Raw genomic sequence first — 55,726 nt, forward strand, 5'->3', positions numbered from 1 at the left:
GCCTGCCGCGCCGGTGCCTGGCCCTGGCCGGCCGGCAGCACGCAGCCCATGAAGACCTCGTCGACCTTCTCAGGCGCGAGCTTGGCGCGTTCCAGCGCTGCGCCGATCACGTGGGATCCGAGCTTGTGCGCGGAGAGCGGCGACAATTCGCCCATGAAGCGGCCGAGCGGGGTGCGGGCGGCGGAGACGATGACGACGGGATCGGTGGCGGCGGCCATGGCGGGGCTCCTGGCGAGGACGATCATTTTGGATGATGATCATCATATGATGCGCTGCAGGAAAAGCAATAAGGCCTGTCATGACAAATTATCGTGTGTCGGATGAGGTTTCTGGAGGCTAATCGGGCGGTTGGGTGCACAGAAAGCCGTCCTCGGCCGCCAGCAGGTCGACCGAACGGCCCACCCGAATGACAGGCTCCGGCAGATGATCCAATGTTCCAGAGGAACTTCGCTCGCAATCCAATTTCCTTCGCATTCTCGCGACACCATCTGTCCGAGAACACGAATTCTATCCGGTATCAGCGAGATGCTTCTCGGCGACACTCCGTTGGAGTCATTTCGAACCGCTTGCGGAATCGCTGGTTGAAGTACGAAATTTCATTGAACCCGCAAGCCAGAGCGATCTCGCTGATCTTGAGGCGATCTCCTGACGGGCTGGTGAGCAAAAATCGAGCATGTTGAAGTCGTCGCTCCAGCAATCGTTCAGTGAAACTCTGTCCGGTTTGGTGAAGAAGGTCTTGAACGTATCGGGGTGAGAGCTGCAAGCGACGCGCGACTTGCTCGGCTGAGAAGGTTGCACTCGTGAAGCTCTTGTCAATTTCGGCAAGGATGTCCTGCGTTCGCGATGCGCGCAGACCGCGGGTCGCCGCAAGCTTCGCCACATCCCCGCGCGCTCCGAGGGCCAACGCGACAAGATCAAAAAGAGTCCTGTTGATATGCGCGTCGAGCTGCGGGTCATGTGGCAGACGCGATAGCGCCACCGCACTTTCGATGGAGCGCCTGAGATGAATGACCGCCGGACGGCTTGGATCCAAAGGTTTTGCCAGCAAATTGTCGGCTCCTCCAACAAGCGCAGCAAGGCGGTCCCTGCTGATAGTCAAGGTCGTGAAGACGAACGGCGATGCCGATTTCATGTCTGCTGGCATACCGTTAGCCCCGAGAAATACACCTCCGGGATGTAGATTGATCTCGCTGGCCGCTTGTTCCACCTGCAGCACGCCATCTCCGCGATGAAAAACGAGGCAAAAGTCATCGTCCAGGTCGCGGGCGATAGCGCTTCGTGAGCGCCTTATGCGACTGAAGCTGCCTCCAAACCGTGTGACATGAAGATCTTGAAAGCCAGCCCACTGAAGGGACGCCGAGAATGGCCGATCATCGAATCTCGAGATGTCAACGCAACATGTGAGCGCCTCGAAATTCTCGTACCAAGCGGCGAATCTTTGTTCGTCATTCAATTGGGGCTCGGAACTGATCTGCTTTTGATACATCGGTCCTCAATCAGCGTTGCCGGAAGCCAACCATAGACGTGCAGGTCTGGACCAGGAGAGGTCACTTCGTCGCATCGCCCAGCGTTTGTCGCGTTGCGCGATAGCAACACGACGCAACAGCTTGGCCGGTATGCGTCTGGACTCAAGTCCGGTGCGCTCAAGAACAAGACCCTCGCAAAGCCTGCTGCCATGTTGAAGTGCACGGCAGCAAACGACTGTGTCGAACTTGGAGAGTGTCGGCGTGGTCGCGCGGCCTTCGTGCGGCGCAACACAATGGCGATGCATCAGATAAATTTCTGATGCGAACGATGAGCAGGGCAATGAAGAAAATCCTATTCGGTACACTTTGCGGTCTGTTGGCGGCCTCTCCGGCGCTGGGCGCGGACATGCCCCTTCCGGTCAAAGCACCGCTCGTAGCGAGCGTTCCGGCTTTCAGTTGGACCGGCTTCTATGTTGGAGCCAACGTAGGATTCGGCGGCGACAGGTTTGAATATCCCTACTACGCGTTTCAAAGACAGCTTCAGGCCGAAGCTCCCGCGCTTGAGACGAGAACCGACGGTAGCCTTCGCCTGAACTCGAGCGGATTCTTCGGTGGTGGCCAGATCGGCTATAATTATCAGTTCAACAACGGCATCGTGACCGGACTGGAAGCTGATTTCCAGGGGGCCGGCATTGAGGGGAAGCTCGCTGGCACCGGGGCTCTGACCGGCAACGGCAATCCGCCGATCAATGCGAGCTTCAGCGTGGGATCCGAGATCGAATGGTTCGGCACCGTTCGCGGTCGCGTTGGTTATGCGTGGGACAGGATCCTTCTCTATGCCACCGGCGGTTTAGCTTACGGCAAAGTCACATCGCACGCGAACATCAATCTAGCTAACGGCAATGGGCTTGTCGGTCCGTTGACGGGAGCGTTCTCGGCGAGCAACACGCATTTGGGATGGACCGCAGGAGCCGGTCTTGAATATGCCCTGACGCAAGCATGGTCATTCAAGACCGAGTACCTTTACCTCGACCTCGGCAGCAAAACCGTTGTGTCCAGTGCAATCTCCGACGTCGCGAACGGCTTCTCGGCGGGAGCTGGCATCGACGTCAATGCTACGCTTCACACGGTCAAGGCTGGCATCAATTATAGGTTCTGACCGCATCGACATTCTGCCCACGGAAAAGGTCGCGTACCGTCGCGGCCTTTTTTTTTGGTGCCTCGATCTGCATGTTCACAAGCCGAGACATGATCGCGGGGCGCCAGTGGCGGGGCATGACACCGTTAGTGTGGCGACTAGCCACTATCGCGGCAACGCCTACCGCTTCCTGTTCACGAACGCCTGCATCAGCCGCGTCGGTTCGTCCGTCAGGAACGACTCGCCGAACACCTTGACGCTGAGGTTGACCGACTCCGTCAACGGCAGTTCCTCCCATTGCCGCAGCAGGGCCTTCTGCGACCGGAGTGCTTCGGGTCCGCATTCGAGCAGCGCCTTCACGGTATGCTCGACAGCCGCGTCCAATCCGCCTGCCGGCGCGACCTTGTCGACCAATCCCCAGGCCAGCGCCGTCGGCGCGTCGATGTTCTCCGCGGTCATCACCAGCCAGCGCGCGCGGGCCCAGCCGATCAGGCGCGGCAGCAGGGCGGCGTGGATCACCGAGGGGATGCCGACGCGAACCTCCGGCATGCCGAAATGCGCATCATGCGCGGCGATCCGGAAGTCGCAGGCCGCCGCCAGCTCAAGCCCGCCGCCGAGGCACCAGCCGGGCATGCGCGCGATCACGGGAGCCGGGAAGGCGCGCACCGCCTCGCAGAGATCGCGCAGACGGCTGATGAAGGCTTCGGCCGACTTCTGGTCGAGCTTCACCATCTCCTTGATGTCGGCGCCGCCGATCATGCTCTTCTCGCTCTGGCCGCGCAGCACCGCGACGCGGATGCTGCGGTCGGTGGCAAGCTGTTGCAGGCCTTCGCGGACCGCGTCGATCACGGGCGAGCCGAGGATGTTGAGCGAGCCGGCGTTGCAGATCGCGACATGAACGACGCCGCGCGCATCGCGCGTCACGCCGCAGTGGTTGTTGAGCATTTCCATCGTGGCATCCCGAAGGTTTCGTGGACATGCGCGGAGGCGCGCCGGTCGGGACCACTTCCGGGCCGAAAGGCCGGACTTGTCAAGCAGGCGGGAGACGGAGTTGCCAGTGCGAAGTCCGTGGCATAGTATTACATGTATCATACCAAGAGGCCGTCATGACCCAACTCGATCAACTCGACCTGTTTTCACCTGCGCGCCGGCGCGAGCGCGTGGTGGACTGGCAGGTGCCTGCGCCGGTTGCGAAAGTGGCCATGGGCTTGTCCGGCATGGACGCCATGCTCGGCATTCGCGACGGCCGGCTGCCGCCGCCACCCTTCGCAAAACTGATCGGCTTCGTCGTGGCCGTGGTCGAGCCGGGCCGGATCGTGATGGAGCTGGAGCCGCGCGAGGATCTCGAAAATACCATCGGCCTGCTGCATGGAGCGACGGCGGCGGCGCTGATCGACACCGCCATGGGCTGCGCGATCTCGACCCGGTTGGAGGCGGGGCAATCGTCCGTGACCCTCGACCTGAAAATGACCTTCCTGCGGCCGCTGTCGGTCCGTTCCGGGCTGATCGCGGCCGAAGGTAAGATCATCAAGCTGGGGCGCCAGACCAGCTACACCGAGGGTTTCGTGCGCGACGGCAGCGGCGCGCTGGCGGTCCATGCAACTGCAACCTTCTCCATGATCGGCAGTGTCTTAACATGAATTAATACTCCGTCCGGGCCGTTTCTGTGGTATGAGATGATCTCTGACATTCAATGAGACGCGCATGCGCTATTCCCGGGAACACAAGCAGGAAACCCACGACCGCATCGTGAAGAAGGCCTCCGTGCGGCTGCGTGAAAAGGGCGCCCATGGCATCGGCGTCGCCGACCTCATGAAGGAAGCGGGCCTGACCCATGGCGGCTTCTACGCGCATTTCGACTCCCGCGAGGCGCTGGTGATCGAGGCCTTTGCCTACGCGATGGACCGCTCGATGGAGCACTGGCGCAAGCAGTCGGATCAGGTCGCGCCCGAGAAGCAACTCACCCAGATCGTCGAGACCTATCTCTCGGCGTTGCATCGCGACAATCCCGGCCATGGCTGCTCGATCCCGGCGCTCGGCGCCGAAATCGCCCGCGAGAGCCCGAAGACGCGAAAGGCCTTTGCCGGCAAGCTCGACGAGATGGTCGAGATGATGACCGATTTCATCCCGAACATGCCGCGCAAGGCCGCGCGCAAGCAGGCGATCGCGACGCTGGCAACGATGGCCGGCACCATGCTGCTGGCGCGCATCGCCGGCTCCAGCGAGCTGTCGGACGAGGTGCTCAAGGCGGGCAGGGACAGCGCGCTCGACGGCGCACGGCGCGAGCCGGCCAAGCCTGCGCCAGCGAAGAAGCCGAAGCAGAGCTAGGGCCAGATGCTGTAGGGTGGGCAAAGGCGCGTCAGCGCCGTGCCCACCATCTGTCCACGACTGCGATCGATGTGGTGGGCACGCTTCGCTTTGCCCACCCTACGAGAACTGCGAATTCATCTTCCCGCAAACAGCGCCCGCTCGCGTTCCACGATCTCGCCGATATAATCCGCCACGGCCCTGATCCGCGCGAGATCCTTGCTGTCGGCGTGCATCAGCATCCAGAACGTCCGCGTGATCGAGACCTCCTCCGGCAGTACCGGGACGAGCTGCGGATAATCGCTCGCCATGAAGTGCGGCAGCACCGCGATGCCGAAACCCGCGAGCGTGGCGTTGAGCTGCGCGATCAGATTGGCGCTGCGCAAGCGCGCGGAAATCCGCGGCGACACCTGCGGCAGATAGTCAAGCTCCGGCGTGAACAGCAGCTCCTCGATGTAACCGACGAAGCGATGCTGCGGCAGGTCCTGCCGCGAGGCGATCGTCGGAAAGCGATCGAGATAGGCTGGTGCGGCATAAAGCCCGAGGCGGTAGTCGAGCAGCTTGCGGCCGACGATGCGGCCTTCCTTTGGCATGGTCAGGCTGATCGCGATATCCGCCTCGCGCTTGGAGAGGCTGAACAGCCGCGCGGTAGCCACAAGTTGCAGATCGAGATCGGGGTAGCGGTCGGCGAAGGGGGCCAGCCGCGGCGCCAGGAAGGCGGTGCCAAAACCGTCGGGCGCGCCGATCCGCACCGTGCCGGTGAGCCGCGCCACCGAGCCGCCGACCTGCTCCTGGTTGGCGACGATGGTCGATTCCATCGCCTCCGCGCTGTCGGCGACGCGCTGGCCGGCCTCGGTGAGGAGGTAGCCGGTCTTGCGCCGGTCAAACAGCTTTGCCGAGAGATGCCTCTCCAGCCGGTCGACGCGGCGGATCACGGTCGCATGGTCGACACCGAGCTGTTTTGCCGCAGCCGACACCGAGCCGCCCCGCACGATGGCCAGCACGAAGCGAAAGTCGTCCCAGTCGATGCTACCTTGATCCAGCATTTTCGCACATCTATGGTGCAATATCTCAGACTTGAATCCTATAAAATGCAGGTCAATAGGATTTGTCAAAGCGATCTAACCTGTTTCGTGGGAGGAATTCATGCGCGCAGTCGGACATTTCATCGGTGGCAAGGAAGTAAAGGGCACGTCGGGCCGTACCGCCGACGTCTTCGAGCCGATGACTGGTGACGTCCAGGCCAAGGTGGCGCTGGCCTCCAAGGCCGAGGTCCGTGCGGCTGTCGAGAACGCTCGTGCCGCGCAGCCCGCATGGGCCGCGACCAACCCGCAGCGCCGCGCCCGCGTCATGACGAAATTCGTCGAGTTGGTTCAGCGCGACTATGACAAGCTCGCCGAGTTGCTTGCGCGAGAGCACGGCAAGACCGTTCCCGACGCCAAGGGCGATATCCAGCGCGGCCTCGAGGTCGCGGAATTTGCCTGCGGCATCCCGCATTTGATGAAGGGCGAGTACACCGAGGGGGCCGGCCCCGGCATCGACATTTACTCCATGCGCCAGCCGCTCGGCGTCGTCGCCGGCATCACGCCGTTCAACTTCCCGGCCATGATCCCGATGTGGAAGTTCGCCCCCGCAATCGCCTGCGGCAACGCCTTCATCCTCAAGCCGTCCGAGCGCGATCCCGGCGTGCCGATGAAGCTTGCCGAATTGATGATGGAAGCAGGCCTCCCGGCCGGCATTCTCAACGTCGTCAACGGCGACAAGGAAGCGGTCGACGCCATCCTCGACGATCCCGACATCAAGGCCGTCGGCTTTGTCGGCTCCACGCCGATCGCGCAATATATCTACGAGCGCGCAGCCCAGACCGGCAAGCGCTGCCAGTGCTTCGGTGGCGCCAAGAACCACGCCATCATCATGCCCGACGCCGACATGGATCAGGCGGTCGATGCTCTGATCGGCGCGGGCTACGGCTCGGCCGGCGAGCGCTGCATGGCCGTCTCGGTCGCCGTTCCCGTCGGCAAGACCACCGCGGATCGTCTGATGGACAAGCTGATCCCGCGCGTCGAATCCCTGAAGATCGGCACCTCGATCGATCCGTCGGCCGACTATGGTCCGCTGGTCACGCGCGAGGCGGTCGAGAAGGTCAAGAACTACATCGACATCGGCATCAAGGAAGGCGCAACCCTCGCCGTCGACGGCCGCGGCTTCAAGATGCAGGGCTACGAGAAGGGCTTCTATCTCGGCGGTTCGCTGTTCGACAACGTCACCAAGGATATGCGGATCTACAAGGAAGAGATCTTCGGTCCGGTGCTCTCGGTCGTGCGCGCGCACGACTACAAGGAAGCGCTGGCGCTGCCGTCGGATCACGACTACGGCAATGGCGTTGCCATCTTCACCCGCGACGGCGACGCCGCGCGCGACTTCGCGGCCAAGGTCAATGTCGGCATGGTCGGCATCAACGTGCCGATCCCGGTGCCGATCGCCTATTACACCTTCGGCGGCTGGAAGAAGTCGGGCTTCGGCGATCTCAACCAGCACGGCCCGGACTCGATCCGCTTCTACACCAAGACCAAGACGGTGACCTCGCGCTGGCCGTCCGGAGTCAAGGAAGGTGCGGAGTTCTCGATCCCGACGATGAAGTAGGGCTGTCGCCCAACCCGTCATTGCGAGGAGCTCGTGACAAAATTGCGCAGCAATTTTGCACTGAAGCGACGAAGCAATCCAGTCTTTCGCTGTGCGAAGATATGGATTGCTTCGCGGAGCCCGTCATCGGGCCGCGCTTCGCGCGGACCCGGTGGCTCGCAATGACGGTGGGGCAAGAAGGGTAAGCGGCAACGATGCAGTTCGCTCTGAACGAGGATCAGATCGCGGTTCGCGACATGGCGTTGGCGTTTGCGGCGGAGAAGATCGCGCCGTACGCGCTGCGCTGGGACGAGGAGAAGCATTTCCCCGTCGACGTCATGCGCGAGGCCGCCACGCTCGGCATGGGCGGCATCTACATCCGCGAGGATGTCGGCGGCTCCGCGATGACGCGGTTCGACGCGGCGCTGATCTTCGAGGCGCTGGCGACGGGGTGCCCGACCACCTCGGCCTTCATCTCCATCCACAACATGGCGTCCTGGATGATCGATGCTTTCGGCAGCGACACCCAGCGCCACAAATGGCTGCCAAAACTCTGCAGCATGGAGCTGATCGCGAGCTATTGCCTGACCGAGCCTGGTGCAGGCTCGGACGCAGCCGCGCTGCGCACCCGCGCGGTGCGTGACGGCGATCATTACGTCCTGAATGGCCAGAAGCAGTTCATCTCGGGCGCCGGCGGCACTGATCTCCTGGTCGCAATGGTGCGGACCGGCGGCGACGGCCCCGGTGGCATTTCGACGCTCGTGATCGACGGCAAGACGCCAGGCGTGTCCTTCGGCGCCAATGAGCGCAAGATGGGCTGGAATGCGCAGCCGACCCGCGCCGTGATCTTCGAGAACGCCCGCGTGCCGGTGGCCAACCGGCTGAGCGAGGAGGGCGTCGGCTTCAAGATCGCGATGGCGGGCCTCGACGGCGGCCGCCTCAACATCACGGCTTGCTCGCTTGGCGGCGCACAAACCGCGCTCGACAAGGCGCGCGCCTACATGAAGGAGCGCAAGGCCTTCGGCAAACGCCTCGACGAATTCCAGGCGCTGCAGTTCCGCCTTGCCGACATGGCGATCGAGCTCGAGGCCGCGCGCACCTTCTTGTGGCGCGCCGCCGCCGCGCTCGACCGAAAGGACCCGGACGCCACCATGCTGTGCGCGATGGCAAAACGCTTCGGTACCGATGTCGGCTTCGAGGTCGCCAACCATGCGCTGCAGCTTCACGGCGGCTACGGCTACCTCAGCGAATACGGCATCGAGAAGATCGTGCGCGATTTGCGCGTGCACCAGATCCTCGAAGGCACCAATGAAATCATGAGGCTCATCGTGGCGCGCAAACTGATCGAGGGCGCGCGATGAATGCAGTGGAAGAGGGCGATCTCATCGTTCGCCGCGAGGGTGCGGCGGGCGTGATCCGCCTCAACCGTCCCAAGGCGATCAACGCCATGACGCTGGAGATGTCCATCGGCATTGATGCGGCGCTGGACCGGTTCGAAACCGATCCGGAAGTCGCGGTGATCGTGCTGGAAGGCGCCGGCGAACGGGGCCTCTGTGCCGGCGGCGACATCCGCGGCCTCTGGGAGAGCTCGCGCGACGGCGGCGATCTCGGCGCGCGGTTCTGGCGCCAGGAATACATCATGAATGCGCGGATCGCGAAGTATCCGAAGCCTTACGTCGCATTCATGGACGGCCTCGTGATGGGCGGCGGCGTCGGCTTGTCCGGCCATGCCAGCCATCGCGTCGTCACCGATCGCACCAAGCTCGCGATGCCCGAGGTCGGGCTCGGCTTCTTCCCCGATGTCGGCGGCACCTGGCTGTTGGCGCGCTCGCCCGGCGAGATCGGCACCTATTTTGGCCTGACCGGCCAGACCATGAACGGCCCCGATGCGATCCACGCGAAATTCGCTGACGCTGTGGTGCCGGCGGCCAAATGGCCGGAGCTGCGCACGGCGTTGACCAGGGTTCGCCCGGGCGCGACCGCGGCCGACGTCAGCAGGCTCATCAGCGGCTTTGCGACCGGCGATGCCGCCGGGCCAGTGGCGGCGAAGCAGGCGATGATCGATGCGCTGTTCGGCTTCGACCGCATGGAAGACATCTTCGCCGCGCTCAAGCGCGACGGCTCCGAGTTCGCGCTAGGCACGCTGAAAACCCTCAATGAGAAGTCGCCGCGCGGCATGGTGGTGACACTGAAGCTTTTGCGGCTCGCGCGCACCGCGTCGAGACTGGAGGAGTGTCTGGTGCGCGAGTATCGTGCCGCGCTGGAAGTCTTCCGCAGCGACGATTTCCGCGAGGGCGTGCGCGCCGCCGTGATCGACAAGGACCGCAATCCGACCTGGTCGCCGCCGCGCATCGAGGATGTCACGCCGCAGATGCTGGCTCCGTATCTCGCCGAGATCGGCGCCGACGAGCTGAAGTTCAACTAACAACGCTACAGCGGAGGAAATGAAGATGGCCACGATCGCATTCATCGGTCTCGGCAACATGGGCGGCCCGATGGCCGCCAACCTGGTCAAGGCCGGCCATAAGGTGGTGGCGTTCGATCTTGTCGAGGCCTCCCGCAATCAGGCCAAGGCCGATGGCGCCAGCATTGCCGACAGCGCATCGGGCTCAGTGAAGGGTGCCGATGTCGTCGTTACCATGCTGCCGGCCGGCAAGCACGTGCTCGGCGTCTGGAACGAGATCGTTCCCGCCATGGCCAAGGGCGCGCTGATCATCGATAGCTCCACCATCGACGTTGAGAGCGCGCGGCAGGCGCATGCGCTGGCAGCCAAGCACGGCGTGCTCTCGGTCGACGCGCCGGTCTCTGGCGGTACGGGTGGTGCGAAGGGCGGTACGCTCACCTTCATGTGCGGCGGCGAGGAGAACGCCTTTGCGGCGGCCAAGCCCGTGCTGGAGAAGATGGGCAAGAAGATCGTGCATTGCGGCGGCGCCGGCGCAGGCCAGGCGGCCAAGATCTGCAACAACATGATCCTCGGCATTTCCATGATCGCGGTCAGCGAAGCGTTTGCGCTCGGCGAGAAGCTCGGGCTCTCGCACCAGGCGCTGTTCGACGTCGCCTCGACCTCGTCGGGCCAGTGCTGGTCGCTGACGACCTATTGCCCGGTTCCGGGCCCGGTGCCGACCTCGCCGGCCAACAACGACTACAAGCCGGGCTTCGCCTCGGCGCTGATGGTGAAGGATCTGACGCTGGCGCAGGACGCCGCCAAGGCCGCGGGCGCGGCAACGCCGCTCGGCAAGCATGCGCAGGAGATCTATCAGTCTTTCGACGCAGCCGGCCAGGGCGAGGTGGATTTTTCCGGAATTATCAAGCACGTTCGCGGCCTCGCTGGAAAATAGCGGGGCTTTGCTCGCAGCCCGGATGGAGCCAACGGGTAGGCGCGAAGCGCCGCCCGATGGCAGGCTCCGCGAAATCCGGGACAGCCTCTCCAAGTTGCGTAGCCGGGTCCCGGTTTGCGCTTTGCCCTCCATCCGCGCTACGCTCGAAGCTCAATTCGACGGGCTCGGACCATGACGACATTTCAGGAAGCGCGCGCGTTCCTTCTGCAACACCGCACGGACTACGAGACGGCGGCCAAAGGTTTCCGCTGGCCCGATCCGGTTCCCTTCAACTGGGCGCTCGACTGGTTCGACGCCGAGCTGGCGGCGAACGCGGAGAGCAAGGATAGGCCCGCGCTCTGGATCGTCGACGCCGCGCAGGACCTGCAGACCAAGCTGTCCTTCGCGGCGCTGTCGCGGCGTTCCAACCAGGTCGCAAACTTCCTCCGCGCGCAGGGCCTGAGGCGCGGTGATCATCTCCTGCTGCTGCTCGGCAACGTGGTTCCGCTCTGGGAGACCATGTTAGCTGCGATGAAGCTCGGCGTCGTCGTGATTCCCGCGACCACGCTGCTGACGGCCGAGGAACTGCGCGACCGGCTCGATCGCGGCAAGGCGAAAGCGGTGGTGGCTGCGGAAGATCAGGTCGCGAAATTCGCAAGCCTTGGCGCCGAAGGCCTCGTCCGTATCGCGGTCGGCGCGGCCCCTGGTGGGTGGCTCCCCTACGATGACGCGGCAAAAGCTTCGGAGAGCTTTACGCCCGACGGCCCGACCCAGGCCGACGACCCGATGCTGCTCTACTTCACGTCGGGCACCACGGCGAAGCCGAAGCTCGTCCGGCACAGTCAACGCAGCTATCCGGTCGGGCACCTCTCGACCATGTACTGGATCGGGCTGAAGCCCGGAGACGTCCACCTCAACATCTCTTCGCCCGGCTGGGCCAAGCACGCCTGGAGCTGTTTCTTCGCGCCATGGAATGCGGGCGCCACCGTGTTCGTGGTCAACCAGCCGCGCTTCGACGCCAAGAGCCTGCTCGCCATCATCGGCCGCTGCGGCGTCACCACGCTGTGTGCGCCGCCGACGGTGTGGCGACTGTTCATCCAGGAGAATCTTGCGTCGTTCAAGGTCGCGCTACGCGAGGTCTGCGGCGCCGGCGAGCCGCTCAATCCGGAAGTGATCGACCAGGTGCAGGCCGCCTGGGGCCTCACCATCCGCGACGGCTACGGCCAGACCGAAACGACTGCGCTCGCTGGCAATTCGCCGGGGCAAAAGATCAAGGTTGGCTCGATGGGCCGGCCGCTGCCGGGCTATCGCGTACAGGTCAGCGATGCCGACGGCCATCCGGCGAAAGAAGGCGAGGTGGCCCTTGTGCTGGGCGCTGACCGTCCCGCCGGCCTGATGCAGGGCTATCAGGGCGACGACGGCAAGCTGTCCGGCGCCGAGGGCGAGCTTTATCGCAGCGGCGACGTCGTCTTCGCGGACGAGGACGGCTATCTCACCTTCGTCGGCCGCTCCGACGACGTCTTCAAATCCTCCGACTATCGCATCAGCCCGTTCGAGCTGGAGAGCGTGCTGCTCGAGCACGAACTCGTCGCCGAAGCTGCCGTGGTGCCGAGCCCGGATCCGATCCGGCTCGCCATCCCCAAGGCTTTTGTGCTGCTGACGTCGGGCGCGGAGCGGACGCCGGAGACGGCGCTCTCCATCTTCAAGCACCTGCACACGCGCCTTGCGCCGTTCAAGCGCATCCGCCGCCTCGAAATCGTCACCGAGCTGCCGAAGACGATCTCGGGCAAGATCCGCCGCGTTCAGCTCAGACGGTTAGAGCGCGACGACGACCGCAACGATGCCCTGCGCGGTCGCGAATTCCGGGAAGAGGATTTTCCGGAGCTGCCGAAAGCCAGGGGCGAGACCTGATCAAAGTACGCTCGTCATTCCGGGGCGCGCGGAGCGCGAGCCCGGAATCCATTGCGCGGCACACACCGCGGTGCGATGGATTCTCAGATGCGCAATTGCGCATCATAGTTCGATGCTGCGCATCGCCCCGGAATGACGGCACTAGGAGTTATCAATGAACGAAGTCTGGAAGAAGCCGCCGATTACGCTAGAGGCCTATCAGGCCATGGTCGGCAAGGAGATCGGCGTATCGTCGTGGCACCTGATCGATCAGCCCCGCATCGACACCTATGCCGACGTGATCGAGGATCATCAGTTCATCCACGTCGATCCCGAGCGTGCGAAGGAGACCGCCTTCGGCACCACCATCGCGCACGGCTTCCTGACGATGTCGCTGATGTCGATCATGTCCTACGAGGTGATGCCTGTCATCGCGGGCGCCACGATGGGCGTCAATTACGGCTTCGACAAGCTGCGCTTCATCTCGCCGGTGCGATCGGGAAAACGCGTCCGCGGCCGTTTCGTGCTGGCGGAAGCCAAGCTGCGCAAACCGAACGAATTGCAGTCCCGCACCAACGTGACGGTGGAGATCGAAGGCGAGGACAAGCCCGCGCTGGTCGCTCAGTGGCTCGGCCTGATCTATTTCGCTTAAATCTGACCGCCACGGTCGGACTTGACCCGGCCATCCATCGCTGCTCAAAAGCTGACCGAAGTCGGGGCTTCCCCTCTCCCCTTGTGGGAGAGGGTGCCTCGCGAAGCGAGGCGGGTGAGGGGTCTCTCTCCGCGAATTCATCTGCCGAGAGAGACCCCTCATCCGGCGCTTGCGCGCCACCTTCTCCCACAAGGGGAGAAGGAAGAAGAAGCAGGAACTACACAATGGCAATCAGGTTCGACGGACGCGTCGCCATCGTCACCGGCGCGGGCAATGGTCTGGGGCGCGCGCATGCGCTGGGATTGGCGAGCCGCGGCGCCAAGGTCGTCGTCAACGATTTCGGCGGCGCGCGTGACGGTACCGGCGGCTCGCTCTCGCCGGCGGAAGCCGTGGTCGAGGAGATCCGCAAGGCTGGCGGCACCGCGATGGCGGATGGCGCCGATGTCTCGAATTTCGAGCAGGTCACCGCCATGGTCGAGCGCGCCACCAAGGAATGGGGCAGTGTCGACCTGATGTGCGCCAATGCCGGCATCCTGCGCGACAAGTCGTTCGGCAAGATGGAACCCGCCGATTTCCAGAAGGTGCTCGACGTGCACCTCGTCGGCACCTTCTATTGCTGCAAGGCGGCCTGGGCCGGCATGCGCGACCGCAACTACGGCCGCATCGTGCTGACGACGTCGTCCTCCGGCCTCTACGGCAATTTCGGCCAGGCCAATTACGGCGCGGCGAAGTCCGGCATGGTCGGCCTGATGAACGTGCTGGCCGAGGAAGGCCGCAAGAACAACATCCGCGTCAACATCATCTCGCCGACGGCGGCGACCCGCATGACAGAAGAGCTGCTGCCGCCGCAGGCGCTGCAGCTGATGAAGCCGAATGCGATCACGCCCGCGGTGGAATACATGCTCAGCGAGGACGCGCCGACCCGCACCATCATGGGCGCCGGAGCCGGCTCCTTCGCGGTGATCAAGATTCTGGAGAGCGAGGGCATCAACCTGCCGGAGTCCGAGTGGACCCCGGACGCGGTCGCCGCGCATTTCGCCGAGATCAGCGACATGTCGAAAGCCAAGGCGCTGCAGGGCGCGTTCGAGCAGACCCAGAAATACGTCGCGCAGGCCGCGGCAAGGGCGGGTATCAAGCTCTGACCGTGCCGTCATTCCGGGGCGATGCGCAGCATCGAGCCCGGAATCCATCGTGCCACAGAATCCGCCGCCCAATGGATTCCGGGCTCGCGCCCAAGCGGGCGCGCCCCGGAATGACATTCTCCGTCATGGCCGGGCAGAAGAGCGAAGCGCGTCTTCGCGCTAGATGTCCCGGCCATCCACGTTCTTGGCAGCGCGCGCGTAGCTCTCGTGGATGCCCGGGACAAGCCCGGGCATGACGACCTGTTCTTCGGCGTTCAGCTTGGCCTAAACTCCCGCCATGACCACAACCGAAACTCATGTCGCCGTCATCGGAGCCGGTCCTGCCGGGCTGATGGCGGCGGAGGTGCTGGCGCAGGGCGGCGCCCGCGTCACCGTGTACGACGCGATGCCGTCAGCCGGCCGCAAGCTCCTGATGGCAGGCCGGGGCGGGCTCAATCTCACCCACAGCGAGCCGCTGCCGCAGTTCATAGCGCGCTATCGTGGGGCGGCGCCAAAGCTGCAAGCGGCGATCGCGGCGTTTTCGCCGGACGCCCTGCGCGCCTGGAGCGAAGCGCTGGGCGAGCCGACCTTTGTCGGCTCCAGCGGGCGCGTGTTTCCGAAGGCATTCAAGGCGTCCCCATTGCTGCGCGCGTGGCTACGGCGGCTCGATGCCGCCGGCGTGCGGTTCGCGTTTCGTCATCGCTGGAGCGGCTGGGTTGATGAGGGGCGGCTACAGTTTCAAACACGCGACGGCGCCCCTGCGATCGCGGCCGACGCCACCGTGCTGGCACTCGGCGGCGCGAGCTGGCCGCGCCTTGGCTCCGACGGCGGCTGGACGACAATTCTGGCCGACAAGGGCGTTTCGATCGCGCCGCTGCGGCCCGCCAATTGCGGCTTCAGCGTCGCCTGGTCCGATATCTTCCGCACGCGATTCGAAGGCCAGCCGCTCAAGGGGATTGCGCTGACCTTTGGCCCGCACAGCCTGCGCGGCGAGGCCATCGTCACGCAGGCGGGCATCGAGGGCGGAGCGATCTATGCGCTCTCAGCCGAACTCCGCGAGGCGATAGCCGAGAGCGGCGAGGCGGTCCTGCACATCGCATTGCGGCCCGATCTCGAACATGCCGAGCTGGTCAGGCGGCTGTCGGTATCGCGCGGCAAGCAGTCGTTCTCCAACTTCCTGCGCAAGGCCGCGCAGCTTTCGCCAGTGGCCGTCGGCTTGTTGCAGGAGGCCAGGATCGGTGCGGGGCAATCGTTGTCGGCGATGCCGCCCGCGCAGTTGGCGGAGCTCATCAACGCCGTCCCGATCAAGCTCACCGGCACGGCGCCCATCGCGCGCGCGATATCGAGCGCCGGCGGCGTTTCGTTCGACGAGCTCGACGCTGACTTCATGATCCGCAAACTGCCCGGCGTGTTCGCCGCCGGTGAGATGCTGGATTGGGAAGCGCCGACGGGCGGCTATCTGCTCCAAGCCTCGTTTGCGACTGGTGCAGCCGCGGGCAGGGGTGTGTTGGGGTGGCTCAACTTGTAGGATGGGTAGAGCGAAGCGAAACCCATCATTTCCAGCACCCGCCAAGTGCCGATGGGTTTCGCTTCGCTCTACCCATCCTACGAAGCCCCTACCGCAGCTTCCCGCGCGCCGCGACCGGCAGCGTGCCGATGATCTCCTCGCCGCGCACCATCACCACCTCGTCCATCATGTTGACGACGACGCAGACGTGGTTCGGCACGATGCGGACGACGTCGCCGACATTGGGACGCGTGTTGCTGCGGGAGAGGTCGAGAAAGCCGTGCTCCTCGGCGAAGCGGGCGATCTTGGCTTCGGGGTGCTCGAGGATCAAGCCGTGGCCGTCGAGCCCGCCGGTGTCCGACGTCAGCGTCTTCGAGCCGGCATCGAGAATCCCGCGCTCGGGCGCGGCGCGGCTGACGACCGTCGAATAGATGTGCAGCGCGCAGTCGTCCCAGGTGGCGACGCCGGCCGCGACCTGCATGCGGTCGTTGTAGATGTAGGTGCCGAAGCGATGCTCGGTGCCGCCCTTGAGCTTGCCGAGATTATTCAGGTTCGGCGTGCCGCCGGTCGAGACGATCCTGGCCTCCAGCCCGTGCGCGCGCACGCCGGCCAGCGCCTCGTCGTAGAATTTCTGCGCATCTGCCCACCCGGTCTCGGTCGGATACATCATGAAGCCGGCGAATTGCAGTCCCTTGGACGCGGCGATCTCGCGCGCCAGCGCAACGGCTTCGGCCGGGGTCTCGACGCCGGCACGCTTGCGGCCCGTGTCACACTCGACGACAACCGAGAGCGGACGGCCCGACGCCGCCGCAGCCTTGGGCAGCCCGGCGACGACGGTCGAGTTGTCGGCGGCGACCGTCATGTTCGCCTTGGCCTGCAGCGCGCCGAGGCGCGCCATCTTCTCCTCGCCCAGCAGGTTGTAGCTGATCAGGATGTCGTCGATGCCGGCATTGGCCATGATCTCGGCCTCGCCGAGCTTCTGGCAGGTGATGCCTTTGGCGCCGCCTGCGATCTGCATCTTCGCGATCGTCGGGTTCTTGTGCGTCTTGATGTGGGGACGATTGGCGACGCCGGCGTCATCGCAGGCCTTCTGGATTCGCGCGATGTTGCGCTCGACCTTGTCCATGTCGATGACGGCGCAGGGCGTGCCGTATTCGCGGGCGATTTTGGCGGCGAGGGGAGTGGTCATGTGATCTCTCTGTTTTCGGCCCCGTAGGATGGGTAGAGCGAAGCGAAACCCATCAGAACCAATTCCCTTTGCGCGATGGGTTTCGCTTCGCTCTACCCATCCTACGATTTAAGCCTGTTCAATCTCCTCGCGGAGCATTTCCAGTTCGAGCCAGCGCTCTTCGGCGGCGGACAGTTCTTCATGCGCCTTGGCGATGGCGGCGGACGTATCGTCGAATTTCTTGCGATCCTTGGCGTAGAGATTGGGATCGTCGAGCACGCGCTGCAGTTTTGCAATATCGGCGTGGAGCGTCTCGATCTTCTTCGGCAGCGTTTCCAGCGCATGCTTCTCGTTGAAGCTCAGTCGCCGTTTTGGCGCCGCGGCGGGAGCGGTCGGACGCTCCTCCTTCTTCTCGGCGGGGGCTGGCGCCTTCGCAGTCTCGCGCTTCAAGTCCGCGCCGCGCTGCGCCAGCATGTCGCTGTAGCCGCCGGCATATTCGATCCACTTGCCATCGCCTTCCGGCGCGATCACCGAGGTGACGACGCGGTCGAGGAAATCGCGGTCGTGGCTGATCAGGATCACAGTGCCCTCGTAATCGCCGAGCATCTCCTCGAGCACGTCGAGGGTATCGAGATCGAGATCGTTGGTCGGCTCGTCCAGCACCAGAAGGTTCGACGGCTTCGCCAGCGCGCGCGCCAGCATCAGGCGGCCGCGCTCGCCGCCTGAGAGCACTTCGAGCGGCGTGCCGCGCTGCTCCTGCGCGAACAGGAAGTCCTTCATGTAGCCGACGACGTGCTTCGGCTTGCCGCCGACCATGACATGATCGCCGCGGCCGCCGGTCAGCGCCTCTGCCAGCGTCGATTTGGGATCGAGGCTTTCGCGGTGCTGGTCGAGCGTCGCCATCTCCAGATTGGCGCCTAAACGCACCGTGCCAGAGTCCGGCTCCGCGCCGCCAGTGAGCAGATTGACCAGCGTGGTCTTGCCGGCGCCGTTCGGCCCGATGATGCCGAGCCGGTCGCCGCGCTGGATGCGGGTGGAGAAATTCTCGACGATCTTGCGCTCGCCATAGGCCTTGGTGACGTTCTTCGCCTCGATCACCAGCTTGCCGGATTGCTCGGCCTCGGCGGCGGCGAGCGTGGCGCTGCCCGCCGTGCCGCGATAGTTGCGGCGCTGGTCGCGCAGCGCATGCAGGTTGGCGAGCCGCTTGACGTTGCGCTTGCGCCGACCGGAGACGCCGTGGCGCAGCCAGTGCTCCTCGTCGACGATCTTGCGGTCGAGCTTATGCTGATCGCGCTCTTCCTCGGCCAGCACCTCGTCGCGCCAGGTCTCGAACGAGGCGAAGCCGCGGTCGATCTGCTTGATCCTGCCGCGGTCGAGCCACGCGGTCGAACGAGAGAGATTGGTGAGGAAGCGGCGGTCGTGGCTGATGAGCACCAGTGCGCTGCGGCGGCTGTCGAGCTCCTTTTCCAGCCACTCGATGGTGGAGAGATCGAGATGGTTGGTCGGCTCGTCCAGCAGCAGGATGTCAGGCGAGGGCGCCAGCACACAGGCCAGCGCCGCGCGGCGCGCTTCACCGCCCGAGAGATTTTGCGGATTCTCGTCGCCTGTGAGCCCGAGCTGCTCCAGCAGATAGCGCGCCTGATGATGGTCGTCGCCGGGCGCAAGGCCTGCCTCGACATAGGCGAGCGAGGTCTTGTGGTCGCCGAAATCCGGCTCCTGCTGCAAATATCGAACGGTAGCGCCCGGTTGCACGAAGCGTGTGCCGGCATCGGGCTCGACGATGCCCGCTGCGATCTTCAGCAGCGTCGACTTGCCCGAGCCGTTGCGGCCGATCAGACAGACGCGTTCGCCCGGTGCGACATTGAGCTCGACGCCGCTGAGCAGCGGCGTACCGCCAAAGGTCAGCTTGATGTCTTTCAGTTGAATCAGCGGCGGCGCCATGATCAGCCTTGGCTCGAATTCTGGCTCGTCGCGACCTGATGAGTGCGGCGGCGCTGGATCCGGCGCAGCGTCTGGTCGAGCGCCGAAAGGAAGGCGGAGCGGTCGCGCGGCGCGAAGGACCTCGGTCCACCGGTGACCTCGCCGGCCGAGCGCAAATCCGTCATCAAATTGCGCACCGCCAGCGTCATCCCGATCGATTCTTCCGTGAACGGCTTTCCGTTCGGTGCGATCACGTCCGCACCGGTCTTCACGCAGCGGCTGGCCAGCGGAATGTCTGATGTCACGACCACGTCGCCGGGGCCCGCGCGCTCCGCGATCCAGTCGTCGGCGGCGTCCATGCCCGCGCCGGCGGCGATGCGCTCGATCAGCGGATCCTGCGGCACGCGGATGAAGTTGCCGGCGACCACGCTCACGGGCACGCCGTGCCGGATCGCGACGCGGTAGATCTCGTCCTTCACCGGACAGGCGTCGGCGTCGACATAGATGCGGGTGGGGGTGTCAGTCATTCGCCGCGTGGTACCCCATTCGGGCCGCAAAGGCGAGGGGATTGACCCCAGTTCCTCAGGGCCTACCATCGCCCCTGAAACAACAAGAATATAGGGGAAGCCCAATCATGCCGAACCGGCTCGAAACCTACCGCGTCGAGGCCTACAACACCGCCAAGCAGTCCGAAAACAAGATGCATGACGACACGGTGGCGCGCCGCTTCGGCTTCTCCGGCGGGCTGGTGCCGGGCGTCGATGTCTTCGCCTACATGATGCATGTGCCGGTGGCGCGCTGGGGCCGCGATTTCCTGTCGCGCGGGCTGATCGATGCCCGCTTCATCAAGCCGGTCTATGATGGCGAGACCGCCGATGTCGACGCGACCGAACACAATGAGCTTCTCACGATCGAGGTGTTCAGTCGCACTGAGCTCTGCGCAACGGGGACGGCCTCGCTGCCGGCCACCGCGCCGGTGGTTTCGCTGGGCGACTATGTCGCGGCCCCGGCTGTCGCCGAGCGCAAGCCCGTGAGTCCCGCGACGTTCGAGACCGGCAAATGGCTGGGCACGACGCCCCGGCGCTGGGCCGGAAGGGACGCGTCCGACTATCTCGCCGATATCAGGGAGGCCGACCCGATCTTCGCGCGCGAAGGGCTCGGTCATCCCGGCCTGATCCAGCGCGTCATGAACCGTGTGCTGGTGGACAATACGATCCTGGGGCCGTGGATCCACGTCGGCAGCCGCATGCACCTGCTGTCAGCCGCACGCGCCGGCGACGAGATCACCGCGCGGGCCAGGGTCACCGCGAACTACGAGAAGAAGGGCCACCGCTTCGTCGAGCTCGACGCGCTGGTCGTCGCCAACGGCACGACGCCGCTGGCGCATTGCCAGCACACGGCGATCTACCAGCCGCGCGAACAGGCGGCGGCGTAAGGCGCGGGTCGGAGGCAGTTGGGTAGTACGCACTTGCCCCAAAGACGGTGTCATGCCCCGCGAAGGCGGGGCATCCAGTAGGCCGCAGCTTCTCGGCTCTAGCCGCGCCGTCTCTGGAATACTGGATCGCCCGATCAAGTCGGGCGATGACAGTTGTATGTGGAGAGACAGCGAGCGTCCCTCGGCGTGGATGGCCGGGGCAGGCCGGGCCATAACGGCGGAAAGAGCGCGAGCCTTACGCCGTTCCCTTCGCCTCCTGGATCGCCCGCCAGACGCGCTCCGGTGTCAGCGGCATGTCGATGTGCTTGATGCTATAGTCTGACAGCGCATCGAGCACCGCGTTCACCACCGTCGACAGGCTGCCGGCGCAGCCGGCTTCGCCGCAGCCCTTGCTGCCGAGCGGATTGGTCGTGGCCGGCACCGGATGATCGCCGACCGTCATGAACGGGACGTCCTCGGCGCGCGGCAATGCGTAATCCATCAGCGAACCCGTGATCGGCTGGCCGCTCTCGTCGTAGCGGATCTGCTCCATCAGCGCTTGTCCAATGCCCTGGACGACGCCGCCATGAAGCTGGCCCGCGACCAGCATCGGGTTGATCACCGTGCCGAAATCGTTCACCGCGCTGTAGCGCACGATCTGCACCACGCCGGTATCGGGATCGATCTCGACTTCGGCGACGTGGCAGCCATTCGGAAAGGCCGACGGCACCGGATCGCTGGTATGGTCGACGTCGAGGCTGTCAGGGACGCCCTCCGGCATCTTGCCGTCATGCACGCGCTTGGCCAGCTCCATGATGTCGATGCTGCGGTCGGTGCCGGCGATGGTGAAGCTGCCGTCGGCGAATTCGATGTCTGCTTCGGACGCTTCCAGCATATGCGCCGCGGCGCGCTTGCCCTTCTCGATGACGAGTTTTGACGCCTGCACAATCGCCATGCCGCTCGCGGTGATCGAGCGCGAACCGCCGGTGCCGCTGCCGGTGTGGACGATGTCGCTGTCGCCTTGCACGAGCTTCACGCTGTCGAAGGGCACGCCAAGCTGCGCGCACAGTACCTGTGCGAACGGCGTGGCATGGCCCTGGCCGTAGTCGAGCGTACCGGTGATGAGCTGCACGCTGCCATCGGGATCGAACACGATCTTGCCGAGCTCGACGCTCGGCGGCGCGGTGACTTCGAGATAGGAGCCGACCGCGATGCCGCGCAGCTTGCCGACCTTCTTGCTTTCCTTCTTGCGCTTGGCGAAATTCTCATGGTCGGAGACTTCGAGCGCCTTGTTGAACACCGCCTGGAAGTCGCCGCTGTCATAGGTGACGCCGGAGGAGGCCGGGAAGGGCATCTGGTTCGGCTTGATGAAGTTGCGCTTGCGTATGGTCAGACGGTTGATGCCCATCTCGTCGGCGGCGCGGTCGATCAGCCGCTCCATGTAGTAGTTCGCCTCGGGCCGGCCGGCGCCGCGATAGGCGCCCATCAGCGTGGTGTTGGTCAACACCGTCTTGATGTCGACGGCCATCAGCGGCGTGCGATAGACGCTGGAGAAGTTCTTGCCGGTGTTGAGCGAGAGCGGCCCCGGCGCGACGCCGGTGATGTAGGCGCCGAGATTGCCGTAGCCGGAAAGCTTCGCCGCGAGGAAATGTCCCTCTGCGTCGAGCGCCAGCTCGGCATGGATCTTCTGCGCGCGGCCGTGGCTGTCGGAGAGGAAGCTGGTCGAGCGCTCGTCCAGCCATTTCACCGGGCGGCCCAGCGCCTTGGCCGCGTACAGGATGCACATGTACTCGGGATAGTTGACGCTCTTCATGCCGAAGGAGCCGCCGACATTGGCGGTAAGGACGCGCACCTTCTCGTTCGGCACCTTCAGATTCTTGGCGAGGTTGGCGCGGTTGCCCGCGACGCCCTGCGTCGGCACCTGGAGGGTGTAGCGCTCGCTTGTCTTGTCGTAGGAGGCAAGGCCGGCGCGCGGCTCCATCGAGACCACGGCGACGCGGGTGTTCTCGATGTCGACCTTGGTGACATGGGCAGCGCTGGCAAAGGCCGCGTTCACCTTCTCCATGTCGCCGTAATGGTAGTCGAGCGCGACGTTGTTCGGGATGTGGTCGTAGAGAAGCGGGGCGCCGGACTTGGCGGCTTCCTCGGGGTCCGTCACCGACGGCAGCGGGTCGATGTCGAGCTCGACGGCCTCGGCCGCATCGCGCGCCTGCGCCAAGGTCTCGGCCACCACGAAGGCGACGGGATCGCCCACGAAGCGGACCTTGTCGGTCGCCAGCGGCTGGCGGTTGGTCTGGAGCAGGGGCGAGCCGTCGCGGCTCTTCAGCGGCAGACCGCAGGTGAAGGGGCCATAGCCGGCGGCATCGATGTCGGTGCCGGTCCACACCCCCAGCACGCCCGGCATCGCCTTGGCGGCCTCGGTGCCGATGCCGCGGATGACGCCATGGGCGTGGGTCGAGCGAACGATCACGGCGTAGGCCTGGCCGGACAGGTTGAAATCGTCGGTATAGCGGCCCTTGCCGCGCACCAGCGTGTCGTCCTCCTTGCGGCGGACCGGTTGCCCGACGCCGTATTTTTGCAGTGCGATAGCGTTTTCGAGCGTGGACGATTTGGTGTGTTCTTGCATGGAAATGACCTGAAAAGCCGGCATTTGCGCATTTTCGCGGCAGCGGAGGACCGGGCCCTGTTCAGATAACCCACCACCCCGTTCACGACAACGCACGAATGGGCATGGTCCCATGTGATGCCTTGTTGCGCAGGCCCGCCGCGCTGCTAATGTTTCAGGCGAAAAAGCAATTCCTGACCGGCCCGACCGGCCGCGGAAAGACAGTTTGTATGAATGACCACACGCGGCTCCGCGACGGCCATGCGCCGCACGGTGAGCTGAATGGGTCGATGGCGGCGGTGGCGTTGGCCTCCGAACCGGCCGTCGGCGCGCAAGCGCCGGGAACCGGCGTCTATGCGGCGCTCGACCTCGGCACCAACAATTGCAGGCTCCTGATCGCCTGTCCGACCAGCGATGGCTTTCGCGTGGTCGATTCCTTCTCGCGCATCATCCGGCTCGGCGAGGGCGTCTCGGCAACCGGGTGCATCAGCGAAGCCGCGATCGAACGCGCCATCGCGGCTCTCAGCATCTGCCGCGACAAGATCAATTTGCGCAAGGCCAAGCGGTTGCGGCTGATCGCGACCGAAGCCTGCCGCGCGGCCTCGAATGCGGAAGGTTTCCGCAGCCGCGTCGCGGCCGAGACCGGCATCGAGCTCGAGGTGATCGACCGCGAGACCGAGGCCTCGCTCGCCGTGCTCGGCTGTTCACCGCTGGTCGACCCGAGGGGGCGCGGCGCGATCCTGTTCGACATCGGCGGCGGCTCGACCGAGCTGGTGCGGATCGAACGCGATGCGACAGGGCAAGATCCGGAGCCGCGCATAAAAGCCTGGATGTCGATCCCGTACGGTGTGGTCACGCTCGCCGAGCAGTTCGGCGGCCGCGACGTGACGCCGGACATCTACGCGGCGATGGAGCAGGAGGTCGCCAGCCACGTCGCGCCGTTCGCCGAACAGCACGGCCGCGATCTCACGGACATGCATCTGCTCGGCACCTCCGGCACGGTGACGACGCTCGCCGGCATCCATCTCAATCTCGTGCGCTACGATCGCCGCCGCATCGACAGCATCTGGATGAACGATGCCGACATCACCGCGACCATCAACAGACTGCTCGGCATGAGCTACCAAGAGCGCGCCGGCAACAATTGCATCAGCGTCGAGCGTGCCGATCTCGTGCTGGCCGGCTGCGCCATCCTCGATGCAATCCGCCGTGCTTTCCCGCTGCCGCGCCTGCGCGTCGCCGACCGGGGCTTGCGCGAAGGCATGCTGGTCGAGATGATGCGCGAAGACGGCGCGCTCAGGAGCTGGTGAGATGACCAAGGACAACACCGGCCGCTTGCACGTCCAGGTCAAGACCGGCGGCAAGCGCAAATTGTCGTCAAAGCTCTGGCTGGAGCGCCAGCTCAACGATCCCTATGTCGCGAAAGCCAAGGCGGCGGGCTATCGTTCGCGCGCGGCGTTCAAGCTTCTGGAGATCGACGACAAGTTCCGGCTGCTGAAACCAGGCATGGCCGTGGTCGACCTCGGCGCGGCACCCGGCGGCTGGAGCCAGATCGCCGCCAAGCGCGTCGGCTCCACGGAAGGCAAGGGCAAAGTTGTCGCAATCGACCTGTTGGAAATGCCTGACATCCCCGGCGTCGATTTCGCGCAGCTCGATTTCATGGACAACGATGCGCCGGACAAGCTAACAGCGATGCTGGGCGGCGGCGCCGACGTCGTGATGTCCGACATGGCCGCCAACACCACCGGCCACCGCAAGACCGACCAGCTCCGCATCGTCGGCCTGGTCGAAACCGCGGCCGCGTTTGCGTGCGATGTGCTCAAGCCCGGCGGCACGTTCCTGGCAAAAACGTTCCAGAGCGGCGCCGACGCCGAGCTGCTCGCCCAGCTCAAGCGCGATTTTGCAACGGTGCGTCACGTCAAGCCCGCCGCGAGCCGGCAGGATTCCTCCGAGCGCTACGTGCTGGCGACGGGCTTTCGGGGCGGGGCGAAAACATAGCCACAAATTCCGTCATTCCGGGGCGCCTCGAAGAGGCGAGCCCGGAATCCATTTCTCCCAGCGTTCCCTGCGGCACAATGGATTCTCAGATGCGCAATTGCGCATCATAGCTCGATGCTGCGCATCGCCCCGGAATCACGGAAGGTTCACCCCAGCCGCTGATCCCGCACGTCCTGCGTATCTTCCGTCGCCGTCTTGACGGCGGCGGTCGCCGCGCTCTTCGCTGCACCCTTGCGGCTCGCGATTTCCGTCGCCTTCCGGCCGGATATTTCGTGGCCGGCATCGGCAGGCATCTGCCAGAAGAACCAGCTCGAGGCCGCCGAGGTCAGCGCGACCACGACGAAGGCGGGGGCAAACACGGTGGCGTTGAGCTCGCTGACATGGCTCAGCCACATCGTCGTCTCAACGGAAGCGGCGCCGACGGCGACGCCAGCCGAGACCGCAAGCTGCTGGTTGACGCTGACGAGCGTGGTGGCGCGGCTCATCTGTGCGGTCTCGACGTCGGCATAGGCCACCGTGTTGATCGCGGTGAACTCGAGCGAACGGAAGAAGCCGCCGACCACAAGGATGACCATGATGATGAGCAGCGGCGTCGACACCGTGAACAGCGCGCAGACGCCGAGGAAGAAGGCGCTGATGATCGCGTTCACCGTCATCAGGTTGCGGAAGCCGAAGGCGCGGATGATGCGCGCCGCCAACGTCTTCATGCCCATGGCGCCGAGCGAGGAGGCGAAGGTCACCAGGCCCGAATGGAACGGCGTCAGCCCGAAGCCGATCTGCATCAGGAGCGGGAGCAGGAAGGGCAGCGCGCCGATGCCGAGCCGGAACATGAAGCCGCCCAAAACGGCCGCGCGCAGCGTCGGCAGGTTCAGCAGCGCGAAATCCAGCACCGGCGATCCTGTCCGCCGGGCGTGCAGGACATACAGCGTCATCGAGATCGCCCCGCCGACGACGAGCGCCGCGACCGTGCTCCATGGCAGGAGGTTGAGCCCGGCGACGGAGAGACCGAACGCGATGCCGGCGAGACCGACGCCCGCGAGCACCATGCCGTAGAGATCGAACGGCTCCTGCGTCTCGCTCTTGATGGGATCGATGAAGCGCAGCGCCATGAAGATGCCGAGCAGCCCGATCGGGATGTTGATCAGGAAGATCCAGTGCCACGACGCGTAGGTCGTGATGAAGCCGCCGAGTGGCGGCCCGATCACGGGGCCAATGAGGGCAGGGATCGTCACCCAGGCCATCGCATTGACCAGCGCGCTCTTGTCGACCGAGCGCAAGAGCACGAGACGCCCGACCGGCGTCATCATCGCCCCGCCCATGCCCTGGAGGATGCGCGCGAACACGAAGTCGGTCACCGAGGTCGAAAGCGCGCAGCCGACCGAGCCCACCATGAACACGCCGACCGCGATCGCGAACACCATGCGGGCGCCGAAGCGGTCCGCGGTCCAGCCGCTCGCCGGGATGAACACCGCGAGCGAGAGCAGATAGGAGGTGATCGCGAGCTTCAGCGTCAGCGGGCTGGTGCCGATGTCGGCCGCGATCGCCGGGAGCGAGGTGGCGATCACCGTCGAGTCCATGTTCTCCATGAAGAGAGCCGTGGCCACGATCAGCGGAATGATGCGTTGCTTGTCGACCATGACAGATTGGTAATGGAAATCAGAAGCGAGGGCGAATTGCGGCTTATCATCGCCGCCGAGCCGGGACCATCGCGGATCAACGCATAGCACCTAAATCCTGCGTAACAACGGTGTGACCCCCAAGGTGATCCCAGAGCGGTTGCGCTCGCTGCTGGAGACCCCGCGGTGATCTGCCTGCTTGCCGCGCTGCCGCGAGGCTGAGGGGGGCAGGGCCTCTGGCTCGTTCGTCATTCCGGGGCGCGCCACTCGGCGCGAGCCCGGAATCCATTGGGCGGCAGAGACCGCTGCGGGATGGATTCCGGGCTCGCGACTACGTCGCGCCCCGGAATGACGGTGCGCATGGGCTATCCACGCTGAATTTACTTAAAAATGCCTGTGCATGGCTGGCCAGCGGTCCGAATTGCTTTGATTCGTCATCCGGCCGTGCTATCGACCCGCGTCAACCCCACCGATGGGCTCCGATTCTCCGGCGATGCCGCAAGGTACGCCGAGGGCGGCGCTCATCCATAGCTATTTGCGGCAGGGCCGCAGGAAGGAGTTGGCATATGGCCACGGTGCAACTTCAAGGCATTCGCGAAGCCCTTACGTTCGACGACGTGCTGTTGAAGCCGGGCCTGTCGGACGTCATGCCGGGCGAAGTCGACATCCGCTCCCGCGTCACCCGCGCCATTCCGCTCAACATCCCGATCATGGCCTCCGCCATGGACACGGTCACCGAGGCCCGCATGGCGATCGCCATGGCGCAGGCCGGCGGTCTCGGCGTCATCCACCGCAATTTCGATCCCGAAGGGCAGGCCGCCCAGGTGCGGCAGGTCAAGCGGTACGAGTCGGGTATGGTGGTGAACCCGCTCACCATCAGCCCCGAGGCCACGCTCGACGACGCGCTCAAGCTGATGAGCGATCACGGCATCTCCGGCATTCCCGTCGTCACCGGCGCGGGCAAGTCCACGCCGGGCAAGCTGGTCGGCATCCTCACCAACCGCGACGTGCGCTTTGCCACCGACCGCCAGCAGAAAATCTCCGAGCTGATGACGCACGAAAACCTCGTCACGGTGCGCGAGAATGTCAGCCAGGATGAAGCCAGGCGGATGCTGCACAAGCACCGCATCGAGAAGCTGCTGGTCGTAGATGACCAGTATCGCTGCGTCGGCCTGATCACCGTGAAGGACATGGAGAAGGCGGTCGCCCATCCGCTCGCCTGCAAGGACGCGCAGGGCCGCCTGCGCGTTGCCGCCGCGACCACCGTCGGCGACACCGGCTTCGAGCGCACCGAGCGCCTGATCGATGCCGGCGTCGATCTCGTCGTGGTCGACACCGCGCACGGCCACTCCCGTCACGTGCTTCACGCCGTGAACCGCATCAAGCGTCTCTCCAACTCGGTGCAGGTTGTCGCCGGCAACGTTGCGACCTCCGATGGCGCGCAGGCGTTGATCGATGCAGGGGCGGACTGCATCAAGGTCGGCATCGGCCCGGGCTCGATCTGCACCACGCGCATCGTCGCCGGCGTCGGCGTGCCGCAGCTCACCGCGATCATGGATGCGGTGGAAGCGGCGAAGAAGTCGGACATCCCCGTCATCGCCGACGGCGGCATCAAGTTCTCCGGCGACCTCGCCAAGGCGCTCGCCGCCGGCGCCGACATCGCCATGGTCGGCTCGCTGCTTGCGGGTACCGACGAGACTCCAGGCGAAGTGTTTTTGTGGCAGGGCCGTTCCTACAAGGCCTATCGCGGCATGGGCTCGGTCGGCGCGATGGCGCGCGGCTCGGCCGACCGCTACTTCCAGCAGGACATCAAGGACTCGCTCAAGCTCGTGCCTGAGGGCATCGAGGGCCAGGTGCCCTACAAGGGCCCCGTCGGCAACGTCATGCACCAGCTCGCCGGCGGCTTGCGCGCCGCGATGGGCTATGTCGGCGCACGCGACATGAAGGACCTGCATGAGAAGGCGCAGTTCGTCCGCATCACCGGCGCGGGCTTGCGCGAAAGCCACGTCCACGACGTCACCATCACGCGCGAGGCGCCGAACTATCCGGGCGGGGGGTTAGTCCTCGCTCGGCTTTCGTGTCCCGGACGCGCCGCAGCGCCCTTGCGCTGCTGCGCAGAGCCGGGACCCAGATAGCCACATGCGACCAAGCAGAAAGATGGGCCCCGGCTCTGCAGCGCACCGCTGAAGGAGCGCTGCGCTGCGTCCGGGGCACGAGAGTGGCGCTGCCATCACGACAGCGCACTCCGCCGCTTTTGTATTGACGCGCTTCGCTCCCTCCGCTTCCGTTCGCGGCGAAAGACAATCCGGAGGAAGCCATCATGTCCCAAGGCAAACGCATCGTTCTCGCCGCACGTCCCGTCGGCGAGCCCAAGCCGTCCGATTTCCGCATTGAGGAATTCGCAGTCCCGACGCCTGCGGCGGGTGAAGTCCTGCTGCGCACGATCTGGCTTTCGCTCGATCCCTATATGCGCGGGCGCATGAGCGAGGGTCCGTCCTACGCCGCACCGGTACCGATCGGCGGCGTGATGGAAGGCGAGGCGGTCAGCGAGGTCGCAGCCTCCAACAATCCGGACTTCGCCAAGGGCGACATCGTGCGCATCCGTTCGGGCTGGCAGACGCACGCCATCTCCAACGGCAAGGGCCTGATCAAGGTCGATCCGAAGCTCGGGCCGATCTCGACGTCGATCGGCGTGCTCGGCATGCCCGGCATGACCGCCTATACGGGCCTGCTCGACATCGGCAAGCCGCAGGCCGGCGAGACCGTCGTCGTCGCCGGAGCCTCCGGTGCCGTTGGCTCGGCCGTCGGCCAGATCGCGAAGATCAAGGGGGCACGAGCAGTCGGCATCGCCGGCGGCAAGGACAAGTGCGACTACGTGGTGAAAGAGCTCGGCTTCGACGAGTGTCTCGATCATCGCGAAACCGATCTCGCGGCAAAGCTGAAGTTCGCCTGTCCGAAGGGCATCGACGTCTATTTCGAGAATGTCGGCGGCGCCGTGTTCGAGGCGGTCTTCCCGCTGCTCAATCCATTCGCGCGCGTTCCGGTTTGCGGCCTGATCGCCCACTACAACGACACCGAGGCCAAGCCGCCGAAATGGGCGGCGTCCATGATGCGGGCGACGCTGACCAAGCGGCTGACCTTCCGCGGCTTCATCGTCTCCGACTTTGCCTCCCGTCATGGCGACTTCCTGCGCGACATGTCGGCCTGGGTCCGCGACGGCAAGGTGAAATACAAGGAGTTCGTCACCGAGGGCCTGGAAAGCGCGCCCGGCGCGTTCATGGGGCTCCTGAAGGGCGCCAATTTCGGCAAGCAGCTGGTGCGGGTGGGGCCGGACAAGGCCTAGAGCTGGGGCTCTAGTTGCATCGCCGCCACAGTCCCGGCGTCGATGGTTAAGAAAGCGTCACCGATCGGCCACACCTGCTCGTAAAACCCGCAGGTGTGACCGTCGGTTCATTGACGTCTGGGCGAAGGCATTGAATCATCGCGCATATTTTAGGTGTTGCGATGTTAGAGATTGGTATTTTCTGCGTAATTCTTCTGGCCGCCGGGTATTGGGCGGCGATGTACGTCATGGGCCGCCACGACGACGTGATCCACGGCAAGTTCGTCCATAGCGAAGACGACGGGGAATTTGCACCGTCAGCAATGCCGACGCCTCCGCCGCCATTTCCGAAACGTCCGGTCATAGCTGCCCAGGTCGCCAGTGATCCGCTTGCCAATGACACGGTGGCCAGACCGGTGACCAGCGAGGCGCTGCAGTCCTTGCTCGCCGCGATCCAGCAGGATCTGAAAAGCGTCGCCTGAGCAGCTCCGTTAGAGCGTTTTCGAGCGAAGTGGATACCGGTTCGCGTAAAGAAAACGCGGCAAAACGAGAATCTAGAGCCCGTTCCGATTCCATCGGAACGGAAATGGCTCTAGTGCCCGCCGCCCATCTGGGCGAGAAGCTCCTCGATATCGACATCGACCTGGCCCGCTGCGCGGACGTGGCGAACCTCAAAGCTGTCGGGCCGGAAGCGATATTCGACGAGGCCGACTTCCTTGGTCCCGATCCGGTCCTGGCGTGCGTCGTTGATCTTGAAGCCGGCCGACGGCGCCCAGACGTGCCTTGTGTGACGATAGGTGAAATCGCGCCGTTGATGCACGTGCCCGCTGGCGATGAGGCGCAGATCGACTGAAGCAAACATCTCGATCAGCCGAGCCCGTGCCGGCTGCGGCACGTAGCGGATCGAGGTCTCCAGCGTCTCGGGGGCGTCGGGCAGGTTGAGAAACACCGGCTTGTGCAGGAACAGTGCGACCGGCCGGCCGTTCGTGCGCGAAATCTCCTGGGACAGCCAGTCGAACTGCTCGGCCTCGAAGGCGAGCCCTGAATTCATCACCAGCGAGTTGAGGCCGATGAAGCGCCAGCCCGCGGCCTCGAACGACCAATGATCTTCGCCGACGATGTCGCAGAATTGCTGGCGGTGCGTTTCCGCAACCGGCGGCTTGGGCGGCGGCCCGATCGCGGTCGGATTGTCGCCGATGTCGTGATTGCCCGGCAGGTAGCGGCAGGCGACGGGCAGGGCGTCATGCAGGCGCCTGGCGAATGCGACGTCGTCGCGGCTGGTCGGCCCGTCGAACGAGACGTCGCCGGTGTTGACGACGAGATCGGGCCTGCCGGCGTCGATATGCTCGCTGATGCGGTGGAAATTCGCGATCAGGCCGGGGAAACGCTGGCCAAGATGGGTGTCGGAAATCTGCGTCAGGCGAAATTCGGACATGTGCTGATCATAGCCCGGCCAGGCGTCGGAACAATGACATCACAACACGCGGTAGCGAATCGTGTCTGGCTCGCCTTGCGACCCGAAAGGGGGCGGAAAATCGCTTTAACTGTCGGCAGTTGGTCGCTCCATTTGGAACGCCGGTTGAACTGGCTGATTGTCAGGGGCAACGGTGACGGCTAATGGACGCTTGCTGTGGGCGCTCGCTCGCCAATCCTGATCTGAAAGATTCAAATGACTCCCGCTGCCCGGCTGTCCGCAGCCATCGAACTGATCGACACCATCGAGAAGGACCGCGTGCCTGCGGCCAAGGCGCTGAAGGAATGGGGCACCGCGCACCGCTTCGCCGGCTCCGGCGACCGCGCCGCCATTGCCGGCCTCGTCTGGGACGTGCTGCGCCGCTATGCCTCGAGCGCCTTCCTGATGGACGCCGATACCGCGCGGGCGCGGCTGATCGGCATGCTGCGCCTCGAGCGCGACATGGACACGGCGACCATGGCCGCGATGTTCGACGGCAGCCGCTTTGCGCCGGCGCCGCTGACGGAGGCCGAGCAGGCCGCGCTCGCTTCGCGCTCGCTGAAGGACGCTCCCGCAGCCGTCGCCGGCGACTACCCCGAATGGCTCGATCCGCATCTGGCAAAGGTGTTCGGCGAGGACCGCGCCGCCGAGGCCGCCGCGATGGCAAGCCGGGCCCCGCTGGACCTGCGCGTCAACACGCTAAAATCCAATCGCGACAAGGTGCTGCGCGCGCTTGCTCATCTTCACGCGAAACCGGCGCCGTGGTCGGCAACGGGCCTGCGCATCGAGCTTTCGGCCGATGCGCGCAATCCCGGCATCCAGGCCGAAGAGGATTTCATCAAGGGCGCGATTGAAGTGCAGGATGAGGGATCACAGCTCGCGGCCAGCTTCACCGCGGCCAAACCCGGCGAGCAGGTGATCGACCTCTGTGCCGGAGCCGGCGGCAAGACGCTGGCGCTCGCCGCGCTGATGCAGGGCAAGGGGAGGCTGATCGCGACCGACCGCGACAAGCGCCAGCTTGCGCCCATCCACGAGCGGCTGTCGCGCGCCGGCGTCCACAATGCCGATGTCCGCACGCCCAAGGGCGATGCCGATCCGCTTGCCGACATCCGCGCTTCGGCCGACCTCGTCGTGATCGACGCGCCCTGCACGGGAACCGGAACCTGGCGCCGCAACCCCGACGCCAAGTGGCGTATGCGGCCGGGCGCGCTGGAGATCCGGCTGCGCGACCAGGCCGAGGTGCTGGAGCGCGCCGTGCCGCTGGTGAAGCTAGGTGGCCGCATCGCCTACATCACCTGCTCGGTGCTGGCGGAGGAGAACGGCGAGCAGGTGAGGGCGTTCGTGGAGCGCCATCCCGAGTTTACGGTGCAGCCGCCCGAGCAGACGGCCAGCGTGCTCTGGGACAAGGCGGAGGCCTTCGCCGAAGCCGCGCTGCAATCGGCAGAAGGCTGGCTGATGACGCCGCGGCGGACGGGCACGGACGGATTCTTCGTCTCGGTGCTGAAGAAGGCAGGCTGACCTCGCGCCTTCGTCATTCCGGGGCGCCCGCAGGGCGAGCCCGGAATCCATCGCGCGGCGTTTTCTGCTGCTCCATGGATTCCGGGATCTCGCTTCCGCCTTCGCTCTTCGAGCTTCGGCGGACAAGTCGCGAGCCCCGGAATGACAACTATAGGTCCCCAAAACAAAAGCCCCGCGGACCGAATCCCGGTCGCGGGGCCTGTATCAGTTGCGCTCTGCCGGTACGTCCGTGGTCAGAGCGCCGTGCGCCGGCCTGTTAGCCGACGCGGAGATTGTCAGCCGAGGACTTGCCGCTGCGACGGTCGGCGACGATGTCGAACGAGACCTTCTGGCCCTCGTTGAGGGAAGAGAGGCCGGCGCGCTCGACCGCGCTGATGTGCACGAACACGTCCTTTTGGCCGTCGTCTGGCTGGATGAAACCATAACCCTTTTGGGTGTTGAACCACTTCACGGTGCCCATAGCCATGGGAATTTCCTTTGTTAGAGAAGGTACGCACGCGGACCGGTACGCACCATTGCGCCCTTGATCCTGATCAGTCGATGGTTGGGGAAATCATCTGAAGCGTGCGCGCCCGTCAGCAACGAAGCGAAGCGGCCCAGTCGTTCGGCCAATATCGATGATCACAATCTAGCGAGTTATTGGGGCTTCTTCAAGGCACCACCCGTGGGTCGGGATGCCGCGAAAAGTTTCTATTTTGCGGTGCAAATTAACCGCCCCGCGCGCTTCAATCGACGATGAACAGCGTCGCCCCCCGTCACTGTCGAGGACCGGTGCGCGGCATCGCCGAAATCCGAGACCTGGTAGCTCATCCCCGGCATCAGCTTGAATGTCCGCCCGTCGCGCAGCTCGGTGTCGAGCTCCCCTTTGAGCACGTAGAGCACGTGGCCGCGATCGCACCAGTGGTCGGCGAGATAGCCCGGCGAATACTCGACCATCCGCACCCGGAGATCGCCGATGTTCAGCGTCCGCCACAGCGCCTGACCGGTCTCGCCGGGATGCGTGGTCGGGGTGACCTTGCTCCAGTCGGTGACGGTGAAAGGCGAGGTCGGGAGTTTCATGGCGGTGGTCCTGGATGCACTTGGCGTCGCTTGGCGTTGCTTTCGCGTACGCTCTGGCAACATACTCCGTCATTGCGAGCGCAGCGAAGCAATCCAGAATCTTTCCGCCGAGGCAGTATGGATTGCTTCGCTGCGCTCGCAATGACGAGTATGAGGCGCGCTCGCGCCTCACTCTCGCTGTCATCGCCCGGCTTGACCGGGCGATCCAGTACTCCGAGACGTCCGTAGTTTATTGAGAGGCCGCGGCGTACTGGATTCCCCGCCTTCGCGGGGAATGACGGTGGTGGGTGAGGCTGCGCCGTCCAATGCGGCAAACATCAGTGCGGCAAATGGTTCGCCGAGCCCTGCACGATCAGCCCCGCCGCATTGACGCGCAGATATTCGCAGATCCGCTTGCCCCGCTCGTTCTCGTAGAACACGACCAGGCTATCCGGGCTGACGAACACATCGATCAGCGTGAAATGCAGGTCCGGCAGCAGCCCGAGCGCCTTGCCCCAATAGGCACGCAAAGCGTCCTTGCCGCGCACGGTGCCGCTGGGGTCGAACCCCATCGCGGGGATGCGGTCCGAGGTCATCTCCGCGGCCTCGTCGTAGAGCGTGAGCACGCGCTCGAGGTCGCGCGAATTCCAGGCCTCGACCCAGGTCCGGCCGAGCGCGGCGAGTTCGGATGGTTGATGATGCTGTGGCATGACGTTCTCCCTGATTGGCCCCGCCTGATGAGTGGGGCGAATTAGGTCAATAATACTGACCTATATCTATTTGTCCATGCCCAAGAAGAATGTGGGCGCGCGCGCACGCGCGGTTGCGGGCAGTCGCGCCGTCGCGTATCTGCTTGCCATGACAGCAGCACAGAACGACCGCTCCGCGTCGACGCCCTCCGTGGCCTCGGCGCACGACAAGATTCTCATCGTCGACTTCGGCAGCCAGGTGACGCAGCTCATTGCGCGTCGCGTGCGCGAGGACGGCGTCTATTGCGAGATCGTCCCGTTCAACAAGGCCGACACGGCCTTCAGGCAGATGAAGCCGAAGGCGGTGATCCTCTCTGGCGGACCCGCCTCCGTGCTCGACGACAACGCGCCGGCCGTGCCGCTGCCGATCCTCACCGCCGGCGTGCCGGTGCTCGGCATCTGCTATGGCGAGCAGACCATGGCGCAGCAGCTCGGCGGCACCGTCGAGGCCGGCCATCACCGCGAGTTCGGTCGCGCCACCATCGAGGTCACCGACGACTGCGCGCTGTTCGAGGGCGTCTGGCAGAAGGGCGGCCGCTACGACGTCTGGATGAGCCATGGCGACCGCGTGACGAAGCTGCCCGAAGGCTTCCGCGGCGTGGCGAAAGCGGCTGGCTCGCCGATCTCCGTCATCGCCGACGACAAGCGCAAATTCTACGCGATGCAGTTCCACCCCGAGGTGGTGCACACGGTGGACGGCGCAAAGCTCATCCGCAACTTCGTGCGCAAGATCGCGGGCCTGTCCGGCGACTGGACCATGCGCGCCTTCCGCGAGGAGGAGATCCAGAAGATCCGCCAGCAGGTCGGCAAGGGCAAGGTGATCTGCGGCCTCTCCGGCGGCGTCGATTCAGCCGTTGCGGCCGTGTTGATCCACGAAGCCATCGGCGACCAGCTCACCTGCGTCTTCGTCGATCATGGCCTGCTCCGCCTCGACGAAGCCAAGACCGTGGTCGACCTGTTCCGCCACCACTACAACATCCCGCTCGTGCACGTGGATGCCTCGAAGCAGTTCCTCGGCGAGCTCGAAGGCGTCACCGACCCCGAAACGAAGCGCAAGACCATCGGCCGCCTCTTCATCGAGGTGTTCGAGCAGGAAGCCAAGAAGATCGGCGGCGCCGACTTCCTCGCGCAGGGCACGCTCTACCCCGACGTGATCGAGAGCGTCTCCTTCACCGGCGGCCCCTCGGTGACAATCAAGTCGCACCACAATGTCGGCGGTTTGCCTGAGCGCATGAACATGAAGCTCGTCGAGCCCCTGCGCGAGCTGTTCAAGGACGAGGTGCGCAAGCTCGGCCGCGAGCTCGGCCTGCCCGAAATCTTCGTCGGCCGCCACCCGTTCCCGGGCCCGGGCCTCGCCATCCGCTGCCCCGGCGACATCACCCGCGACAAGCTCGACATCCTGCGCCAGGCCGATGCCGTCTACATCGACCAGATCCGCAAGCACGGCCTCTACGACGACATCTGGCAGGCGTTTGCCGTGCTGCTCCCCGTCAAGACCGTCGGCGTGATGGGCGACGGCCGCACCTACGACTACGTCGTGGGCCTCCGCGCCGTCACCTCAACCGACGGCATGACCGCGGACTTCTACCAGTTCGACATGAAGTTTTTGGGCGAGACCGCCACGCGCATCATCAACGAGGTGAAGGGCGTGAACCGGGTGGTGTACGACGTGACCAGCAAGCCGCCTGGGACGATTGAGTGGGAATGATTTGGCGTCTGGCACTGGCCGGCACCTAGAGGCACCAAAGAACACCTGGTCAAACTGACCGCGATCACTATTGCCGACTGCGAGGCCATGCGGGACGCGTTCGGGCGCTGCTCGGAGCTGCTGCATAGCGCAGCCCCTGCTTTGAACCGTCCGCTGCCAAGGCCAGACGCACTGTCAGCCGAGATTGATGCTCTCGCTACTTGGGCAGACAACCTCCGGCAGCGCCAAGGCGCTGCAAGATTGCCCTGATTTCTCGCCGATGCCGACTATGACCTTGAAACTATTGATCGATACATCGGTGTGGCTTGATCTTACAAAGGACCCACGCCAACTCCCACTGCTAGACGCTTTGTCGACAATGACGGAAGCAAACGAGGTTGCGCTGATCCTGCCGCAGATCATCATTGATGAATTTGCCCGGAACCGAGATCGAGTGATGGCGGCGAGCAGAGCCAGTTTTTCAAGCCACTTCAAGCGGGTTAGAGAGGCAATCGTGCAGTTCGCTCCCGAGGAAGGGCGAGAAGCGACGCTCAAGCAGCTAAACGAGATTGACCACCGCATCGCCACTGGTGGTGAGGCGGTGAACGAGGCTGTGGGCCTGATTGAGAAGCTGTTCACCACCACGGAGCCTGTGCCAATCAGCGACAGTATCCACCGAACGCTCGGCCGTCGGACTGCCAGCTCAAATTCTTCAACGTGAGCCTTCGCAATGATCGAAATCTATCGGCCATGCTATTTTACCAATCTGGACCAGTGGGAGCACAGCGCGCAATGAGAGCTAGAGTAAATTTCACTGTTGCGCTGGCAATAATACTTTCAATGCCGTCTATGTCCTTTGCGGATAGCGGCAACGGAGAGAAGATCTTTTTGAAGAGATGTGCTATGTGCCATGGAACGGATATTAAAGGCACAGGGCCATTGGCTAATAAAAGCCTCCCTCCAACGCCCGATCTTACAACGACAGAGTTCAAGAAGCGCTTGCTCGATTACCCAGGCGTCATTGTGTCATCCGTAATACTCCGTCCAAACGGAGATTTGATTCCGAAAACATTGCGGGAAAACGGTGTAAAACTGCCCGCATTCACATGGACAGTTAAGGACTTTCGCGATCTAAACGAGTATATGACTGGCGTAATCTCAAAAACTAAATGATCATGCGCTAACGTACGATTCCGTCCCTTCCGGAACTGACCCCTACTTAGCTAGTCGAGGAGCACCCGTGTGTCGCGATGGCTGCGGGTGCTGGCGAGCGCCGCCGCTGGGAGTTGGATTCTGCTGGCTAGAAGGTTATGAGGCAGGCTGGCTCAGGGTGGGTCTACACACATGGTATGTTTCATGGCATCGCAGGATTGCGGCACCATAACCATTTGAATTTAATGCAATAGTTTTGACAATCTATAATCGAGTGGGAGTAGGGGCGGTTGCGGGGTGAGCTTTGCAGAGATGAATCAAGAGCTCCGCCAAATTCCTGATCGGATACTGCGGTTGGCGATTGCGGCGCTCTCACAAGCTAATACTCATGCCGTGTACATGGACCCTGGTAACGAGCACTGGGACGTCATGTCGGTGCTCAACGCGGCTCACGCGGGGGGAGCTCTTCCTAAAGGCAATGATCGCCAAGGAGCATCCGCTACTAATCTTTAAAGACATCTTCAGCCTCGACGATAACCACTCCGAGGCGCTCGATTTGCAGAGCCTCCTGCAGAAGGGGCGAACGCACGATTTCGAAAAGCTTCCGCAAATTCTTTGGGCAACGACAGGCGTTCGGCTGCCGAATCCGGATTGCTACGAGCGGCTGAGAAAGGCGAGAAACGCAATTCAGCATTTTTGCGTTCCCCAGATCAAGCGTTTCGGGGAATTGTCACTCGAATTCATCTACACGAATATCGATCCTCTCATAGAGAAGCGCTTCGGTATCTATGCAATTGAGTATCACGAGGATCACAGCGTTAGTTATGACTACGTCGTGGGACGTTTGCTGCGAGCCGAGCTCCGCTTTTCGATACCGAAGGATTTCGCGGTCACGGAGATCGATTTGGCAGATGAGCTCGCTGATGCTAGCCCCGCTTATCGCGATTGGTTTGCGAACGAACTGGAGCGGATTGGAAAGAAGAGTCTATTCGAGTCCTGAGGCGTGATTAGATTTTATTCCGCCGCTAGCTTCGATCGAACGTGCTGTAGCCATTTATCGTACCACCACCAGTCACCAGGCCGCAGTTCGACACCGAACTCGTGAATTGGGTTTTTTCCATCCGCTGCCTTCCATAGAAGTTGATGGGCATGGTGATTGAAGCGACGATATCCCTCACGCTGCATCACTTCTATAATGTCTTTCGGTTTGTACTTTTTCCGCTCTGCCTCTTTGATAAGAACGCGGGCAATTTCCTGACCCTCTGCCGAGTCAGGTCTAATGAACTCGATTACCTGATCAGCTTTTCCTTTTGAGTTGACCAATCGCTCGACGTACGCGACCCGGAAGGCGTATTTTGGGTCTCGGATGATTTCTTCCGAGAGGCCATTCTCAAAGTCCGTATGCGCGGCGATCAAATGTGGGGTAAGTCGGTATCTTTGAGCAATTGGTCGCGCTGCGTTTTGGCTATCCCCGCGAATTGAAGTGCAACGCCAAGTTCGCGATCCAGGCCATACTCCGCTCCGAACATCGACTTGAGCGCAGCGTTGAAATTTAGACACGTTGCTTGCAGCTTTGCGCTTATGAAGTCGTCGATGCGCCGCGTCATCTGATGTTCGATTTCGTGACGGATCTCGATAAGGAACTTAAGGTTGGCTTTGGTTGCGGCGTCCAGCGGGCAGTTTGCATCGCCAAGGCAGGCTTCGAGCTCCCAGTGCTTATCCGCGCCATGGCGCGTTTTCAAAACATCACCAGTTCGCCGATCGCGATAGCGATAGTCCACGCTATGGCGCTTAAAATGTGCGTGCATCAGATATGTCCATGCAATCACTGCAGTAACAATGAATATCTCCGATTTGAAGTAGGCGCGGGGGTTGTTGTAACCCTGTACCGCATGAAGCATAGCTTCACGCGCCTTGATCAACAGCTCGTCGCCAACCAAATGTAGCCCGCTGCTATCAACATTCGGCCACGCTTCAAGGAAGGCCGTTAATTCCTCAGGCGTGGCGGGCGCCACTGCAGCGTGAGTCCTTTCGTCGCGAATATCTTTGATTCGCGCGTGATTGATCGAGCGTGTGGGGCGCGTAAAGTAAGCGAGAATGTCCTGATCAGTCTTTCTCGGTGGTGTGGCCATCATCGCCTTGATGATGGCGACTTCTCCTCGTTCGAGCCTATTATTGGGATTCCTAGCCATATGTTTGCTTAAGTGAGGTCGGATTTTCTGCGTCGCCTTGGCAATCATTGATTGCAGTTGAAGTGGTTGTCTAGCCGCCAGAATTCGTGCCCACCGAATTTCCTAGTTGTGCTGCGGTGCGGTTGACGATCTTGCTGCGTAACTCCAAGCATCGCCCGATCCCCAAGCGAATCGAGGCCGTCCTGATCATTATGCAGCTGCAAGGCACGCAAACGCTGGATGTCCGCCAACCGCTCCCATGCTACGACATCCGCCTCGCCTCTCCGGAGCCCGCCATAATGTCCGTCGCGCCCACTGCCACGCAGTCCACCGCCACCGAAACCGACCCCAAAACCCTCGGCTGGATGCGCGGTTTCCCTCCAGCTCCCGACCGCACCATCACCTTCCAGAACGGCTCGTTCCGCAGCTTCCCCGAGTTGCGCTGGGCCTGGAGCAACATCCGCCAGCTCGTGCCGACCGTGAACGTCTGGCGCGGGGCAGGGCCTGCGTCGGCGCTGCCGCGGGAAGTTCACGACATCGGCGCGGTGGCTTCGACCACGATGGACGGCCGGCCCATGACGTTCGCGAAGATGCTGGAGGAGACCTATGCCGACGGCATCGCCGTGCTGCATCGGGGCAAGCTGATCTACGAGCGCTATTTCGGCGCGTTGAAGCCGCACAAGCCGCATATCGGGATGTCGGTGACGAAGTCGTTCACCGGCACGCTCGCCGGCATTTTGGTCGCGGAGGGCAAGATCGACCCGCAGGCGCCGATCGCGGAGTATGTGCCGGAACTGAAGGCCAGCGCGTTCGGTGATGCGCGCGTGCACGAGGTCATGGATATGACCACGGGGCTCGCCTACACCGAGGTCTATACCGACAGGAATTCCGATGTGTGGGGGCTGCGGCGGGCGAACGGCATGGCTCCGATCCCGCCGGGCTATGAAGGCGCGACCACGATTTTCGATTTCCTCGTTGCGCAAAAGAAGCAGGGCGAGCACGGCAAGGCCTTCGCCTACAAGACCGTCAATTCCGACGTGCTGGCCTGGATCATCAGGCGCGCGAGCGGCATGACGCTGTCAGAGCTTCTCTCCGAGCGGATCTGGACGCCCATGGGCGCGGAGGAGGATGCGCATTATCACGTCGATCGCATCGGCACCGAGAGCGGCGGTGGCGGCCTGTCCACCACGCTTCGCGATCTCGCCCGCTTCGGCGAGACCATGCGCAACCACGGCCGCTTCAACGGCCGCCAGATCGTGCCTTCCTCCGTCGTCGAGGACATCGCGCGCGGCGGCGATCCCGAAAAATTCAAGCCGGCCGGCTACACCACGCTGCCAGGGGCCTCCTACCGCAATCAATGGTGGGTCACGCACAATGCGCACGGCGCCTACATGGCGCGCGGCGTTCATGGCCAGGGCATCTATATCGATCCCAAGGCCGAGATGGTGATCGCGCGCTACGCCTCGCATCCGATCGCCGGCAACGCCGCCAACGACCCCGTGACGCTGCCTGCCTACATGGCGCTGGCGAAGGAATTGATGGCCGGCGGGTAGGGCAGGTTGCGTTGCAGGATGGGTAGAGCGAAGCGAAACCCATCGTCGCTCCCCCCACACTCGCCACTACGCGGACGAGGTTTTCTGCCTGACCCGTGCCTCGTCCCAGCGTGTTTCATGGAGTTCTCATGGCACAAAACATCTACGACAATCCCGACTTCTTTTCCGGCTATAGCCAGCTTCCCAGGCAAGTCCATGGCCTCTCCGGCGCTCCCGAATGGCAGGCGATACGCGCTTTGCTTCCTGAGCTCGCCGACAAACGGATCGTCGACCTTGGTTGTGGTTTCGGTTGGGCTTCTCGCTGGATGCGCGAACAAGGCGCGACATCCGTTCTCGGGATCGATCTGTCCGAGAACATGATCTCTCGCGCACAAGAGATCACAAGTGACAATGCAATCACGTACCGAACTGCAGATATCGAAACGCTTGAGTTGCCTGAAGCAGCTTTCGATCTCGCTTACAGCGCCCTGACATTCCATTATATCAACGACTTTCAGCGACTCGTTCACATGGTTCATCGGTCGCTCGTGCCCGGAGCCGAATTTGTCTTTACCATCGAGCACCCGATTTTCATGGCGGCCGCCCACCCGCGATGGTTCGAAGATGAGGATGGCCGGAAGACTTGGCCTGTAAACCGCTACGCTGTTGAGGGCGAGCGCCGGACTGACTGGTTTGTAAAGGGAGTGGTCAAGTATCACAGGACTGTTGGCACGACGCTCAACGCGCTGATCCGTGCCGGATTTACAATCAAGTCCGTTGAAGAGTTCGCGCCGTCGCTGGAGCAGATCAGAAACAACCCAGCTTTGGAAGAAGAACTTGAGAGGCCTATGATGCTTCTCATATCCTCACAACGGTAGCACATCGGCTTTCTGTCTGATGGTGTTGAACGTGAGTAGCTTGTAGAATGGGTGGAGCGAAGCGCAGCCCGTCCTCGCTCCTTCAGAAAGCCCGATGGGTTTCGCTTCGCTCTACCCATCCTACGTGTTCCGCGTGCTCGCGTCCTTCCACGCCAAACCGCAAGATCGGCCGAGCAAATCATGGCCATCCGCGACTAACTAAAGCTGCCACGGAGGAGGGACGATGAAGGCGGCGCTTCAAAACTATCAGGCCCGGATGCGGCGAGTGCTGGACTATATCGACCGGCATCTCGACGATGATCTGGACCTCGAAACGTTGAGCGGTGTTGCGGCCTTCTCGAAATTTCATTTCCACCGGCAGTTCACGGCGACCTTCGGGCTGTCAGTGCATCGCTATGTCCAGCTTGCTCGTATGAAGCGCGCTTCGCATCAGCTGGCCTATATGGACGCCCTGGGCGTCACTGACATCGCGATGGATGCCGGTTACGATGCACCGGATGCCTTCGCCCGCGCCTTTCGGCAACGATTCGGGCAATCGCCGTCGTCGTTCCGGAAATCTCCCGACTGGGAGCCGTGGCTTGCGGCCTTCGGGCCTTTCGACAACGCGAGGAGCAAGCTCATGCAGACAATCTTTACCAGTGACGACGTGACGATCCGCGATGTGCCCACGAGGCCGGTGGCGATCATGGAGCACCGGGGCGACCCGGCGACGCTTCGTACCACCATCCAGCGGTTCATCGCATGGCGCAAGGCCGCAGGCCTGCACCCCAAGACAAATCCGACCTTCAATGTCTGGCGTTCCGAGCGGCGTCCTTCCTCGCCTGCCGATTATAGCGTGGACCTTTGCGTCGGGACCGACCAACCGATTGAGGCGAACGGCGAAGAGATCAAGGCCGGCGAGATCCCCGGCGGACGCTGCGCCGTGCTGCGCGTCGTCGGCTACACCGACAATCTGGAGCCCGCCGCGCTCTACCTTTATCGCGACTGGCTTCCGGCCAGCGGCGAGGAAGCGCGCGACTTCCCGATTTATTGCCAGCGGCTGAGCTTCTTTCCGGAGGTGCCGGAGCACGAGACGGTCGCGGAGCTCTTTCTGCCGCTGAAATAGCGTCTTCGGAGTTCCAGGGCCCCGCGACATCATCGCACGTGTATAAGACTTGACTTATATTAGTGTGGATCGATATTTGTCCTTGCGCTCAACGACAAGGAGAAACGCAATGGAGATCGACGTCGCCAGGGTCCTGGGGCTTGTTACGCGTTCGGTGAAGAATTTTGAGAAAGACGGGAAAGCTGCCAGCGCGGTGACGCTGACGCGACTTTACGACACTGATGTCGACGATCTCTGGGACGCGGTGACCAGCAAGCAACGCATTCCGCGCTGGTTCTTGCCGGTCGAGGGAGACCTCCAGCTCGGCGGAAGGTACCAGCTCAAGGGGAATGCGGGCGGCACCATCACGGCGTGTACGCCGCGGACCCATTTTGCAGCGACGTGGGAATTCGGCGGCGCGATGAGCTGGATCGACGTCAAGCTGACAGCAGAACGAAGCCAGGCGCGTTTGACGCTGGAGCACACCGCGATCATCGAGGATCATTGGAATCAGTTCGGTCCAGGCGCGGTGGGGATCGGTTGGGACCTCGCCATTGCGGGACTTGAGCGATATGTTGCGACAGGGGCAGCGGTCGACCACGAGACGGCTGAGGCATGGATGGGCTCTCCTGCGGGCAAGGAATTCATGACGGCAAGTGGCGAGCATTGGCGCGCGGCGCACGTCGCGAGCGGGGTCGATCCTGACACGGCGAAGCAGCGCTCGGACCGCACCATCGCTTTCTATCGCGGCGAGATGCCGCCTGACATCGCGCATCCGGGCACAGGAAGCTGATGCACGCCTTCGAGGTCCTTGCCGATCCCGTGCGCCGTCGCATCCTCGAGCTGCTCTCGCCCGGAGAAATGGCGTCTGGTGAGGTCGTCGAGGCGATCGGGGCCGAGTTCGGGATCACGCAGGCCGCAGTGTCGCAGCACCTCAAGGTGCTGCGCGAGAGCGGCTTTGCAACGGTTCGCGCGGAGGCGCAAAGACGACTCTATTCGGTCGATGTCGCGGGGCTTCGCGCGGTGGATGCGTGGATCGGTCAGTTCAGGACCTTCTGGGAGCCGAAGCTGGACGCGCTGGCGACGGAGATCGCGCGCGGCAAACGAGAGCGTCGTAACGCTCCAATGACCAAACGGAGCGGGAAGAGGGCCTGAGGGCATTGCGACAAAGTGGCGCGCCCGCTTGATCGCGACTTGCTGGAGATCGATGATCCGGTTGTCGCCACGTTCCAGTTCAATTGACTGATCATCGCGGATTGGGCCGCCTTGTGTCGGGACAGAGATTGGTGTCGTGTTCCGAATTGTTGCTTACGTTCGATTTTGTTGCTGTTTTTTGGGAGGCAAATTTGTTTCGTATGATTGCAATGTCCGTCCTGTTGCTGGGCTCCGTCGAATCACAAGCATTGGCACAAGACTGCCGACAATTGCCGGAGGGGCAGGCACGGCGCGATTGTGTCATGAAAAATCCCGCCGGTGCCGCCAAGCTCCAGCGCTGCGAGGCAGAGGGTCGAAAGATGGGGTTGTCCAATCAATATAATGCGGGGGCTGGCGGACTACGTCCGTATGTGATGGCGTGCATGAAGCGGTGATCGAAGAGCGCGTGTAGTGGCGCGCGCTTCGGTGCCTGCCGCGCGCCGTACCCTGGTGCTTGAAGTCGGGCGGGTGCTTCGCTAACCGGCCTCACGAACTTCGCGACATCTTCTCGTACTTCTTCACCAGCCGCTCTCGCTTCAGCCGCGACAGCCGCTGGATCCAGAACATGCCGTCGAGCTGGTCGATCTCGTGCTGGTGGCAGACGGCGCGCAAGCCGTCCGACTCCTCGATTCGCATGTTGCCGTAGAGATCCCAGTAGTTGATCCGCACACGCGCGTGGCGCTGCACCTCGTCGTTGACGCCGGGCATCGAGACGCTGCCTTCGCGGTGCATGATCATCTCGGGTGACGCCCATTCGATCTCCGGATTGACGTAGGTCTGCACGCCCTCCCTGGTGTCGAGCTCGAGCACGACGACGCGCAGGGGCACGCCGATATGCGGCGCCGTGATGCCGATGCCGGGCGCGGCGCGCATCGTATCGAGCAGGTCTGCCGCTAGCTCGCGCAGTGCGTCGTCGAACACGGTGACGGGCCGTGCCGGGATCGCGAGGCGGCGGTCGGGGTACCGGACAATAGGGCGAACGGTCATGAGCTGTGGGCGTCTTTCGCGTGATGCGATCGCGTTGGCGGGATGATGACATGGTGCCGGTGTTTTGCCCGACGAGTCAAATCGCGGCTTGATATCGCAAGTCTTTGGCATCGCAAGTCTCTGGCATCGTAAGTCCTTAATCCCGCAGGGGCCGGCTACTGTGCATGGGGCTTTTCGACATTCTTGTTCGAGCAACTCCGAATTTGCGCTGCATCGGCGCGTGGCATAACAATGCCGCCAACAACAAGAGTCGAGAGCGGAGGAAATACTTCATGCGCGGAATCGCAATCGCACTGGCCGCGACCATCGCAGCGGCGACGCCGGCCGCGGCCGACTACATCGTCAAGGAGGTCGGCAGCTTCCACATCGGCGGACACACCGAAACGCTGAGCGGACTTCCTTCGAAGGAGATCGTGTTCTCGCCTGGCGCCCCGCCGATCAAGGTCGATCCGAACGGCGAGTTCGAGGTCGAGCAAATGTACGTCCAGTTCGTCAAGCAGGCAGCGCCGAAGTCAAAATTGCCGCTGCTGCTCTGGCACGGCGGCGGCCTTTCGGGTGTCACGTGGGAGACCAAGCCCGACGGCAAGCCGGGCTGGCAGCAGTACTTCCTGAATGCGGGCTATGACGTCTACGTCTCGGATGCGGTCGAACGCGGCCGCGCCTCCTGGGCGCGCTATCCGGAGATATTCAAGAGCGAGCCGTTCTTCCGGCCGAAGAAGGAGGCGTGGGAGCTGTTCCGGATCGGGCCGAGCTACGAGGTCGGCGGCAAGCGCGAGGCGTTCGAGGGCGAGCAGTTTCCGATCGAGGCGTTCGACCAGTTCGCCAAGCAGGGCATTCCGCGCTGGGCAACGAATGACGCTGCCACGCAAAAAGCCTATGACGCGCTGGTGCAGAAGGTGTGCCCGTGCATCGTCCTGGTCCACAGCCAGGGCGGCAATTTCGGTTTCACCGCCGCGCTCAACGCGCCGGACAAGGTCAAGGCGCTGATCACCGTCGAGCCATCAGGAGCGCCCGATCCTACGAAGGTCGACGCCGCGAAACTCAAGGGCGTGCCGCATCTGATCGTGTGGGGCGATTTCCTCGATCGCGCGCCGGTCTGGTCGAAACTCGTGGTCAATCCGACCAAGTGGGGGCAGGCGATCGCTGCGGCGGGCGGCAGGGTCGATACGTTCGAGCTCCCCAAGATGGGGATCAAGGGCAACACCCACATGATGATGATGGACCGCAACTCGGACGACATCGCCAGGCTGATCAATGACTGGATCGACAAGCAGGGCCTCGCCAATTAGAGCGTTTTCGAGCGAAGTGGATACCGGTTCGCGTAAAGAAAACGCGTCAAAACTAGAATCCAGAGCCCCGTTCCGATGCCATCGGAACGGAAAAGGCTCTAGGCGATCGCCGGCGTGTTGCCCGGCGGCAGGCGCATCAGGTTGACGCCGAAATCCGACAAGCCGCCGGCATTGCCGAGCCGCTTGCGGATGCGCTCGGCGCAAGGGGCGTTGAACGGAGCAGGAAAGCCGGAACCATTGCGGGCCGGGACGGCAGCGATGTCGATTTTTGGCATTTCCCGGAATTCACCGTGTCGATGGCACTGCGCAGCTGAGCCCATCCGCGATTGCGGCGCGTCGTCGAGCGCAGTTGCGGGCTTTGCCGTGGATGAGATCAGGATCGGGTGGATGATGACATTGTGCTGGTGTTTTGCCCGACGAGTCAAATCGCGGCTTGGTATCGCAAGTCTTTGGCATCGCAAGTCTCTGGCATCGCAAAATACTGGTATCGTAAGTCATTGATCCCACAGGCACCGGCTACTTTGCATGGGGTTGTTTTCGACATTTTTGCTGGCAAGTCACAAAAGGGTGTCGCAAGAAATGACGTGACCCTGTCGGCCGGCGCCGTTCCCATTCGTCTTCCACCCAGACAGACCTGACGGGAGACCAAAATGAACTCCTCCAACTATCGCTGGGTGATCGTCGCCGCGGGCGGCCTGCTTGGCTGCGTCGCGATCGGCGGCATGTTCTCGCTGCCGGTGTTTTTGCGGCCGATCGCCACGGACACCGGCTGGTCGGTGACCGGCATCTCCAGCGCGATGACGATCGGCTTTCTGGCGATGGCCTTCACCAGCATGGCCTGGGGTACGCTGACCGACAGGTTCGGGCCCCGGCCGGTGGTGCTGACGGGATCGACGGTGCTGGCCCTCAGCCTGTTCGCCGCGAGCCATGCGACATCGCTTCTGGTGTTCCAGTTCGTGTTCGGCCTTTTGGTCGGCGCCTCCTGCGCGGCGATCTTCGCGCCGATGATGGCGACGGTCACCGGCTGGTTCGACACCCATCGCAGCCTTGCGGTGTCGTTGGTGTCGGCCGGCATGGGCATGGCGCCGATGACGATGTCGCCATTCGCGGCCTGGCTGGTCTCCAATCACGATTGGCGTACCTCGATGCAGATCGTGGCGCTGGTGGTCGGGGCCATCATGATCCCGGTGTCGCTGCTGGTGCGCCGTCCGCCCGCGCTCGCGCACGCCGTGGCCGCGCCGTCGGGCGAGGGGGCCGCGCAGGCCGAGATGTCGATGGCCGAGGCCCTGCGCTCGCCGCAATTCCTGATCCTGCTCGCGACCAACTTCTTCTGCTGTGCCACCCATTCCGGCCCGATCATCCACACCGTCAGCTATGCCGTGAGCTGCGGCATTCCGCTGATCGCGGCGGTGACGATCTACAGCGTCGAGGGTTTTGCCGGTATGGGCGGCCGCATCGCCTTCGGCCTGATGGGCGATCGCTTCGGCGCCAAGCGCGTGCTGGTTTCGGGCCTGCTGTTGCAGGCATTCGGCGCGCTCGCCTATGTCTTCGCGCATCAGCTTGCGACGTTCTACGCGGTCGGGGCCATCTTCGGCTTCATCTATGCCGGCACCATGCCGCTCTATGCGGTGCTCGCCCGCGAGAACTTCCCGCTGCGCATGATGGGCACGGTGATCGGCGGCACCGCGATGGCCGGCAGCCTCGGCATGGCGACCGGGCCGCTCGCCGGCGGCCTGATCTACGATGCGTTCTCCAGCTACGCCTGGCTCTATATCGGCTCCTGGGCGATGGGCCTCGGTGCCTTCCTGATGGCGATGATGTTCAGGCCGTTCGCAAAGCCGCAAGGCGAGGTGGCGCCGGCGACAGCGTGATGGTGCGCGGCCCTTACCGGATCTGCTTCTCGAAGAATAGATCCGGGTAGGGATCGTCGTTGAAGCGGGGGATCTCGGTCCAGCCTGTCGTGCGATAGAGCTGGCCGGCTTCGGGCAGCGCGCTGTTGGTGTCGAGCCGCAGCAGCGTGATGCCAAGTTCGCGCGCCGCATCCTCGGCCGCGTCCATCAGGCGCCGGCCGAGGCGCAATCCGCGCGCGGCGGGAGCGACCCAGAGCCGCTTGATCTCGGCGTAGCCGTGATCCGTTCCCTTCAGCCCGACACAGCCGATCGGCAACGTGTCCGACATCGCGACGATGAACGTCCCGCGCGGGCGGCGCATGTCCTTGGCATCGGGATCGCGCGACAGCGAGACATCAAAACCCTGCTTGAAGCGGCGGCCGAGCTCGGCGTAGTACTCGCCAAGGCAATGGCGGGCCTCCTCGCATCGTGGATTCATCTCCTCCAGCGCGACGCGATCGCGCGTCAATGCCGAGGCAATCATGTCCATCGCCGCCAGCAGCGCATCACGCTGCGCATGCTGCTCAAGGAAGCTCTCGGCCTGAGCATTCGACAGCGCTTCGTACGCCGCGAATTCGCGCCGGCCCGCGCGTGTCAACTTTGCCACGCGGCGCCGCGCGTCGTCGGCATGTGCACTGGTCTCTATCAGCCCTTCGTCCTCGAGGCTGCGCAATAGCCGGCTCATCAGCCCGGAATCGAGGGCGAGATAGTCGCGGATCTCGGCCACGTCCGAACGCCCGTGCCCGATCGCATTGAGCACGCGCGCCGCCCCCAGCGGCCGGCCGCGCCCGAGGAACGAGGTGTCGAGCGCGCCGACGGCGGAGGTGACGGCGCGGTTGAAGCGACGGACGCGGGAGACGGGATCGAGCATAATGCCTGACCGTAGTCAGATATTATAGGCAGTCAATAGGACTTCCTCACGTCGCCAGCGTCAGCAGCGGCTTCTCCTTGGCGACGATGTAGGTCGCAAGCTCGCTCGTGGTGTCCTGGCCCACGTTCTTCGCCGCATGCACTGTCCCGGCCGGAACGAACAGCACGTCGCCTGCCTTTAGTGTCACCGGCGGCTTGCCTTCGACGTCGTATTCGATGGCGCCCGCCAGCACGTAGATGATCTCTGTGGTCGCTCGATTGTCCGCGCCGCGCGGCACCGGCCGACGTCGGCCGGTTCGCGTCGCGCAGTTTCAGACGAGGGTGGTGGTCACCTCGATGTTGCCGTGCACCGCCTTGGAGTAGGGGCAGACGCCGTGCGCCGCCTCGATCAGCTCTTGTGCAACCGCCCGGTCGACACCGGGGACGCTGACGTCGAGCCGAGCGCGGAGAAAGAATTCTCCATTGGCGTTGTTCAGGTCGATCGCGGTGTCGACCGACGGCTCGCTCGGCAGCTTGACCTTGCGCTGGGCGGCGGCGAGCCCGAGCGCGCCGAGGTAGCAGGCCGACCAGGCGGCGGCGAAGAGGTTTTCGGCGGCCGGGTGCGGCTGGGCCAGCTTGATGTCGACAGAGCCGTCGCTGGAGCGCGCGGCGCCGTCAGGGCCGGAGGTGACGTGCGTCTTGCCGGTGAAGAGGACCTTTGCAGCGGAAGTCACGGTCGCATCCTTTGTTATATCGTGTCCGATTTAATCGGATGCGTGTTAAATAAACCCAGCGGTCCAGCCAGTCAAGCTCTTCCGATTTAATCGGATGCGATTTATATTTCGGGCAAGATCACGAATTGCGGAGGTTCTCGTGGCCCGTAACCCCAAGCCTGCCGACAAAGGCCGAAAACTGTCTAATTTTCTGTGCTTTGCGATCTATTCGGCCAATCTCGCCTTCGGCCGCGCCTATAAGCCGCTGCTGGACAAGGTCGGGCTGACCTACACCCAATACATCGCCCTGGTGGCGCTCTCGGACGAGGACGAGCAGACCGTCAGCGCGCTCGGCGAAAAGCTGTTTCTGGAATCCAACACGCTGACGCCCATCCTCAAGAAGCTCGAGCAGACGGGGTACATCAAGCGCCACCGCGATCCCGCCGACGAGCGGCAGGTGCGGTTGAGTCTGACTCCGGCGGGGCGAAAGCTGATCGAACAGGATCTCGGCGAGTCCCTGATCGAGGCGACCGGCCTCGGCGATGATTTTCCGGTGGTGCAGAAGACGGTGAGCCGCTTGCGCGACAATCTGCTCCGCAGCGCCAGGACGGGAGAGGAGAAGTCTTGAGGCGCGAGGCGTCAGCGCGCTTGCGGTTAGTCCAACCCCAGCGCCTTGCGCGATTTGCGCGTGAGCTTTGCGGCGATCAGCGCGTGGGCCTGCGCCAGATAGGCCGTGAGCTCCGCATCGGGTAACGCGTTGTTGCTGACGAGCTGCACCCATTTGGCCCGCGCAAGATAAGGCGCCGGTCGCGCGAGGCCGTGCTCGATCAGCATCGCATAGGCCAAGTTCGAGACCTTGAACATGTAGCCGCCGGAACGCGCGGCAAAGCCGCCGCCGAGCGCGAACATCTTGCCGCCGACCTTGAACACGGAGGTGCCCTCCCACTGCACCACCTTGGTGACGGCGGGCAGGTGCAGGCAGCGTGTTTCGAATGTCTTGGGTGTCATGGGTTCGGAATCGAGAGGTGGGACAGGGGCGCGCCGCTGTGGCAGCATGCATCTTCCAACCAGGGATGAAATGCTATGTCGCGAGTTTCGATCCTTCTCCAGCTCGAAACCGGGCAGGGCGTCCCCCACAGCGAACCCGCCGAGTGAGCGGAGGCCGGCCGCGCCGGTCTTCCCTGCGCCCTCTTTCATGAGGGTGAGGCAACGAAGCAAAGCTCGGGCGAAACAAGCCGCGAGGATGCGAGGGTATGTCTGATGTGAAACAAGGTCTCGTGCCCCGGACGCTGCGCAGCACGAAGTGATGCGCTGCAGAGCCGGGGCCCATGCAGCAGCGATCGCCGTGGCATCCTGGGTCCCGGCTCTGCGCAGCAACGCCAAGAGCGTTGCAGCGCGTCCGGGACACGAGAGCGGCGAATGCCGTGGCCCGCGCTCCGTCCTTGCGAGCGCAGCGAAGCAATCGAGAAATGTATCCGCGGAAAGATTCTCGATTGTTCCGCCACGCTCGCAATGACGATCTTGGAGCGGGCGCGCGCCGCATTGTGAGTTGTGCCGGAGCCGCGGACGGCTACCATGCGGCCGCTCCTGCGCAACACGGGAGCCGGCACAGCAAGCGGAGGCGACATGAGCGGGCAGGAACGCAAAGTGAAGGGATCGGACCTGTTCGTCGCGGCGCTGGAGAACGAAGGCGTCGACCGCATCTTCGGTATCCCCGGCGAGGAAAATCTCGACCTCGTCGAATCGCTCCGCACCTCCAAGATCGAGCTGGTCCTGACCCGTCACGAGCAGGCCGCCGCGTTCATGGCCGCAACGCACGGTCGGCTGACCGGCAAGCCCGGTGTTTGTCTTTCGACGCTCGGCCCCGGCGCGCTCAACCTGTCCACGGGGGCTGCCTATGCGCATCTCGGCGCGATGCCGATGATCCTGATCACCGGCCAGAAACCGATCATGAGCAGCCGGCAGGCGCGCTTCCAGATCGTGGACGTGGTCGCGACCATGAAGCCGCTGACGAAATTGTCACGGCAGATCGTCAGCGCCTCCAGCATTCCAACGGTGGTGCGCGATGCGTTTCGCGTGGCGATGGAGGAGCGGCCGGGACCGGTGCATCTCGAACTGCCCGAGGACATCGCGGGCGATGAAGTACCGGCCGTCCCTGTGATCCAAACTCATCCGATTGAAATTCCCGTCGCCCATCGCGCTGCGCTGGACCGCGCCGCCGAGATGATCCTGGCCGCAAAACGTCCGTTGGTGATGATGGGCGCTGCGACGAGCCGGCCGCGGTCCACCCACGGAATCGCCAGCTTCGTGCGGCGGACCGGCATTCCGTTTTTCACGACGCAGATGGGGAAGGGCACCGTTCCCGGCGGAACCAATCTCTATATGGGCACCGCCGCGCTGTCCGAGCGCGACTACGTCCATGACGCGATCGACGCCGCCGATCTGATCCTCGCGATCGGTCACGATCCCGTCGAGAAGCCACCGTTCATCATGGGACCGTCGGGTCCGAAGGTCATCCACGTCAGCTACACGCCGGCCAGTGTCGAGCAGGTTTATTTTCCCGACGCTGAGGTCGTCGGCGATGTCGGCCCGAGCCTGGAATTGCTCGCTGACCGCGTCGAAGGCAAGCTGCCGCAGGCCGCGGCACTGTTGCCATTGCGCGAAGAAATCCTCGGTCATATCGCCGACCGCGCGACCGAGGCGCGCTGGCCGCCGACACCGCAGCGCGTTGTGCACGACATCCGGCAGGTGATGCCGGAGAACGGCATCGTCGCGCTCGACAACGGCATGTACAAGATCTGGTTCGCGCGCAACTACCGCACCCGCGTCGCCAACACGCTGCTGCTCGACAATGCGCTGGCGACGATGGGCGCGGGCCTGCCGTCGGCGATGATGGCCGCGATGCTCTATCCCGACCGCCGCGTGCTCGCGGTCGCCGGCGACGGCGGCTTCATGATGAACAGCCAGGAGATGGAAACGGCCGTCCGCCTCAAGCTCAACCTGGTCGTGCTGGTGCTCGAGGACAACGCCTACGGAATGATCCGCTGGAAGCAGGCCGTCGATCACTTCGCCGATTTCGGCATGACCTTTGGCAATCCTGACTTTGTCCTCTATGCGAAGGCCTATGGCGCAAAAGGGCAGCGCATCGAAAGCATCGACAGTTTCGGCCCGATGCTCGATGCGGCCTTCAAGGAGGGCGGGGTGCACCTCGTGTCGATCCCGATCGACTATTCGGAAAACGTAAGGGTGCTCGTCGACGAGCTGCGGGCGCGGGAGAAGGCAAAGGCGTGACGTGGTCGATACTCTCGCCACACCCGTCATTGCGAGGAGCCACCCGGTCCCGCCTTCGGCGGGCCGGATGACAGGCTCCGCGACGAAGCAATCCAGAGTCTTTCCACGGATACAGTCTGGATTTCTTCGCGGAGCCTGTCATCGGGCCGCGCTTCGCGCGGACCCGGTGGCTCGCAATGACGGTGTTGAAACAGTGGTGCGTCGAAACCGCGATCTCGTGCCCCCGGACGCAACGCAGCGTCTCTTCTGCGGTGTGCTGCAGAGCCGGGGCCCATGCATCAACGAACTCTGTGGCGTTCTGGGTCCCGGCTCTGCGCAGCAACGCCAAGAGCGTTGCAGCGCGTCCGGGACACGAGAGGAACAACCAGACTTGTGTCGCGGTCACCGATCACCGACACTCTCAATCATCCAACCAACGACAGGAATAAGACATGACTCGCGTTCGCTGTATCACCGAGATGGGCATGGGCGTCGACGTTCACGGCAAGGACGCCACCAAGGCGGCGAAGCGCGCGGTGTCGGATGCGATCAGGCATTCGAGCCTCGGTTTCTTCCGAATGATCGGGAAGACCGCAAACGACATGTTCGTCGATGTCACGATCGCGGTGCCTAATCCCGAGGCGGTCGACAAGGAAGCCGTCGCCAAGGAGCTGCCTTACGGCACGGTGACCGTCAATGCGGTGAAGGGCGGGCTGGAGATTCCATCGGCCGTGGAACAGGGCAACGACCCCATCCTCATCGCCAATGCCGCCGTCATCGTCAGCTTCGACAAGGACTAGGGGCCGGTGTCCGATAGCGATTTAACGCTGCTGGATCGTCCGATCTGGAGTGCGCTCACGACCCGCCAGAGGCATCTGGCGGAGGGCGGCCCACAGGCGTTGCGCTATCCCGTGGCGATGACGCCGTTTGCCGACATGGCCGACATGTCGGCGGCGAGCTTTGCAGCGCTCGGTGATCTCCTGTCGGGTTCGCAGGTCGCGGCGCTGTTCACGCCGGAGCCGGTCGATGTCCCCGCCGGCTTCAAGGTTGTGATCGCCGGGCCCTGCGAGCAGATGATTGGCTCGCCCGCCGACAGCCCGCTTCGCGATGCCGAGATCGTCACGTTGGGTGCCGCCGACGTTCCCGCCATGATGGCGCTGACCGCACTGACGAAGCCCGGTCCATTCGCACTACGGACGCATGAGCTCGGCACTTTCCTCGGCATCCGCGCCGGCGGCCAATTGGTTGCGATGGCCGGCGAGCGGATGAAGCCGGGTCATTTCACCGAAATGACGGCCGTCTGCGTGCACCCCGACCATCGTGGGCGCGGCTACGCGCAGGCGCTGCTCGCGGCAATCGCGCGCCAGATCGAGGCGCGCGGCGAAATTCCGTTCCTGCACGTGCTTTCCAACAATGCCTCGGCCATCGCGCTGTACCAGCGGCAGGGAATGACAATTCGCCGATGCCTGCACGTCACCGCATTGATGAAGCAGGGGTGAGGACGGGCTTCATATCCGGCGAATTCGCGCTATATCATCTCCAACCACAATCGGGGGAGACACATGGACGCCAGGACAACGAATTTTTCCGCCGCACGGACGGCGATGCAGCGCTATGTCGATCAGGAGATCATTCCGGGCGTGTCCTGGGCGGTGCTGCGCGGGCGCGAGGTGGTCGACCAGCAATGCGTCGGCTTCGCCGACCGCGAGGCGAACACCGCACTCCGTCCCGACCACATCTTTCGCGCGTTTTCCAACACCAAGATCTTCGTCACTTGCTCGATCATGCTGCTGGTCGAGGAAGGCCGCATCGGGCTTGATGACGTCGTCGAAAAATTCCTGCCGCAGCTCGGCAACCGCAAGGTCTTGAAGCAGGGCGCGGCGAGCCTTGCCGATGTCGAGCCGGCGCAGGGCCCGATCACGATCCGTCAGCTCCTGACCCATACCTCCGGGCTCAGCTACGGCATCTTCGATCCCGGCACGGTGCTGTTTAAGGGCTACAACGAGGCGCGCGTGCTCAATCCGCTGACGCCGCTGACCGACATGATCGACAAGCTCGCCGATCTGCCGCTGTCCTATCATCCCGGCACGTCCTGGGAATATTCGGTGGCGACCGACGTGCTCGGCCGCGTCGTGGAGGTCGTCTCGGGCAAATCCCTCGATGCGTTCCTCAAGGAGCGGATCTTTGATCGGCTCGGCATGACGGATACC

General features: G+C 63.7%; 52 protein-coding genes and 5 pseudogenes (1 of these 57 cut by a window edge). 36 read left to right on the forward strand and 21 right to left on the reverse strand.

The features are described 5' to 3' along the window. A partial coding sequence (locus AC630_RS33745; protein ID WP_502691568.1) for a thiolase family protein occupies positions 1-218 on the reverse strand: 218 nt, incomplete at its 3' end. Between the two features lie 299 nt (positions 219-517). Continuing rightward, the gene (locus AC630_RS33750; protein WP_074122748.1) at positions 518-1,486 is read right to left on the reverse strand and encodes an AraC family transcriptional regulator; all 969 of its coding nucleotides are present in this window, start codon (positions 1,484-1,486) and stop codon (positions 518-520) included. A 320-nt stretch (positions 1,487-1,806) separates the two neighbouring features. Between AC630_RS33750 and AC630_RS33755 the strand changes: the two genes are divergently transcribed. Then, on the forward strand, positions 1,807-2,625 hold the full coding sequence (locus AC630_RS33755; protein ID WP_074122749.1) for an outer membrane protein: 819 nt from the start codon (positions 1,807-1,809) through the stop codon (positions 2,623-2,625). A gap of 159 nt (positions 2,626-2,784) precedes the next feature. On the opposite strand, the gene AC630_RS33760 is transcribed toward AC630_RS33755, so the two are convergent. Continuing rightward, positions 2,785-3,555, reverse strand: coding sequence for an enoyl-CoA hydratase (locus AC630_RS33760; RefSeq protein ID WP_074122750.1), 771 nt, complete (start codon positions 3,553-3,555; stop codon positions 2,785-2,787). 155 nt (positions 3,556-3,710) lie between these two features. On the opposite strand from AC630_RS33760, the gene AC630_RS33765 reads away from it, so the two are divergent. Next, positions 3,711-4,244, forward strand: a complete 534-nt coding sequence (locus AC630_RS33765) for a PaaI family thioesterase (protein ID WP_074122751.1) — start codon at positions 3,711-3,713, stop codon at positions 4,242-4,244. Between the two features lie 64 nt (positions 4,245-4,308). Further along, positions 4,309-4,932 carry a TetR/AcrR family transcriptional regulator gene (locus AC630_RS33770; protein WP_074122752.1) on the forward strand — a complete coding sequence of 208 codons (624 nt, stop codon included), beginning with the start codon at positions 4,309-4,311 and terminating at the stop codon, positions 4,930-4,932. Positions 4,933-5,048: 116 nt separating this feature from the next. Here AC630_RS33770 and AC630_RS33775 read toward each other — a convergent pair whose 3' ends face one another. After that, entirely contained in the window at positions 5,049-5,957 is a 909-nt protein-coding gene (locus AC630_RS33775) for a LysR family transcriptional regulator (protein WP_074122753.1), read from the reverse strand. A 100-nt stretch (positions 5,958-6,057) separates the two neighbouring features. Between AC630_RS33775 and AC630_RS33780 the strand changes: the two genes are divergently transcribed. The 8 genes and pseudogenes from AC630_RS33780 (at position 6,058) to AC630_RS33815 (ending at position 16,041) form a co-directional block, all read left to right on the forward strand. Beyond that, positions 6,058-7,554 carry a CoA-acylating methylmalonate-semialdehyde dehydrogenase gene (locus AC630_RS33780; RefSeq protein ID WP_074122754.1) on the forward strand — a complete coding sequence of 499 codons (1,497 nt, stop codon included), beginning with the start codon at positions 6,058-6,060 and terminating at the stop codon, positions 7,552-7,554. A 194-nt stretch (positions 7,555-7,748) separates the two neighbouring features. Further along, positions 7,749-8,894, forward strand: coding sequence for an isobutyryl-CoA dehydrogenase (locus AC630_RS33785; RefSeq protein ID WP_074122755.1), 1,146 nt, complete (start codon positions 7,749-7,751; stop codon positions 8,892-8,894). Beyond that, entirely contained in the window at positions 8,891-9,958 is a 1,068-nt protein-coding gene (locus AC630_RS33790; RefSeq protein WP_074122756.1) for an enoyl-CoA hydratase/isomerase family protein, read from the forward strand. The genes AC630_RS33785 and AC630_RS33790 overlap by 4 nt, the downstream gene beginning before the upstream one ends. A 13-nt stretch (positions 9,959-9,971) precedes the next feature. Then, positions 9,972-10,871 (forward strand): annotated as a pseudogene (gene mmsB, locus AC630_RS33795) (3-hydroxyisobutyrate dehydrogenase); the annotation flags it as partial. 171 nt (positions 10,872-11,042) lie between these two features. Further along, positions 11,043-12,761, forward strand: coding sequence for an AMP-binding protein (locus AC630_RS33800; RefSeq protein WP_074122758.1), 1,719 nt, complete (start codon positions 11,043-11,045; stop codon positions 12,759-12,761). A gap of 154 nt (positions 12,762-12,915) precedes the next feature. Next, positions 12,916-13,392, forward strand: a complete 477-nt coding sequence (locus AC630_RS33805; RefSeq protein ID WP_074122759.1) for a MaoC family dehydratase — start codon at positions 12,916-12,918, stop codon at positions 13,390-13,392. Positions 13,393-13,616: 224 nt separating this feature from the next. Continuing rightward, positions 13,617-14,534, forward strand: a complete 918-nt coding sequence (locus AC630_RS33810) for an SDR family NAD(P)-dependent oxidoreductase (RefSeq protein WP_074122760.1) — start codon at positions 13,617-13,619, stop codon at positions 14,532-14,534. A 277-nt stretch (positions 14,535-14,811) separates the two neighbouring features. Further along, positions 14,812-16,041, forward strand: a complete 1,230-nt coding sequence (locus AC630_RS33815; protein ID WP_074122761.1) for a BaiN/RdsA family NAD(P)/FAD-dependent oxidoreductase — start codon at positions 14,812-14,814, stop codon at positions 16,039-16,041. 88 nt (positions 16,042-16,129) lie between these two features. Here AC630_RS33815 and AC630_RS33820 read toward each other — a convergent pair whose 3' ends face one another. The 3 genes from AC630_RS33820 to AC630_RS33830 all read right to left on the reverse strand — a co-directional run bounded on the left by AC630_RS33820 (position 16,130) and on the right by AC630_RS33830 (position 19,635). After that, the gene (locus tag AC630_RS33820; RefSeq protein WP_074122762.1) at positions 16,130-17,209 is read right to left on the reverse strand and encodes a D-TA family PLP-dependent enzyme; all 1,080 of its coding nucleotides are present in this window, start codon (positions 17,207-17,209) and stop codon (positions 16,130-16,132) included. A 108-nt stretch (positions 17,210-17,317) separates the two neighbouring features. Continuing rightward, positions 17,318-19,129, reverse strand: a complete 1,812-nt coding sequence (locus AC630_RS33825; RefSeq protein WP_074122763.1) for an ABC-F family ATP-binding cassette domain-containing protein — start codon at positions 19,127-19,129, stop codon at positions 17,318-17,320. Positions 19,130-19,131: 2 nt separating this feature from the next. Beyond that, positions 19,132-19,635 (reverse strand): YaiI/YqxD family protein, encoded by a 504-nt coding sequence (locus tag AC630_RS33830; protein ID WP_074122764.1) that lies wholly within the window; start codon positions 19,633-19,635, stop codon positions 19,132-19,134. 107 nt (positions 19,636-19,742) lie between these two features. Here AC630_RS33830 and AC630_RS33835 point away from each other — a divergent pair, with 107 nt between their 5' ends. Then, positions 19,743-20,543 carry a hypothetical protein gene (locus tag AC630_RS33835; RefSeq protein WP_074122765.1) on the forward strand — a complete coding sequence of 267 codons (801 nt, stop codon included), beginning with the start codon at positions 19,743-19,745 and terminating at the stop codon, positions 20,541-20,543. Positions 20,544-20,778: 235 nt separating this feature from the next. Here the strand turns inward: AC630_RS33835 and AC630_RS33840 are convergent, their stop codons facing one another. Further along, positions 20,779-23,148 (reverse strand): xanthine dehydrogenase family protein molybdopterin-binding subunit, encoded by a 2,370-nt coding sequence (locus tag AC630_RS33840; RefSeq protein ID WP_074122796.1) that lies wholly within the window; start codon positions 23,146-23,148, stop codon positions 20,779-20,781. 209 nt (positions 23,149-23,357) lie between these two features. Here AC630_RS33840 and AC630_RS33845 point away from each other — a divergent pair, with 209 nt between their 5' ends. Both AC630_RS33845 and AC630_RS33850 read left to right on the forward strand, forming a co-directional pair. Further along, positions 23,358-24,437: a Ppx/GppA phosphatase family protein gene (locus AC630_RS33845; RefSeq protein ID WP_074122797.1), complete on the forward strand. Its 1,080-nt coding sequence runs from the start codon at positions 23,358-23,360 to the stop codon at positions 24,435-24,437. 1 nt (position 24,438) lies between these two features. Continuing rightward, positions 24,439-25,125 (forward strand): RlmE family RNA methyltransferase, encoded by a 687-nt coding sequence (locus tag AC630_RS33850; protein ID WP_074122766.1) that lies wholly within the window; start codon positions 24,439-24,441, stop codon positions 25,123-25,125. A gap of 146 nt (positions 25,126-25,271) precedes the next feature. Here the strand turns inward: AC630_RS33850 and AC630_RS33855 are convergent, their stop codons facing one another. Next, positions 25,272-26,762 carry an MFS transporter gene (locus AC630_RS33855; RefSeq protein ID WP_074122767.1) on the reverse strand — a complete coding sequence of 497 codons (1,491 nt, stop codon included), beginning with the start codon at positions 26,760-26,762 and terminating at the stop codon, positions 25,272-25,274. 545 nt (positions 26,763-27,307) lie between these two features. On the opposite strand from AC630_RS33855, the pseudogene guaB reads away from it, so the two are divergent. From guaB to AC630_RS33870, 3 genes and pseudogenes are all read left to right on the forward strand, one after another. Continuing rightward, positions 27,308-28,795 (forward strand): annotated as a pseudogene (gene guaB / locus AC630_RS33860) (IMP dehydrogenase); the annotation flags it as partial. Between the two features lie 266 nt (positions 28,796-29,061). After that, entirely contained in the window at positions 29,062-30,084 is a 1,023-nt protein-coding gene (curA, locus tag AC630_RS33865; RefSeq protein ID WP_074122768.1) for an NADPH-dependent curcumin/dihydrocurcumin reductase, read from the forward strand. Positions 30,085-30,245: 161 nt separating this feature from the next. After that, positions 30,246-30,545, forward strand: coding sequence for a hypothetical protein (locus AC630_RS33870; RefSeq protein ID WP_074122769.1), 300 nt, complete (start codon positions 30,246-30,248; stop codon positions 30,543-30,545). 110 nt (positions 30,546-30,655) lie between these two features. On the opposite strand, the gene AC630_RS33875 is transcribed toward AC630_RS33870, so the two are convergent. Next, on the reverse strand, positions 30,656-31,498 hold the full coding sequence (locus tag AC630_RS33875; protein WP_074122770.1) for a metallophosphoesterase family protein: 843 nt from the start codon (positions 31,496-31,498) through the stop codon (positions 30,656-30,658). A gap of 234 nt (positions 31,499-31,732) precedes the next feature. On the opposite strand from AC630_RS33875, the gene AC630_RS33880 reads away from it, so the two are divergent. Beyond that, positions 31,733-33,034, forward strand: coding sequence for an RsmB/NOP family class I SAM-dependent RNA methyltransferase (locus tag AC630_RS33880; protein ID WP_074122771.1), 1,302 nt, complete (start codon positions 31,733-31,735; stop codon positions 33,032-33,034). A 256-nt stretch (positions 33,035-33,290) separates the two neighbouring features. Here the strand turns inward: AC630_RS33880 and AC630_RS33885 are convergent, their stop codons facing one another. The 3 genes and pseudogenes from AC630_RS33885 to AC630_RS33895 all read right to left on the reverse strand — a co-directional run bounded on the left by AC630_RS33885 (position 33,291) and on the right by AC630_RS33895 (position 34,782). Next, the gene (locus AC630_RS33885; RefSeq protein ID WP_008141931.1) at positions 33,291-33,500 is read right to left on the reverse strand and encodes a cold-shock protein; all 210 of its coding nucleotides are present in this window, start codon (positions 33,498-33,500) and stop codon (positions 33,291-33,293) included. Positions 33,501-33,759: 259 nt separating this feature from the next. Further along, positions 33,760-34,093: pseudogene (locus tag AC630_RS33890) on the reverse strand (DHCW motif cupin fold protein). Positions 34,094-34,410: 317 nt separating this feature from the next. After that, positions 34,411-34,782, reverse strand: coding sequence for a nuclear transport factor 2 family protein (locus AC630_RS33895; RefSeq protein ID WP_074122772.1), 372 nt, complete (start codon positions 34,780-34,782; stop codon positions 34,411-34,413). A 148-nt stretch (positions 34,783-34,930) separates the two neighbouring features. On the opposite strand from AC630_RS33895, the gene guaA reads away from it, so the two are divergent. The 4 genes from guaA (at position 34,931) to AC630_RS33920 (ending at position 38,660) form a co-directional block, all read left to right on the forward strand. Beyond that, positions 34,931-36,529 carry a glutamine-hydrolyzing GMP synthase gene (guaA, locus tag AC630_RS33900; protein ID WP_074122798.1) on the forward strand — a complete coding sequence of 533 codons (1,599 nt, stop codon included), beginning with the start codon at positions 34,931-34,933 and terminating at the stop codon, positions 36,527-36,529. 187 nt (positions 36,530-36,716) lie between these two features. Continuing rightward, positions 36,717-37,229 carry a PIN domain-containing protein gene (locus tag AC630_RS33910; RefSeq protein WP_208867081.1) on the forward strand — a complete coding sequence of 171 codons (513 nt, stop codon included), beginning with the start codon at positions 36,717-36,719 and terminating at the stop codon, positions 37,227-37,229. A 128-nt stretch (positions 37,230-37,357) separates the two neighbouring features. Continuing rightward, the gene (locus AC630_RS48495; protein ID WP_502691569.1) at positions 37,358-37,681 is read left to right on the forward strand and encodes a c-type cytochrome; all 324 of its coding nucleotides are present in this window, start codon (positions 37,358-37,360) and stop codon (positions 37,679-37,681) included. A 457-nt stretch (positions 37,682-38,138) separates the two neighbouring features. Then, a complete protein-coding gene (locus AC630_RS33920) occupies positions 38,139-38,660 on the forward strand; it encodes a hypothetical protein (protein ID WP_074122774.1) in 522 nt (173 codons plus the stop codon). A 14-nt stretch (positions 38,661-38,674) separates the two neighbouring features. Here AC630_RS33920 and AC630_RS47400 read toward each other — a convergent pair whose 3' ends face one another. Then, the gene (locus AC630_RS47400; protein WP_245330602.1) at positions 38,675-39,076 is read right to left on the reverse strand and encodes a hypothetical protein; all 402 of its coding nucleotides are present in this window, start codon (positions 39,074-39,076) and stop codon (positions 38,675-38,677) included. Continuing rightward, positions 39,073-39,900, reverse strand: a complete 828-nt coding sequence (locus AC630_RS47405) for a DUF3644 domain-containing protein (protein ID WP_245330603.1) — start codon at positions 39,898-39,900, stop codon at positions 39,073-39,075. Before AC630_RS47405 ends, AC630_RS47400 begins: the two co-directional genes overlap by 4 nt. 230 nt (positions 39,901-40,130) lie before the next feature. Between AC630_RS47405 and AC630_RS33930 the strand changes: the two genes are divergently transcribed. The 6 genes from AC630_RS33930 to AC630_RS33955 all read left to right on the forward strand — a co-directional run bounded on the left by AC630_RS33930 (position 40,131) and on the right by AC630_RS33955 (position 44,914). Continuing rightward, positions 40,131-41,384: a serine hydrolase domain-containing protein gene (locus tag AC630_RS33930; protein ID WP_074122799.1), complete on the forward strand. Its 1,254-nt coding sequence runs from the start codon at positions 40,131-40,133 to the stop codon at positions 41,382-41,384. Positions 41,385-41,512: 128 nt separating this feature from the next. Continuing rightward, entirely contained in the window at positions 41,513-42,241 is a 729-nt protein-coding gene (locus tag AC630_RS33935; protein ID WP_074122775.1) for a class I SAM-dependent methyltransferase, read from the forward strand. Between the two features lie 223 nt (positions 42,242-42,464). After that, positions 42,465-43,346: an AraC family transcriptional regulator gene (locus tag AC630_RS33940; protein WP_074122776.1), complete on the forward strand. Its 882-nt coding sequence runs from the start codon at positions 42,465-42,467 to the stop codon at positions 43,344-43,346. A gap of 109 nt (positions 43,347-43,455) precedes the next feature. Then, positions 43,456-44,118, forward strand: coding sequence for an SRPBCC family protein (locus AC630_RS33945; RefSeq protein WP_074122777.1), 663 nt, complete (start codon positions 43,456-43,458; stop codon positions 44,116-44,118). Beyond that, positions 44,118-44,480, forward strand: a complete 363-nt coding sequence (locus AC630_RS33950) for an ArsR/SmtB family transcription factor (protein ID WP_074122778.1) — start codon at positions 44,118-44,120, stop codon at positions 44,478-44,480. The genes AC630_RS33945 and AC630_RS33950 overlap by 1 nt, the downstream gene beginning before the upstream one ends. A gap of 146 nt (positions 44,481-44,626) precedes the next feature. After that, positions 44,627-44,914, forward strand: a complete 288-nt coding sequence (locus AC630_RS33955; RefSeq protein ID WP_143198520.1) for a hypothetical protein — start codon at positions 44,627-44,629, stop codon at positions 44,912-44,914. Positions 44,915-45,005: 91 nt separating this feature from the next. Here AC630_RS33955 and AC630_RS33960 read toward each other — a convergent pair whose 3' ends face one another. Beyond that, complete coding sequence (locus AC630_RS33960) at positions 45,006-45,506, reverse strand: peptide deformylase (protein WP_074122780.1); 501 nt, start codon at positions 45,504-45,506, stop codon at positions 45,006-45,008. Between the two features lie 272 nt (positions 45,507-45,778). Between AC630_RS33960 and AC630_RS33965 the strand changes: the two genes are divergently transcribed. Beyond that, complete coding sequence (locus AC630_RS33965; protein ID WP_074122800.1) at positions 45,779-46,795, forward strand: alpha/beta hydrolase; 1,017 nt, start codon at positions 45,779-45,781, stop codon at positions 46,793-46,795. Between the two features lie 116 nt (positions 46,796-46,911). Here AC630_RS33965 and AC630_RS33970 read toward each other — a convergent pair. Next, positions 46,912-47,070, reverse strand: a pseudogene (locus tag AC630_RS33970) (cupin domain-containing protein); the annotation flags it as partial. 108 nt (positions 47,071-47,178) lie between these two features. Between AC630_RS33970 and AC630_RS44555 the strand changes: the two are divergent. Further along, a complete protein-coding gene (locus AC630_RS44555) occupies positions 47,179-47,433 on the forward strand; it encodes a hypothetical protein (RefSeq protein WP_143198521.1) in 255 nt (84 codons plus the stop codon). A gap of 12 nt (positions 47,434-47,445) precedes the next feature. After that, positions 47,446-48,666 (forward strand): MFS transporter, encoded by a 1,221-nt coding sequence (locus tag AC630_RS33975; protein ID WP_074122781.1) that lies wholly within the window; start codon positions 47,446-47,448, stop codon positions 48,664-48,666. Between the two features lie 13 nt (positions 48,667-48,679). On the opposite strand, the gene AC630_RS33980 is transcribed toward AC630_RS33975, so the two are convergent. From AC630_RS33980 to AC630_RS33990, 3 genes and pseudogenes are all read right to left on the reverse strand, one after another. Then, positions 48,680-49,555 (reverse strand): helix-turn-helix domain-containing GNAT family N-acetyltransferase, encoded by an 876-nt coding sequence (locus AC630_RS33980; protein WP_074122782.1) that lies wholly within the window; start codon positions 49,553-49,555, stop codon positions 48,680-48,682. Between the two features lie 46 nt (positions 49,556-49,601). Beyond that, positions 49,602-49,799 (reverse strand): annotated as a pseudogene (locus AC630_RS33985) (cupin domain-containing protein); the annotation flags it as partial. A gap of 66 nt (positions 49,800-49,865) precedes the next feature. After that, positions 49,866-50,267 (reverse strand): Ohr family peroxiredoxin, encoded by a 402-nt coding sequence (locus tag AC630_RS33990; protein WP_074122783.1) that lies wholly within the window; start codon positions 50,265-50,267, stop codon positions 49,866-49,868. A 139-nt stretch (positions 50,268-50,406) separates the two neighbouring features. On the opposite strand from AC630_RS33990, the gene AC630_RS33995 reads away from it, so the two are divergent. After that, a complete protein-coding gene (locus tag AC630_RS33995) occupies positions 50,407-50,874 on the forward strand; it encodes a MarR family winged helix-turn-helix transcriptional regulator (RefSeq protein WP_074122784.1) in 468 nt (155 codons plus the stop codon). Positions 50,875-50,900: 26 nt separating this feature from the next. On the opposite strand, the gene AC630_RS34000 is transcribed toward AC630_RS33995, so the two are convergent. Beyond that, positions 50,901-51,254, reverse strand: coding sequence for an MmcQ/YjbR family DNA-binding protein (locus AC630_RS34000; protein WP_074122785.1), 354 nt, complete (start codon positions 51,252-51,254; stop codon positions 50,901-50,903). A 618-nt stretch (positions 51,255-51,872) separates the two neighbouring features. Here AC630_RS34000 and AC630_RS34005 point away from each other — a divergent pair. From AC630_RS34005 to AC630_RS34020, 4 genes are all read left to right on the forward strand, one after another. Further along, on the forward strand, positions 51,873-53,537 hold the full coding sequence (locus AC630_RS34005) for an acetolactate synthase large subunit (protein WP_074122801.1): 1,665 nt from the start codon (positions 51,873-51,875) through the stop codon (positions 53,535-53,537). A 431-nt stretch (positions 53,538-53,968) separates the two neighbouring features. Next, on the forward strand, positions 53,969-54,316 hold the full coding sequence (locus AC630_RS34010; RefSeq protein ID WP_074122786.1) for a Lin0512 family protein: 348 nt from the start codon (positions 53,969-53,971) through the stop codon (positions 54,314-54,316). Positions 54,317-54,322: 6 nt separating this feature from the next. Further along, positions 54,323-55,015 carry a GNAT family N-acetyltransferase gene (locus tag AC630_RS34015; RefSeq protein WP_074122787.1) on the forward strand — a complete coding sequence of 231 codons (693 nt, stop codon included), beginning with the start codon at positions 54,323-54,325 and terminating at the stop codon, positions 55,013-55,015. Positions 55,016-55,078: 63 nt separating this feature from the next. Then, positions 55,079-55,726, forward strand: the 5' portion of a protein-coding gene (locus AC630_RS34020; protein WP_143198523.1) for a serine hydrolase domain-containing protein. 537 nt of this gene lie beyond the right edge of the window; 648 of the gene's 1,185 nt are visible here — the first part of the coding sequence; the start codon lies at positions 55,079-55,081; its stop codon lies beyond the right edge, outside the window.

Source organism: Bradyrhizobium sp. AS23.2, assembly GCF_001908185.1.
Taxonomy (GTDB): domain Bacteria; phylum Pseudomonadota; class Alphaproteobacteria; order Rhizobiales; family Xanthobacteraceae; genus Bradyrhizobium.

Bases quoted from the DNA above. Each gene is read 5' to 3' on its own strand.
- AC630_RS33750 (WP_074122748.1), bottom strand. From the start codon at position 1,486: ATGTATCAAAAGCAGATCAGTTCCGAGCCCCAATTGAATGACGAACAA.
- AC630_RS33755 (WP_074122749.1), top strand. From the start codon at position 1,807: ATGAAGAAAATCCTATTCGGTACACTTTGCGGTCTGTTGGCGGCCTCT.
- AC630_RS33760 (WP_074122750.1), bottom strand. From the start codon at position 3,555: ATGGAAATGCTCAACAACCACTGCGGCGTGACGCGCGATGCGCGCGGC.
- AC630_RS33765 (WP_074122751.1), top strand. From the start codon at position 3,711: ATGACCCAACTCGATCAACTCGACCTGTTTTCACCTGCGCGCCGGCGC.
- AC630_RS33770 (WP_074122752.1), top strand. From the start codon at position 4,309: ATGCGCTATTCCCGGGAACACAAGCAGGAAACCCACGACCGCATCGTG.
- AC630_RS33775 (WP_074122753.1), bottom strand. From the start codon at position 5,957: ATGCTGGATCAAGGTAGCATCGACTGGGACGACTTTCGCTTCGTGCTG.
- AC630_RS33780 (WP_074122754.1), top strand. From the start codon at position 6,058: ATGCGCGCAGTCGGACATTTCATCGGTGGCAAGGAAGTAAAGGGCACG.
- AC630_RS33785 (WP_074122755.1), top strand. From the start codon at position 7,749: ATGCAGTTCGCTCTGAACGAGGATCAGATCGCGGTTCGCGACATGGCG.
- AC630_RS33790 (WP_074122756.1), top strand. From the start codon at position 8,891: ATGAATGCAGTGGAAGAGGGCGATCTCATCGTTCGCCGCGAGGGTGCG.
- AC630_RS33800 (WP_074122758.1), top strand. From the start codon at position 11,043: ATGACGACATTTCAGGAAGCGCGCGCGTTCCTTCTGCAACACCGCACG.
- AC630_RS33805 (WP_074122759.1), top strand. From the start codon at position 12,916: ATGAACGAAGTCTGGAAGAAGCCGCCGATTACGCTAGAGGCCTATCAG.
- AC630_RS33810 (WP_074122760.1), top strand. From the start codon at position 13,617: ATGGCAATCAGGTTCGACGGACGCGTCGCCATCGTCACCGGCGCGGGC.
- AC630_RS33815 (WP_074122761.1), top strand. From the start codon at position 14,812: ATGACCACAACCGAAACTCATGTCGCCGTCATCGGAGCCGGTCCTGCC.
- AC630_RS33820 (WP_074122762.1), bottom strand. From the start codon at position 17,209: ATGACCACTCCCCTCGCCGCCAAAATCGCCCGCGAATACGGCACGCCC.
- AC630_RS33825 (WP_074122763.1), bottom strand. From the start codon at position 19,129: ATGGCGCCGCCGCTGATTCAACTGAAAGACATCAAGCTGACCTTTGGC.
- AC630_RS33830 (WP_074122764.1), bottom strand. From the start codon at position 19,635: ATGACTGACACCCCCACCCGCATCTATGTCGACGCCGACGCCTGTCCG.
- AC630_RS33835 (WP_074122765.1), top strand. From the start codon at position 19,743: ATGCCGAACCGGCTCGAAACCTACCGCGTCGAGGCCTACAACACCGCC.
- AC630_RS33840 (WP_074122796.1), bottom strand. From the start codon at position 23,148: ATGCAAGAACACACCAAATCGTCCACGCTCGAAAACGCTATCGCACTG.
- AC630_RS33845 (WP_074122797.1), top strand. From the start codon at position 23,358: ATGAATGACCACACGCGGCTCCGCGACGGCCATGCGCCGCACGGTGAG.
- AC630_RS33850 (WP_074122766.1), top strand. From the start codon at position 24,439: ATGACCAAGGACAACACCGGCCGCTTGCACGTCCAGGTCAAGACCGGC.
- AC630_RS33855 (WP_074122767.1), bottom strand. From the start codon at position 26,762: ATGGTCGACAAGCAACGCATCATTCCGCTGATCGTGGCCACGGCTCTC.
- curA (WP_074122768.1), top strand. From the start codon at position 29,062: ATGTCCCAAGGCAAACGCATCGTTCTCGCCGCACGTCCCGTCGGCGAG.
- AC630_RS33870 (WP_074122769.1), top strand. From the start codon at position 30,246: ATGTTAGAGATTGGTATTTTCTGCGTAATTCTTCTGGCCGCCGGGTAT.
- AC630_RS33875 (WP_074122770.1), bottom strand. From the start codon at position 31,498: ATGTCCGAATTTCGCCTGACGCAGATTTCCGACACCCATCTTGGCCAG.
- AC630_RS33880 (WP_074122771.1), top strand. From the start codon at position 31,733: ATGACTCCCGCTGCCCGGCTGTCCGCAGCCATCGAACTGATCGACACC.
- AC630_RS33885 (WP_008141931.1), bottom strand. From the start codon at position 33,500: ATGGCTATGGGCACCGTGAAGTGGTTCAACACCCAAAAGGGTTATGGT.
- AC630_RS33895 (WP_074122772.1), bottom strand. From the start codon at position 34,782: ATGCCACAGCATCATCAACCATCCGAACTCGCCGCGCTCGGCCGGACC.
- guaA (WP_074122798.1), top strand. From the start codon at position 34,931: ATGACAGCAGCACAGAACGACCGCTCCGCGTCGACGCCCTCCGTGGCC.
- AC630_RS33910 (WP_208867081.1), top strand. From the start codon at position 36,717: ATGCTCTCGCTACTTGGGCAGACAACCTCCGGCAGCGCCAAGGCGCTG.
- AC630_RS48495 (WP_502691569.1), top strand. From the start codon at position 37,358: ATGTCCTTTGCGGATAGCGGCAACGGAGAGAAGATCTTTTTGAAGAGA.
- AC630_RS33920 (WP_074122774.1), top strand. From the start codon at position 38,139: ATGATCGCCAAGGAGCATCCGCTACTAATCTTTAAAGACATCTTCAGC.
- AC630_RS47405 (WP_245330603.1), bottom strand. From the start codon at position 39,900: ATGATTGCCAAGGCGACGCAGAAAATCCGACCTCACTTAAGCAAACAT.
- AC630_RS33930 (WP_074122799.1), top strand. From the start codon at position 40,131: ATGTCCGTCGCGCCCACTGCCACGCAGTCCACCGCCACCGAAACCGAC.
- AC630_RS33935 (WP_074122775.1), top strand. From the start codon at position 41,513: ATGGCACAAAACATCTACGACAATCCCGACTTCTTTTCCGGCTATAGC.
- AC630_RS33940 (WP_074122776.1), top strand. From the start codon at position 42,465: ATGAAGGCGGCGCTTCAAAACTATCAGGCCCGGATGCGGCGAGTGCTG.
- AC630_RS33945 (WP_074122777.1), top strand. From the start codon at position 43,456: ATGGAGATCGACGTCGCCAGGGTCCTGGGGCTTGTTACGCGTTCGGTG.
- AC630_RS33950 (WP_074122778.1), top strand. From the start codon at position 44,118: ATGCACGCCTTCGAGGTCCTTGCCGATCCCGTGCGCCGTCGCATCCTC.
- AC630_RS33960 (WP_074122780.1), bottom strand. From the start codon at position 45,506: ATGACCGTTCGCCCTATTGTCCGGTACCCCGACCGCCGCCTCGCGATC.
- AC630_RS33965 (WP_074122800.1), top strand. From the start codon at position 45,779: ATGCGCGGAATCGCAATCGCACTGGCCGCGACCATCGCAGCGGCGACG.
- AC630_RS33975 (WP_074122781.1), top strand. From the start codon at position 47,446: ATGAACTCCTCCAACTATCGCTGGGTGATCGTCGCCGCGGGCGGCCTG.
- AC630_RS33980 (WP_074122782.1), bottom strand. From the start codon at position 49,555: ATGCTCGATCCCGTCTCCCGCGTCCGTCGCTTCAACCGCGCCGTCACC.
- AC630_RS34000 (WP_074122785.1), bottom strand. From the start codon at position 51,254: ATGACACCCAAGACATTCGAAACACGCTGCCTGCACCTGCCCGCCGTC.
- AC630_RS34005 (WP_074122801.1), top strand. From the start codon at position 51,873: ATGAGCGGGCAGGAACGCAAAGTGAAGGGATCGGACCTGTTCGTCGCG.
- AC630_RS34010 (WP_074122786.1), top strand. From the start codon at position 53,969: ATGACTCGCGTTCGCTGTATCACCGAGATGGGCATGGGCGTCGACGTT.